Raw genomic sequence first — 57,671 nt, forward strand, 5'->3', positions numbered from 1 at the left:
TAATCATTGCTTTTTTAAAACATGTATTTCAGATACATCAAATATGTCTATTTTGTTAAAGATGTATTTTATATATTGCTTTAATGAAATGTAAGCGTTATATTGTAATCACGAAAGGATGGTATGCGATATGTTAAAACAAGAAACAGTACAAATTATTAAAGCAACAGTACCCGTATTAGAAGTTCATGGGGTAGAAATTACTAAGACGTTTTATAAAAATATGTTTCAAGCTCATCCAGAATTATTGAATATTTTTAACCACACAAACCAAGAAAAAGGCCGTCAACAAACTGCATTAGCAAATACCGTGTATGCAGCAGCAGTTCATATTGAAAATTTAGAAGCTATTTTACCAGCAGTTATGTTAATTGCTCATAAGCATCGTAGTTTAGGAATTTTACCAGAGCATTACCCGATTGTAGGGGAATATCTACTAAAAGCAATTAAAGAAGTGCTTGGTGACGCGGCAACAGATGATATTATTAACGCATGGGCTGAAGCATATGGCGTTATTGCGGATGTTTTCATTCAAGTAGAAGAAGATCTATATCAAAAAGCTGAAAATAATGGTGGATGGCGTTTGTTTAAACCATTGAAAGTAGCTAAAAAAGAAGTTGAAAGTGATCTTGTTACTTCTATTTACTTTGTGAATGAAGATGGATCGCCACTTCCGGCATATGAACCAGGGCAATATATTAGCATTCGTGTCAAAGTACCAGGGGAAGAATATTTATTAAACCGCCAATATACACTTTCTCAAGCGAGTGCTGAGGATGGCTACCGTATTTCAGTAAAACGTGAAAGCGATCATACACCAAATGGCAAAGTATCTAACTTTATTCACGATGTGTTACAAGTTGGAGATTTAGTAGATGTAAGTGTGCCAGCAGGTTTATTTGTATTAGAAGAAACTGCAGCTCCAATTACATTTGTTAGTGGAGGAATCGGCGTAACACCATTAAACAGTATGCTACAATCTTTAAAGGATGATGCATTGAATGAAGTGCATTTTATCCAATGTGCACGTAATGAAAAAGTAGTAGCATTTAGTGATGACATCCAAGCTAAAGTAAATACCCTTCCGAATGCATCCTATACAGCCCTTTATTCGGATGAGGATAAGTTATTGACGAAAGAACTATTGGCTGCACAGATTCCAGATAATACGGACGTTTATATCTGTGGTCCTGTTGGTTTTATGGAGGCAGTTATTAAAAATCTCCATGAAATTGGTATTAAAGATGAAAAAATTCACTATGAATTCTTTGGACCTGCCATGCAATTAGCAAACTAAAATTATAATGAACTCTGTTATAAGCTGCATTTTACGCACTTGTAACAGAGTTTTTTTCATGTCATGCGTTATGAAATCTATATGCAAAGCGCTTTAAGAAAAAAATAGATCTTTCATGTTGACATTATACCTAATGGGGTATATTATAAAACACGTAAGCAAGATGAATCACTTAATTCGAAGGGAGGCGTACACATAATGGCGTACGATGCTAAAACAGCAAATCGTGTAAAACGAATGGAAGGCCAATTGCGTGGGATTTTGCGCATGATGGAAGAAGAACAAAGCTGTAAAGATGTGATTACACAGCTATCCGCCGTGCGTTCTGCAGTTGATCGGACAATAGGTGTTATTGTTAGTGAGAACTTGCTGAATTGTGTTGCGACTGCTGATGGGGATTCAGAGAAAATGAATAGTGCCATCCAAGAAGCGATGGATTTGGTCGTAAAAAGTAGATAAATTTATTATACCCGTAATAGTATATAGATAGGAGGTAGTGATACTTGGAAGCATGGATTATGATCGCTATTGTGATTGGGTTTTTAGTTTGGCGTATGAAGCCAGCAAAAGGAGTGCAGTCCATATCAACAGCTCAATTAAAAAATGTGCTGAATGATAAAGATAAAGTATTCATCGATGTGCGAACGCCAGCTGAATACAAAGGTCGCAACATCCCGCAATTCAAAAATATTCCGTTAGGCTCTAGCTTTGATAAAATACCGAAGGATAAAGAAGTTGTTGTTATTTGTCAGAGTGGTATGCGTAGTAGTCAGGCGTGTAAGCAATTGAAAAAACTAGGATATGAGCGCGTAACTAATGTCCGTGGTGGCATGAGCGCCTATTAGGAGGAAACTATTGTGAAGGAAATCACAGCAAAAGAAGTACAACAAGCTTTAGCAAATGGACAGATGTTAAAAATAATCGACGTTCGTGAAGTAGACGAAGTGCAAGCTGGACATATTCCTGGCGTGATGAATATGCCACTCGGCTTACTTGAGTTTCGCATGCACGAGTTAAATAAAGATGAACCATATATTATCGTTTGTCGATCAGGTGCTCGTAGCGGTCGTGCTACGCAATTTTTAGCAAGTCAAGGCTTCGATGTAACAAATATGGTTGGTGGCATGCTTGCATGGGAAGGCGAAGTACAGTAATAGTCTATAGTGAGGGTATACCCTACTGTATATTTTTTTAGCAAAAATAATACCCTTATAGGTATAAGGAGGAAGTTATGAGTATTAAGGCAGATTTTCAACTAGATGCCAAAGGGCTATCTTGCCCGATGCCAATCGTCAAAACGAAAAAGGCGATGGCTGAATTAGTGGATGGTCAAATTTTAGAAGTTTCAGCTACAGATAAAGGTTCAAAAGCCGATATCGCAGCTTGGGCTGAGTCTGTAGGGCATCAGTATATTGGGACAGTGGAAGAAGATGCTGTGCTTAAGCATTACATTCGTAAATGCGCACAGGAGTCAGCGAATGAAAAAACGTTTGAGTCCACAATTGAGTTGGAGCAAATTGTAGGAAGAGATGGGCTTATCCTCGATGTGCGCGAAGAAGCGGAGTTCGCTTTCGGCCACATTGAAGGGGCGAAGTCCATTCCGATGGGTGAGCTTGAAGGGCGCCTTTCTGAACTCGATAAAGAACGTGAAATTTATGTAATCTGTCGTACAGGCACTCGCAGTGATTTAGCTGCACAAAAGCTTGTGGCAAATGGTTTTACAAAAGTGTATAACGTCTTACCAGGTATGACATCTTGGACGGGCGAATTAATTAAAACTATTTAAATTGGAGGAATTTATTATGTCAAACAAAGTAGCAATTATTGCAAGTAACGGTGGTCTTTTTGATGCGTATAAGGTGTTCAATATCGCAACAGCAGCGGCGGCTTCTGACAAGGAAGTAGCAATCTTTTTCACATTTGAAGGATTAAATTTAATTCATAAGCAAGGCATGAATGCTTTACCAATGCCTGCTGGTGCAGAGCATTTTGCAGAAGGTTTTGCGAAAGCGAATGTACCTGCAATTCCACAATTAGTTGAAATGGCACAAGAATTAGGTGTTAAATTTATTGCGTGTCAAATGACGATGGATGTAATGGGCTTAACAGTAGAAGATTTTGTAGACGGTATTGAGGTTGGAGGAGCTGTAACATTCTTAGAGTTTGCTAAAGATGCAGCGCCATCATTAACGTTCTAATTAGCTGCAACAGATGTCGACGGCTTATCATGAGTGATAACCGAATGCTGAATATATTCAGTAGTAGAATGGATTTTGACTAGAAGATAAAAATAAGCGGAGAGGCATGTCCTTTCCGCTAAAAAAATCAACGAAATAATACCTTGGGGGGTAAACAAAGTGTCAGTATTAAAATGGAGCGCTGCAGAAGTAGCGAGAAAAGTAATCGATAACAAAGAATTATTTATTTTAGATGTACGTAATACAGATGCATTTGAAGATTGGAAAATCGATGGACATAAATTTGAATACCTTAATATTCCGTATTTTGAGCTATTAGATGGTGTCGAAGAAATTTTACCTAAAATCCCTACGGACAAAGATGTTTTAGTCGTTTGTGCAAAAGAAGGATCTTCAATGATGGTGGCAGAGATGCTATCAGATGCTGGACGTACTGTTGCCTATTTAGAGGGTGGTATGAAGACGTGGAGTGAATATTTAGAACCGATTAAAGTAGGCGATTTAACAGGTGGTGGTGAGCTTTACCAATTCGTTCGTTTAGGTAAAGGCTGTCTATCTTATATGGTTATTTCTGAAGGCGAAGCGGCAATTATTGACGCAGTACGCTTCACGGATGTATTTACAAACTTTGCAAAAGAGAAAAATGTTCAAATTAAGCACATTTTTGATACACATTTGCATGCGGATCATATCTCAGGTGGACGCCATATTGCAGCACAAACAGGTGCAACATATTATTTACCACCGAAAGATGCAGAAGAGGTTGTATTTGATTATACGCCATTAGTAGATGGCAATGTGGTACAAATTGGTGCTTCGAAAATTGATGTAGGTGCACTTTATTCACCAGGTCATACAATTGGCTCGACGTCGTTTGTTGTAGATAACAAATATTTATTAACAGGGGATATCTTATTTATTGATTCCATTGGTCGTCCTGATTTAGCGGGACTTGCAGAGGACTGGGTTGGCGATTTACGTGAAACACTTTATAAACGCTACCGTGAATTATCTGATGATTTAGTTGTTCTACCTGCACATTTTATGATTATTGATGAGTTAAATGAAGATGGTACTGTGGCAAAACGTTTAGGAGAGTTATTTGCTGAAAATCATGGCTTAAATATTGAGGATGATGAAACATTCCGCAGTATTGTAACAGATAACTTACCACCACAACCAAATGCATATCAAGAAATTCGTCAAGTGAACATGGGGAAAATAACGCCAGCTATAGAGGAACAAACTGAAATGGAGATTGGCCCGAACCGCTGTGCAGTAAGATAAGTGCCAGTCACCCAAACAATTTACAAACAATTTAAAAGGAGATTAACATGAACTCAAATTTACAATTAGATGCAAAAGGTTTATCTTGTCCAATGCCTATCGTGAAAACGAAAAAGGCGATGGATACACTAGCTACAGGTGAGATTTTGGAAGTACAAGTAACTGATAAAGGGGCTTTAGCGGATATCCCTGCATGGGCAAATGCAGGTGGTCACACGATTTTAGATAAATCGGAAGACGCGGGCGTCATTACATTCTTTATTCAAAAAGCGTAATAGGGTGGGTGAGTGTTCAAGCGAGGACACTCACCTTTCAACTTCATTCTACAATGCATTTTGCCGAATGCGGTAATAGCTTTGGTGAACTTAGCTTTTGCGTTAAGGAACAAGGTGTAAACGACTTGAAAGAAGGAAAAATAGATGGATATAACATGGGTTATTACGATATTTTTAATCGGCTTTGTAGGATCTTATATTTCAGGTATGCTTGGTATTGGAGGCTCGATTATTAAATATCCAATGCTATTATATATTCCACCTTTACTAGGATTTACTGCATTCACAGCACATGAAGTATCAGGTATTAGTGCTGTACAAGTGTTTTTCGCTTCGATTGCAGGGGTATGGGCATATCGTAAAGGTGGCTATCTAAACAAATCACTGATTATTTATATGGGTGGGGCAATTTTAGCAGGTAGCTTTGTCGGTAGCTTTGGTTCCCAATATTTATCGGAGGCAGGCGTTAATATAGTTTATGGGATTTTGGCGCTTATAGCGGCAATTATGATGTTTATTCCTAAAAAGCAAATTGACGATAAGCCAATGAATGATGTTACTTTTAATAAGCCCGTAGCGGTAATTTTAGCATTCATCGTTGGTATTGGTTCTGGTATCGTAGGAGCAGCAGGTGGTTTCCTACTTGTACCGATTATGCTTGTTGTACTAAGAATTCCAACGCGTATGACGATTGCTACAAGTTTAGCCATTACTTTTATCTCTTCCATTGGGGGAACAATAGGAAAGCTAATGACGGGGCAAGTTGATTATTATCCAGCAGCCATCATGATTGTGGCAAGTTTAATAGCAGCGCCATTAGGAGCAAAAGCAGGGAAAAGTATGAATACGAAAGTATTACAAGGGATATTAGCTGTCTTGATTTTAGCAACGGCTATTAAAATTTGGATGGATATTTTATAGGAGGATAACAATGAAAATAGAAGTGTTTTCAGACTTCTCATGCCCATTTTGCTATATAGGGAAGAGAGAGTTAGAGCGAGCAATAAAAGAGGCTGGATATACTGATCAAGTAGAGATAGAGTACAAATCCTATCAAATTGATCCTGATGCACCAAAAGAGCTTGGGCAAAGTTTTTATGAACATTTGATGGCTCAGCAAAACGTAACACGTCAAGAAGCTGAACAAATGACGGTTGGTATTACAGAACGAGCGAAAGAAGTTGGCCTCACATATCAATTTGCTGAGATGAAAAAAGTGCATACGGAGAAAGCCCACCGCTTGGCAAAATGGACGAAGCAATTTGGGAAAGAAGCCGCTTATATAGAAGCGTTAATGGCTGCCTACTTAATGGAGGGTCAAGATTTAAATGATGATGCCATGTTGCTAGCGGTTATTAAAGAGCTGAGCTTAGATGTTGCCGAAGCACAACAAGTACTGAATACAAGTGAAGCTTTTAAGGAAGAATTAGATAAAGATCGCTACGATGCACAACAGATTGGGGTACAAAGCGTACCATTCTTTGTTTTTGAAAATCGTTACGGTATTAAAGGTGCTGAGCCGAATGAAGTATTCGTACGTACATTGCATCAAGCTGCGGAAATTGCAGGTATTAAACCTACTTTAAATATGGTTGGTAATGGCGATGCTTCTTGTGCGGATGGTGCATGTAAATTATAAGTGCATCATCATACGCTGTTGCACAAAAGTGAAAAAGTGTTAGATTGACTGAGGTCAATCTAACACTTTTTTGCTATGTCGTTGTTGTCCGCTTCGGCGGTGCTTTCCGCTTAGCACAGTAAGCCGCAACCCTCGCTAACGCGCAGGTTAGTTGCGTCTTACGCTGTGTGCGTTCCCGCTGGAGTCACCGCCTTCGCTACCAACAACTAGTGAACCCTTCTAATTTTTTATTTATTGCAAAAGCAAGAATAGCTAAGTACTCCATATAGCAAAAATTTATGGACACCTTTCCTCTGTTCCTTAAATTTTTTTAGTTATGTCCCATCCTCTTTTTTTGCTATGTCGTTGTTGTCCGCTTCGGCGGTGCTTTCCGCTTAGCACAGTAAGCCGCAACCCTCTGCTTGCGCATGGAAAGCTTGCGCCATACGTTTTAGGCGTTCTGAGCAGGAGTCGCCACTGAACGCTAGCATTATTCCTCGCGAACAATATGCCACAAAGCAAGCCGTTGGTTTTTGTCCAATAGTGTTAGCAGATAAAAGTTGAAACTACAAGGGGTATTAAGCATTGTTTCTGTTGTTATAGTACAAATGTTTATGTATATTAATTCCATTTTTATCGGCTTTATGGTTCTAAAATTGCGAAGTGTGAGAAAAATCACATCCTGCCATAAATTATCTTGCTAGAATAAAATTAACATACAAAGGGGGGTATTAGTGATGAAGAAAATGACAACTGGTATAGCAGGAACAATCTTAATAGCTGCTACTCTTTTTGTTGGAGCAGCCATTAGTGACAAAATATTAGGTGACGCCAATGGTGAGACGAACGAAGCGGCGGTTAAAACACAAATACCAACGACGGCAAATTCACAAAAAGTCGTCTACGCTCCACCAAGTATCGAAGAAGTACCGGATGGACCGATGAAAGAAGCGATTTTATATGGTTATGAACTGGTAAATAATACGCATGTTGCGGCAGATGAATACGTAGGAAATCAGCTATCTTGCACAAGCTGTCATGCAGGTGCAGGGTATGATGAACAAGCTTCTTCTCTAGTTGGTGTCACAGCTAACTATCCACAATATATTGCTCGTTCTGGAGGCATTGTAACGATTGAAGAGCGAATTAATGGCTGTATGGTGCGAAGTATGAACGGTAAAAAATTTGACATGAATAGTGACGAGCTTGAAGCGATGGTAGCTTACTTTGCTTATATTTCACAAGGCGTGCCGATTGGTGCAGAGCGTGAATGGGCTGGCACAAGTAATATGAAAAGCGTCCCTATTCCAGATGTAGCACATGGTGAAGAACTTTATGCGCAATCTTGTATTGCTTGTCACGCTGCTGATGGTTCAGGAACGGGTGCTACTACAGGTCCTGCATTGTGGGGCGAAAATTCCTTTAATGATGGAGCGGGCATGGCACGTATGTCTAAAATGGCTGGCTACATTCAAAACAATATGCCAGTTGGAGCGGGTGGTACGTTATCAGATCAAGATGCTGCTGATTTAGCTGCTTACATTTTATCGCAAGATCGTCCAGAGTGGGCCAACCACGATAAAGACTGGCCTAAAGGTGGTCGTCCTAACGATTTAATGAACAAAGAGAAACGCGAACAAGTGAAAAATGGCACAATTGATTGGGAGCAAGTGCTCTCTACGAACTAACAAGTGCCAGTCACTCAAACAATTCTGAAATTTAAAAATCCACGAAGATTTCTTTGGGAGGGCACAAGTTGTTGTGTCTTACAATGTACCCATGGAAAGCGGAGTGGATTTTTTCGCTGTAGGAGAGTACATACTAGATAAAAGGTGCTAATGGAATGACTTGAACTGATGAAGATATGTTTCTGTAAAACCTCTTGTTGTCGTTAGTGGCTAGTAAAGGAAAGTTCGTTCATGAATTTGTTATACTAGCAGTATTAGGAAAAACAGCGGGAGGTGGCACTTGTTGGTTTATTTGAAGTTACTAATTCAAATTATTTTTGTTGCAGGAATTATTTATTTTGTTAGCGGACGGTTAATAGGTTCTAATATAAATTTTGTACGCAGAGTGCTCTCTGTTGTTATTAGTGTTACGCTTACGTCCTTTGTATATTGGTATTCCTACTTACGCCATCGAGATTTTTTATCGGAAACGATGATGCAAACCGTTACGGAAGTAAGCACCCTTATTTGGATAGGTAGTATGCTCCTTATCTCCATGCTGCTCTACCTCGTTTTCGAACTTTTTGATCCGATTGGTATTAAAGGTGGAGAGCGCCGTCATGGGCAAAAATCAATTTTATTGAGATTGCGTAGCTACTGGCGTCAGCAGAAGCGATTACGTCAGGTGTTAAAAATTGCAGTGACGAATGGGATTGTTCAAACGATTAAATATGCTAGGCAACGAGAAAATGAAAAGGAGCTTGCCATTGCCTTAAGAACAACGTTAGAGCAATGCGGCGGGATTTTCGTCAAATTCGGGCAAGTACTATCTACGCGTAAAGAATTATTTTCTCCAATTATCATTGATGAGCTAGAACATCTACAGCAAAGTGTAAAACCTTTGCCGCATGAGCAGGTGACAAAGATTTTAGAAACTTCCTTACCAAGGTCAGTAGATGATGTCTTTATTCACTTTCAAATGGAGCCATTAGCAGCAGCCTCTATTGGACAAGTACATAAGGCACGACTGAAAAATTACGAAGAAGTTGTGGTGAAGCTACTGCGTCCTGAGGTAAAGGGCATTATGCGTGATGACCTTGATATTTTAGAGGAATTTGCCAATTGGTTTTCCAACAAATCTACTTGGGCGGAGTCGTTAGGCTTCCGGGAATTAGCTGGTGGATTTGCTGATGGGTTAAGGGAAGAAATTCATTTAGATATCGAGGTACGTAATACACTACAGGTAACAAATGCTCTTGCTAAAAGCGATTATAAAGTGCGCATCCCAAAAATATATACAGAGTTTTGTGATGAAGACATTATTGTTATGGAATACGTTCGTGGTAAAAGTGTGGCGGAAGGGGCATCTGAATTTCGACGACTAAACATTGATCGTAGCCAATTTGCACGAACAATTTTGTATTCCTTTTTTGAACAAATGTTATTTTCAGGGATATTTCATGCCGATCCACATCCAGGGAACGTTTATATTGATGAGACCGATGGAGTCCCAATTCTGCTAGACTTCGGAGCGGTTGGACGTCTAGGTGCTACTCAGCAAGAAGGGTTAAAGCTATTTTTACTAGGTATTCAACAAAATGATTCAGGTATTTTATATGATGGCTTAATGCTACTCGTAGAAAATAAAGAACATGCGGAACGTGCTAGGGTGGAGCAGGCTATGGATCAAATATTGCTGAAAATATCCTATGTTGATCGTATCCCAACCGAAGAGCTAATTCATTCATTATTTACAGTAGTACGGGATTTTGGTCTTGCGTTTTATCCTTCTGTTGGTTTGGCGCTTCGATCATTAGTAACACTAGATGGAACATTGCGTGTAATTGATTCGCAATTTGATATTTTTACAGAAGCGAAGGATTTTTCGGCATCTTATATGCGAGCTGCATTTTTAAGACCGTTTAAAGAACCGTTAGAAACAAAAGAGCGTATACAGGAAGAACTGTCGATGTTAATACCTACTTTACGAAAAATGCCAAGGCGGATCGACCAACTGATTCAACGAGTAGAAAGTGGAAAAATTATATTGCATCATGATATTTTTTCAGATGACCACAATGCACGTTTCATTACTCAGCTATTTTCCCGTTTTGTCTTATTACTTGTCGGTATTACATTTGGAATCATTTCTGTTGCGTTGTTAGCCATTTCTCAATTTATACATGAACCATATGCAGTGTATTTGAATACGGCCGCATATCTAGGGTTATTTCTGTGTGCGATATTATTAGTACGGCTGTCCATTCAAGCTTTACGTTCAATGAAATAGTAGGTAGGGGATGATTCTCCTACCTTTTTTATATTACAAAAAGATTACAAAACACCAAGGTGAAATGGACTACTTGTAGATGAAAACGTCATTTTATAGCTACATATAAAGGTTTTGTAGAAAAATGTCGCGTTTTATACAATGTTACAATTATATTTCGAGTTTTACTTTACGATTAAAACGGTGAGAAATAGTATAAAAGTTACTCCATTAATGCTAAACTTTAAAAGGCTAATAAAAACATAAGAACTTAATTTAATCGTTCAAGTATTTACATAAGAAAATAAAGAGCGAAATTGATAGATGAAGGGAAATGAAGATTCATGGGTAAGCGCAATAAATGGCGTAAGTCGATGGTGCTAACATTAGCACTTGCAGGCGGCTTATTATTTAATACAGTACAACCGATTGAAGCACACGCTGAAGAAACGTCTCAGCAAATGATCGAGAAAAAAGCAAAAATCGATGCGGAAGTAAAAAAATTAGAGACAGAATTACAACAGCTACAACAAGAAATCGATGAAAAAGTGAAAGTATTTAACCAAGTACAAGCTGATATCAAAGAAGTAGATGCAGGTATTGTTGAAACGGAAAAACGCATTGAGCAACGTTCAGCTATTTTAAGTGAACGTATGGCGGCTTATCAAGCACAAGATAACACTGTAGGTGTCTATTTAAGCGTTGTGCTAGAAGCAAAGAGTTTTGCAGATTTAATGGACCGTGTCGTAGCGGTTAAAACATTAATGGATGCTGACCAAGAGCTAGTAAATCAACAAGAAGCAGATAAAGCGAAATTAGAACAACAAAAAGCAACATTAGATGAAAAACAAAAAGAGCTTCAAAAACAATTCCAAGAGCTTCAACAAAAGGAAAGCGAAATGGAAGTGAAAAAAGCTGAAAACCAAGCAAAATCACTTGCATTAAAGGCTCAAATTGCAACGAAACAAGAAGAAGAGCGTTTAGAAGCTGAACGTAAGGCTGCTGAAGAAGAAGCGGCTCGTTTACGTGCACTTCAATCAGCTACACCTGTTGTTCAAGTGAACAATAATGGTGGCAAACCACAGTCAATCGTCGTGGGATCTGGTGCTGGTACAGCATCTTCAGGTGGTGCTATTTCAACTGCCAAGCAATTCCTAGGTCGTGCGTATGTTTGGGGTGGTAGTAACCCTACAACAGGCTTTGACTGTTCAGGTCTTGTACAATGGTCTTACAAGCAAGCTGGGGTATCATTACCTCGTACAGCATCACAACAATACTTAGCAACACAACGTATTTCAGCAAGTGAAGCTCGCGTTGGTGATTTAGTATTCTTTAGCTATGGTTCAGGCGTAGCACATGTTGGGATTTACCTTGGTAATAACACAATGATTGATGCGCAAAATAAAGGCGTAGTGATCGAATCACTTGATTGGTGGAACCAATATTTAGTAGGCTTCGGTCGTATTCAATAAGCTTATAAAAGTTAGACGAATGAAATAGCAAAAAAGTTAAATAAAAATATACAATAGCATCTATTATCGAATTATCACGATAATAGATGCTATTTTTATTTGCAGTTAAGTCCTTTTAGTGATTTAAAATCGATTGATAATGAAAATAGTAATAGTTATTCCCTATGGAAATAATGCTAAAGTATCGTATTTGAGAGAAGTTTGAGAGTTACTATTGTTATGCTGATTACGGCATTCATTTTAGAAAAATAAAAAGGGAGAGGAGAAATAGAATGCATAATAAGAAATTGTTACATGTTGTGATTATTTTGTTCATGCTACTTAGCTTGCTACCAATAACACCAAAACAAGCAAAAGCAGCATCGTTAAACCAAATATTTCTAGGAGAACCACAAGCGGTATTTTCGGGTAGTCCAATTAGCTTTGGACAAAAAGCAGTAGCTATTGGAAAAGATAGTAATGGTACACTCCACATGGCAGGAATGGCGGGTTTAACACCCTTTACGTTAAGCGATTTAAAAGGAGTACCAGTCTATCAATTACATACTGAAAGCCCGGAGAAAAATGGATTTAATGGCACGTCAATGGCTGATTTAGATGGTGATGGTAAACAAGATATTGTGTCAGCAGGGCCAAATGGATCTCTTGAAAGCCCTAATAATATTTATTTATGGAACCGTGATAATCAAACATTAACGAAACAATCTACGTTTAATCTATTTTCAAAAGCATTGTATGGAACTAATGTGCAAACAGGAGATGTCAATAATGATGGAAAAGTCGATGTCATTTGGTTTGGACCTGATGAAATGTATGTTGGTATTAATAATAGTACACCAAATAACCCTTCATTTTTGTTGAAAGAGAATGTGGGTGGAGATAATCAGTCGGGAAATTATGGTTGTTCTATGGGTGATTTTAATGGTGATGGTAAATTAGACTATATTTGTTCGACAAATAATAGAAATCATAATGATTTATTTAAAATTGGACTAGGTAATGGCGATGGTACATTTCAGCTTGAAGCAGTACCTCAAAGATCGGATAGTATAGTCGCACGAGATGTTGCTTCAGATGATTTAAATCAAGACGGAAAAGATGATTTTGTATTAGTGAGAGGTAGTTACGCAACGAATTCAATTGAAATATCTGTAGGACTTCGTAATAGTACGAATACAGGTTTTGATATAACGCTATTAAGTCGAAGTGCATTTATGAATGGTTCAATTGCAATTGGTGATGTAAATAATGACGGTTACAAGGATATTGCTCTTAATACTTTAAATAATGCAAATCAAAAGAAATTAGATATTCACCTTAATAATGGGATAGGTCAATTTAACAGCGCTCCTGATGTTACTACAAGTGGGGAAAACATCGATCAACTATTTATAGAAGATATGAATAATGATGGTGTAAATGATATTTTGACAGTTGGGAGAACTGGAGTAAGCTATTATCCAGTAAATCTATATACAGAACTTACTAATTTAGCGCTCGATCAAACGAATATAACGCTTAAACCAAATGCAACAAAACAGTTAACAGCTTTATTTACTCCTGCAAATGCAACATTTCAAGATGTAACATGGGAATCTAGCTACCCTACGATTGCAACAGTTGACCAAAATGGGTTAGTGACAGGGTTAGCAGAAGGTAGCGCTACAATAACAGTCACTTCAACAAAAGATGGTACAAAATTTGCGACATGTAATGTTTTAGTTGGCAATCCACCAACACTGTCTAATTTAACTGTGAGTGAAGGAACACTAAGCCCTACTTTTGCAGAAGACACAAATGACTATATCGTCCATGTAGATAATGCGGTAACTTCATTAAAGGTAACACCGACAGTGATGGATACTGCCGCTACAATAAAAGTACTAGATACAGATGTTACGAGTGAAAGTCCATCTGATGAGCTTTCACTCCAAGTTGGGAAAAATAGTATACCTGTCGTTGTGAAGTCTAGCGATGGTATTGAAAATACGTATACTCTAACTGTAATCAGAAACGCAAGTAGCCCATTGGTTACAAGTGCTTCGACTACGGAACATAGCCAAACGCAAAGCGGATTAGTTATTACATCAGAAGATGGAAATGCCGTTACACATCTGAAAATTAGTAATATTCAAGGTGGGGCATTATTCAAAAACGATGGTACAACAGTCATCCAAGAAGGAGATTTTATTACCATTGCAGAAGGGGATAGCGGCTTAAAGTTCACGCCGACACAATATTTAAATTCAGTGGCAAATGATGTCTTTAGTTTTGATGTTGCTGCAGCACTTGATACAACAGATAGTGGCTTAAGTAATACGGCTCAAGCTACTATTTCTGTGAGTGAAGTGAATGATGAACCAATCGCGACAGATGATACACTATCAGTGAAAGAAAATGCTAAAGCTAAAATCATCACGTTTGCTGAGCTGCTTGCTAATGATAAAGCAGGTCCAGAAAACGAAAACAATCAAAAACTTAGCGTGAAATCTGTTGATAATGCAGTGGGCGGAACGGTAGCGATTGAAAATGATGAAATTAAGTTTATCTTAGAAAAGGATTTTAAAGGTCAAACGGGCTTTCAATATACAATTGTTGATGATGGTACAACTTCTGGAGTAATTGATCCGAAAGAAGCAACAGGAAATGTCGTTTTTTCTGTACAAGAAAACCAAATCCCTACTGTCAATGAACCGATTGCAAATCAACAAGGTATTGCAGGTGGCGATGTTATCTCCTTGGACTTGTCAAATACGTTTAAGGACTTAGATAATGATTCTTTGACACTATCTGCAACTTCACATAAAGAAGCAATTGCAACAGTTTCAATCAAAGATAATAATCTAAAAATTAACCCATTATCAGCCGGCCAAGCTACTATTACTGTTACTGCTGAAGACGACTTTGGAGGCAGAGTTACAACTGATTTTGAAATAACGGTTGTACAACAATTTACTGTTACCTTTGAAGTGAATGGTGGTAGTAAAGTGCCAGCGCAAAAAGTACAAGTGGGAGCTGTCGCTACAAAACCAAGCGAAAATCCAACGAAGGCTGGATACACTTTTGGCGGTTGGTATATGGATCGTGAACTGGCGAAGGTGTTTGATTTTACAAAAGGAATTGAAGGCAATACAACGGTCTACGCGAAGTGGTTCGTTATCTCTAGTGGTGATAGTGGTTCTTCTAGTACACCATCAACGTCGGAACCTACTCCAAAGCCGACTCCTACAGAAGATGTAAAAGTACTTGTTAATGGTAAAGAAGAGGCCATTGGTAAAGCGACAAGCACACAGGTAGGGTCTCAAAAAGTAATGACGGTCACGGTAGATTCTAAAAAATTACAGGAAAAACTAGCAGCAGAAGGTAAAAAAGCTGTTGTGACTATTCCTGTAAATAATGATGCTGATATCATTATTGGAGAATTAAATGCTCAAATGGTAAAAAATATGCAGAATGAGCAAGCACTAGTAGTGATTCAAACACCAACAGCTTCTTACACATTGCCAGCTTCACAAATCAATATAGATGCAATTTCTACAGAAATAGGAAAAGATATTGCACTTGAAGACATTAAAGTACAAATCGAAATTGCGAAGCCTACAAACGATATGGTTAAGTTTGTAGAAAATGTGGCACAACAAGGTAAATTCTCTGTAATGGTTGCACCTATTGAATTTACTGTAAAAGCGGTAAGTACTATGAAAACGGTTGATGTTACAAGCTTCAATGCTTATGTTCAACGAACAATAACGATACCAAAAGACGTCGAAGCAAGCAAAATTACAACGGCGATCGTCGTTAAACAAGACGGCACAGCACAACATGTACCGACAAAAGTGATACAAAAAGAAGGAAAGTACTATGCGGTTATTAATAGTTTAACAAATAGTACGTATGCTCTTGTTTGGAATCCTATTGAATTTACCGATGTGGCTAATCATTGGTCAAAAGAGGCTGTGAATAATCTTGGCTCTCGAATGATTATTAATGGAGTACGTGAGGGCATATTTGCACCTAATCAAGATATAACACGTGCACAATTTGCTGCTATTATAGTCCGTGCACTCGGTTTAAAAACAGATGATCGTACTAGTCATTATGAAGATGTAACAACAGATGCATGGTATGCAAGTTATATAAATGCTGCAAGTGAATACAAGCTTATTCAAGGTTACAGCAATGGTAACTTTGGGCCGAATGATAAAATTACACGTCAGCAAGCAATAACTATTTTAGCGCGTGCTTTGTTGTTAACCGATGTAGATACAACGATTTCAGAGCAAGAAGCGGCAACTATTTTAGCTGCGTTTATAGATGAAGGACAAATTGCCGAATATGCTAAATCTCCTATTGCAGTTGCAGTAAAAACAGGTTTAGTAACAGGTAAGGCAAATAAAACAATCGCGCCAACTGCCAACATTTCACGTGCAGAAGTGGCGGTAATAATCGAACGCTTCTTAAAGAAAGCGGAGCTTATTAATTCAAAGTAATAGACAATAATGTAGGGCACTTCTATTTATAATGAATAGAATGTGCCCTGTGTTTATTTTTATAATTTTTTGTTGCAGGACTTTTAACATAGCCGTGAACCTTAGCCTTAGCGTCCGCCATCTTCCAATCAACCGTCCAATGTATTTAACATCTACTAGATTTTAAAATTGATTTTAATAACCCCTGTTTCTTTTAAGGCGAACAATAAGATGATAACAAATGGCCCTACAAGTAAGCCGATGATACCGAATAGTTGTAGACCGACAAACATCGCTATTAATGTTGGCAGAGGAGATAAACCGATATGTGCGCCCATTACTTTAGGCTCGACAGTTCGACGAATAATTAATAAAATAGCTGCAAGAACAAAGAGCTTAATGGCAATCGATGTATTCCCCATCAAAAGGTGGTAAGTTCCCCAAGGCGCTAAAATAATAATGGAGCCGAGGAACGGGATAACATCAATAATCCAAATAATAAAAGTCATTGTTAGCGCAAATTTTGGTTGAATAAGGAGTAACCCAACAAATGTAACTCCGGCAATGATAAAGCTAACAAGAACTTGTGCCTTCATAAAACCGAAAAATGCATCTTTTAAACGGTTCGTAATAATTTTTAATTTCTTTTCTGTTGATGGCTTTAAATATTTATAAGTTATCTGTTTTAATTTAGGTAAATCGAGCATAAATAAAAATAGAGCAATCATATAAACGAGAAGACTAATAAAGAGGCTTGGAATTTGTGAAAAGAAGGTCGTAACTTTGGTATAATTAAAGAAGTTTAAAAAAGATTCTTCAATTTTCTTAATAAAGTCGGTTGCCGTTTTTTGAAGTGAGGAACTCACTTCAGTCGGAAAGTCTTCTGTATATTTTGAAATATTCTCTTGCATATGCCCCCACATCTCAGATAGCTTAGAAATATAGTAAGGTGCTTGTTTGGAAATGGAAATTATTTGCGACATTAGTTGTGTAATAGTAAAGTAACAGATAATAGAAATAAAAATAACACTTACTATGTATATAAATGCAACAGCTATTTTCCGAGACATTTTCCATTTTCGTTTAAAAAACATGACAATGGGTTCCAATAAAAAAGCTGTAACACCCGCTAATAGTATGGGCACGGAGACTGGTATGATAAAATATGCAGCTACTAGTAGGCATATAATCGCTAGCGTTCGTATAATCAACTTTCGAGTTATCGATCTATTCATAAGCTCTCCTTTTTATCATTAATTTAAGTACAGTGTAACACAATAAAATTAAAATTTAAAAACGTTCTGAAAGTAATGAAGGTAGGGATAAATCATGGAAAAAGAGATTTTGGAGCTTTTTAGTAATTTAACAGAGCGTGACCGTGAAATTGAATATGAGTCTTATAGAAAACTGATGAAGATTGTGCAAGAACCAGTAGATTGGACATATGCAGTTTGGGAACAACTTGTTAAAGCCCTTACATATAATAATGGACATGCGCGTGCGCGTGCTGCACAGTTTTTATGTGCGTTAGCAGCGAAGAGTGATCCAGAAGAGCGTGTTCTTGATGATTTTCTAAAAATCTGGGCAGTGACGTATGATGAAGGTAAAGTAACAGCAAGACATGCATTACAAGCAATCTGGCAAATAGGACTTGCTGGACAGGTTCAAAGAGATTTAATTGTTTCTTATTTAGCAAAAAGGTTCCAAACTTGTATCGATGAAAAGCAACCATCACTTATTCGTTATGATATAATTGTCTCTTTCAAGAAGTTATTTGATGCTACTAATGATCATAAACTATTGGATATTGCGATGAGATTAATTGATGAAGAGCAAGATACAAAATGTAAAAAGAAATATAAAACAGCCATCCGTTTAACATAGCGAGATGGCTATTTTTGTGGCTGAGCATGTCATTTTGAAGAAAGAAAGGTTATTGTTATAATGATAAAAACAGTATTTTTGATTCATATTAATATAGGTCTTATTTACTTACATAGTTTTTAGTATGCAATAGTTACTAGATTTCCAAAAAAGCGACAAGTATAAAACCATTTGTTGAGGAATACGCAACGTAATTGTTCACGCAATATAAAGGGTGGAAGGTTATAGTTGATCATTCTATATAAAAAATAGTAATTAGAAAGGGTCGAGATAATGGGTATTTATAATTATTTAGTAAAGAAGCCAAACGGTGAAATTTTATCAATGGAAACGTATCGTGGAAAGACGATGCTAATTGTCAACACAGCCAACCAATGTGATTTTACATATCAATTCGAAGATTTACAGAAAATGTATGATAAATATGGCAAGGATAATTTCGTTGTGCTAGGTTTCCCTTGTAATCAATTTGGGGAACAAAACCCAGAAGATGGAGCAAAGACGATTAAACTTTGTCAAATTAACTACGGGGTAACATTCCCGATTTTTGAAATAGTTCAGGTAAATGGCGAAGGGACACATCCATTATTCAATTATTTAAAGCACGAAGTAGATTTTCGTGAATTCGGCAAAGCCAATATGCAGGAAAAGATGTTAGCGGAGTCAATTATCCAAATCTCTCCTAGCTTTTTAGATGGGCGTAATATTCGTTGGAACTTTACGAAATTTTTAGTAGATAATCAAGGTAATACAGTTGAACGCTTCGAACCAACCGATTCCCAACTAGATATTGAGCAAGCAATTGAAAAAATTTTATAGCTAGTTCTTTTAGTCAGAATTATTAGGAAAGAATAACGAATAGCTGGTCACGATGTAGAAATAGTGCTAAGTACTGTGTGGATATATTCGATTATACTTCAATCTCATAACTATTTTTTTAAATCCATATATGATAAACTGCTATTCAAGTGAATAATTCTTGCAGAATAATGGTGCTAATTTTAGCATAATCGGGAATTCGGTGTAAGACCGAGGCTGTTTCCGCAACTGTAAGTACAAAAATCATAATACATGCCACTGTCCAAAGACAACAGGATGGGAAGGCTTTATGAGCGCTACGAAATGAAGGTGGCAAACTGTACGAGCCAGGAGACCGATCGTTATTTAATGTATAAAAACTCTTCGGAAGCTAGGAGGATATACGGCAAATACATTAGCTGTCTTCGTCAGACAACACTATATATGCTATTTTCGTCGTTCCCTAGGGAGCGACGTTTTTTTTATGCACCTTTTAAGCAAAATCTGTTCATGAAAGAAAGAAGGGATTACAGATGAAAAAAGATGCGCGTTATTCTTGTTACCCGTTCATGCGTGAAAAAATATCTACAGTTGATTTTGAAATCCGTACAGATAGTTTAACAACGCATATAGGTGTAGCATTGGCTGCTGTAAAAGCCGAAGAAGTTGAAGTAGTCGGGGCAGATTTGTTGACTATTTTGCCAATGGCATACCATGTCAATGGCTCGGTACGTGGCAAACTTGCGGTAACGGAAGAAGATTTGTCATGGCTCAGTGGTCGTTATGATTTTTATGTAGGACATGTAAAGGAACAAATTCAAAATTTTGTTTTGCCACAAGGCACGGGGGCTGCAACTGCGCTTCACTTATGTCGGAGTGAGGCAAAAAAATCGTACCGTGTGCTACATAAAGTGTCAGAGGAAAGGGAAGTACCGGCCATTCTTTTCGACTACTTAGGATTACTAGCTAATGTATTTTTTGTTATGGCTGTTTACATGAATCAACAGGCTGGAATCGCTGAAATCCCGTTTATTAGCAAATCATATCCAATGAAGAAAAAGAAGGAGAATGAATAAAGTGAAAAAACTATTAAAATTCCAATGGCTTACTGTGTTAATGCTTGCGCTTGTATTGACAGGATGCGGCACAGCAGATAAAGCGAAAAATGACGATATATCTAAATCGGACCAACAAGTTGAGCAAAGTGGCTATAAAGTTACGGATGATCGTGATGTAGAAGTAGCATTTGATGCAGTTCCGAAAACAGTTGTGTCATTACAACCAAGTAACACAGAAATTTTATTTGCACTAGGTGTTGGCGATAAAGTTGTCGGAGCTACAAAATATGATACGTACCCAGAAGAAGCAAAAAACATCGAACGTGTGTCAGATTCAGTGACATTTAATAGCGAACGAATTGTAGCCTTAAAGCCAGATGTTGTCATTGCGTACTCTACAGGAAATGAAGAGACACTTGATGCACTAAAAGGCCTTGAAGATGCGGGTGTGAAAGTATTTGTTATTCAATCAGCTGCATCATTTGAAGATGTCTATGGAGATATTCAACAACTTGCTGAAGTGATGGGTGTACAAGATAAAGGTGAGCAATTAAACAAAGAGATTAAAGCGAAAATTGCTGATGTTCAAGCAAAAGTAAAAAGTGTAGAAACACCAAAAAATGTTTACTTAGAAATTAGCCCAAAACCTGATATTTATACAACAGCAGCTGGTACTTTCCAACAGGAAATTTTAAATGCTGCAAATGTCAACAATGTATTTGGTGACCAAACAGGATGGGTAAAGGTGGCAGAGGAAGATGTTATTGCGAAAAACCCTCAAGTTATTATAACAACGGTCAACTATGTAAAAGACCCAGTAGGGGAAATTCTAGGCCGTGATGGATGGAATACGATTACAGCTATTCAAGATAAAGCGGTAAATGCTATTGATACAGATATTTCAAATCGTCCAGGACCTCGTATCGGGGAAGCTGTTGAGATGGTTGCAAAAGCTGTATATCCTGAGTTATTTAAATAAGGATAAACGGTAAAAACCTTTCATATTAGCTTTAGGCAAAAGAGAAAAGAGGCTGGGACATAACCTTAAAATCTTAAATAGAGGTACATTGGTTTTGATAAATTTTTGCTAAGAAAATATATAGAACATATTTACTATTATTTCTTTTGCAATGAATAATAAATTAGAAGGGTTCACTAGTTGTTGGTAGCGGAGGTGGTGACTCTAGCGGGAAAAGCACATTATGTTAGACGCAACAGACCGCGCGTAGCGAGGGTTGCGGCTTACGGTGTGCCCGCAGAAAGCACCGCCGAAGCGGACAATAACGGCGCAGCAAAAAAGTGTTAGATTGACTGCCATCAATCTAACACTTTTTCTCTTTTGTCCCATTATCTGTTTTTGCTATGCCGTTGTTGCCTGCTGGCATTTCTTCCTTTGTAGAAAGTATTCGCCTTAGCGGACAATAGCGTTATTCATGTTTTAAAATAAATATAGTTGAATAAATAAGGCATTGGATAATTGGTATTATCTTTGTTTGTTCTATAAAATAGAAGTAGAAATGATTGCTAACATAAGGGAGGCGTAGTGGATGACACAGTTTGACATGAAAGTTATTCCGTTTGAGGCAGTCTTGAATTTCCGCGACATGGGTGGCTATAAGACGAGGGATGGTCGTATCGTAAAGAATGGCTTGCTATATCGTTCAGCTGCACTTGGTAAGATGACACCAGCGGATAAGGTGCGCTTTGAAACATTAGGGGTAAAAACAATTTTTGATTACCGAGATGAACACGAGGCACGAAATAACCCTAATCCAACATTCAAGGATGCAAAGTATATCCAAATTCCTGCTAAGGGAAATCATGCGTTTGAGATGCCAACAAATACTGGTGGTCACAATTTTTATAAAGTTGTAAGTCCTGACATGTTCCGAGATTTTTATGCACAAATGCCATTTAACAATGTGTCATTTAAAAAATTAATGACAACCATCCAAAATCCAGATAATCTAGGTCTAGTTCATCATTGTGCAGTAGGCAAAGATCGAACAGGTATTGGAGGAGCTCTAATTTTGCTAGCATTAGATGTGCCAGAGGAAACCATTATGCAAGACTATTTAGAAACAAATATTTACTTACGCCCAATGGTAGAACGCATGGCACAGGCAATCCAAGATACTTTTAATGATCATGAATTACAGCAGTTTCACGCACTAATGTCAGCGCGCGAGGATTATTTGCAAGCCGCATTTGATGAAATGGATAGTCGATACGGTTCAAAAAACGTATTTTTAGAGCAAGAATTTGGCTTAACAACAGAAAAACGACAGCAATTACAAGAATATTGCTTATGTTAATAAGACACCCTTTCACGCCATGCAGTGAGAGGGATTTTTTTTGTAGCTATGAAATTATTTTTGTATTACCTATCCTATACAACAAGCCAATCTGTGATAAGATACAATAGATTTTTATGTAATGGATAGAGAGAAGTGAAGTAGTTGGGACATGCGATGAGAGAGAAACATTCGACCGACCAGTTTAGTTTAGTTCATTTAACATGGCCGATCTTTTTGGAAGTTTTTTTATTTATGTTAATGGGATTAGCCGATACATTGATGTTAAGTGCTTTGTCGGATAATGCCGTTTCAGGTGTTGGTGCTGCCAATCAATATATTCATATTGCGATATTAATACTTGAAGTGGTGGGCAATGGTGCTGCAATTGTTGTATCGCAATATTTAGGTTCGAAACGCTATTTAGAGGCTACAAAAATTTCGGCATTAGCAGTTACGATGAACGTAATTGTTGGGCTTATTATGAGTATGATTTTTTTCTTTGGCTCAAGCCATTTAATGACGCTGATGAATTTAAAGGGCGATGTTTTGCAATATGCGCAAAGCTATTTAGTCATTATAGGTAGTTTTATTTTTTTACAGGCTATTATTAATGCGTTAGCAGCCATTATTCGTGTCCATGGTTGGACGAAACAGACCATGTACGTTTCGCTTGGAATGAATGTTATCCATGTCCTCTTAAATTATGGATTAATCTTTGGGAATTTTGGACTGCCAGAATTGGGTGTTAAGGGCGCTGCGATTTCCTCCATTATTAGCAGGGGACTGGCGGTACTTGTTTTTTCGTGGCTGTTGTATCAGGTCATGGAGATACGTGTGAAAGTGGAATACTATTTCACCTATTCAAAAGAATATGTCCGGAAAATTTTAAATATCGGTTTACCATCTGCTTTTGAGCAAGTGCTCTACCAATTTTGCCAAATTGTCTTCCTTTATTACGCAACCTATATAGGTGCTGAGACGCTTGCAGCAAGACAATACGCAATGAATATTTCAATGTTTACATACTTATTTGCAGTTGCAATCGGTACAGGGACGGCGATTATTATAGGTCGATATGTGGGGGCAGGTAAAAAAGATGAGGCCTATCATCAATTATGGGTAAGCGTGCGCTCAGCTTTTATTTTCACGATACTTATGGTGAGTGTTGTTACAATTTTCCGTACGCAGTTCATGAGCCTTTTTACAGATAATCCAGAGATTATCGCAATCGGCGGATCTGTTTTAGCGTTAAGTATATTGTTAGAAACAGGTCGTACAATGAATATCGTCGTTATTAATTCATTACGTGCTTCAGGTGATGCAAGGTTTCCTGTTAAAATCGGATTTTTATCAATGGTATGTATGAGTTTGCCACTTGGCTACTTATTTGTATTTGTTTTAGATTGGGGATTAGTAGGAATTTGGTTAGCTATTTCAGCAGATGAATGGATGCGTGCTATTATCGTATACTTTAGGTGGAAAAGTAGAAAATGGGAGCGTTTTGCCATTGTTTCGCCAACAGAAAAAAGGAGAGAAATATAAATGGGGGCCATTTCTAAACGAGCTGCAGGAGCGGCATTAATAAATGCAAATATTGAGCTATTTGCTTGTCCAATTTGTCAGGAGTCCATGCAAGTGTATGAGCAAGGGAGGTTGACATGTACAGCAAACCATTCTTTTGATATCGCCAAGCAAGGCTATGTCAATATGCTAACGCATGGAGCAACCTCTAAATATAGCAAGGATCTTTTTGAATCCCGTAAAAAGATAATTGATAGTGGGTTGTACGATCCTCTAGAGGAGAAAATAGCAGAATTAATAGGACAAGCAAAAACGGTGCTGGATACCGGCTGTGGAGAGGGTTCGCATTTAGCTCGCATACTGTCTGAAAGAGATAGTATCGGTGTAGGCATTGATATTGCAAAAGAGGGAATCCTTGCTGCTGCTCGCCATTACCCAGAGCAAATTTGGTGTGTAGGAGATTTAGCGAAAAGTCCCTTTGCTAAGCATAGCTTTAATGTCATATTAAATATTCTATCCCCAGCAAATTATGAAGAATTTAAACGACTACTTACAACTGGAGGATGCGTTGTAAAAGTGGTTCCGCAAAGTGGTTATTTGCAACAATTACGAGCGCAGCTTTACGCTGATTCGGCTCAAGAAACGTACTCCAATGAGCAAACGGTCGAACGCTTTCGTGAATGTTTTACAAAGGTTACAGTAGAGCGCATTACTTATACGGTTCCACTTGCTGCAATGCTTGTACCAGCATTGCTTGAAATGACGCCGATGGGCTGGCATAAAGCACAGCAAACAGCAGTGGACGTCAGCGAAATAACGATTGATGTTGATATCTTAATCGGTCAAGTATAAATCAGATAGATTTGACTTGGACAATTGCGGTATACAGCACTTTTCGATTACAATAGTAATAACTATTGAATAAGGTAGGAATAAAACAGTGTATAAATTTACGGCAAATCTTGTCAAATTAATATTAAAATTATCAGGTTCAAAGGCTCGTGTATATGATGCGCATAACTTACCGAAGGATGGTGGGTTTATTATTGCGTGTACACATACAGGCTATGTGGATATATTAAATTTAGGTGTTGCGGTCATGCCTCGTGAAATTCACTTTATGGCGAAAAAGCAATTGTTTGATATCAAAGGACTAGGATGGCTTATTAATCATTTAAATGCCTTTCCTGTTGACCGTGATAATCCCGGACCAAGTGTGATCAAAATTCCCTCGCAGTTGCTGAAAGAGGGAAAAATTGTTGGGATTTTCCCATCAGGTACGCGTAATTCAGAAGGAACAGATTTAAAGCAGGGTGCTATCACGATAGCACAACTGTCCAAAACTCAAATCGTTCCAGCCGCTTACGTTGGAGCGCGAAATGCTGGCGATGTCTTTAAACGAGGAAAGGGTTATCTCATCTATGGAGAGCCGTTTTATGTGACAGGGAAAGGAAAAGAAGGTCGTGAGGAATTTACACACCATCTTGAACAGGAGTTAATTGCGTTAACAGAAGAATTGAATAAACGCATTGCAGCAGATAAAAAATAATACAGTAAGCACTCAGAATCTCGTTGATTTTGGGTGCTTTGTCGTAGGAGGCTCTTAACTCGATTTAGCTAAGGTCAAGCTGAATCAAGTTAAGAGCCCCAGCGGATGTCATAGATTTTTTGGAGGAGGTTTTCGAGCATGCTCGATAAAAATTTGGACGCAATTACGCCAAGGGGTAATTGATTTTATGATACATGTACTATTCGTTTGCCTAGGGAATATTTGTCGCTCACCAATGGCTGAGGCAGTCATGCGAGATTTAATAGAAAAAGCACAGTTGACCGACAAAATCGACGTAGATTCCGCTGCAACAAGCTCATGGCATATCGGTGAGCCACCCCACCGTGGAACACAAGACAAGTTACGAGAATATGGTATAGCGACAAAGGGAATGCAAGGAAGACAGCTACAAAAACATGATTTTGATCAATTTGATTATATTGTAGGAATGGATGAAAATAATGTACGTAATATTTTTACGATGCTAGGTAATCCAGATTCACCGAAGATTTTTCGTTTTTTAGATTTAACGGACCATCAAATGGATGTACCTGATCCATACTATACAGGTGATTTTCAGGAAACTTATGAACTAGTATTAGAGGGCTGTCAGGCATTATTAGAAAAAATTAAGTTTGACAACAAGTTATAGGCACTAACTTCACGGTTAATTTTTGTCTTAAAATGGTAAATGTTGTGTGATTTCCCCATGTGAAAAGATTACCTTAAACATTGGCATATCTAGCTTTGAAGGCATCAATATGTTATTATTTGCAGAGTAAAGATACGAAAAGTATTTAAATACCATTTGCAGATGTGTAAATGTGCATCTATGATTTTTATAAACTTTATTTTTGAAAGAGAGTGGAAACAATGGGTCGTAAGTGGAACAATATTAAAGAAAAGAAGGCGTCAAAAGACCAAAGCACAAGTCGTGTTAATGCAAAATTTGGTCGCGAAATTTATGTAGCAGCAAAATCAGGCGAACCAGATCCTGAATCAAATCGCGCTCTTAAAGTTGTTCTTGAACGTGCTAAAACTTACAGTGTTCCTAAACATATTATTGAAAAAGCGATTGAAAAAGCAAAAGGTGGCGGTGATGAAAACTTCGACGAATTACGCTACGAAGGTTTCGGACCGGCTGGCACAATGCTAATCGTGGATGCTTTAACAAACAATGTGAACCGTACTGCATCTGATGTACGTGCAGCATTTGGTAAAAACAACGGTAACATGGGTGTAAGTGGTTCTGTTGCGTATATGTTTGATTCAACAGCAGTTATTGGTTTAGAAGGTAAGACAGCAGATGAAGTACTTGAAATTTTAATGGAAGCAGATGTCGATGCTCGTGATATTCTTGAAGAAGAAGATACTGTTATCGTTTATGCTGAGCCAGATCAATTCTTTGCTGCACAAGAAGCGCTGAAGGCGGCAGGTGTTCAAGAATTTACCGTTGCAGAGCTTTCAATGCTTCCTCAAACAGAAGTGACATTAACAGGTGACGATGTAGCAAAATTTGAAAAACTAATTGATGCTTTAGAAGATTTAGATGATGTACAAAACGTTTACCATAACGCAGATTTAGGTGAATAGTTTTTATTATCAGTCAGGCCAGTAGCAAACCATTGCTACTGGTTTTTACTTGCTCCAGCAAAAAAGCCCTCCAACTCTAAAAGAGGCCCGTCGCATAAAGATTAAAAATCAGTGGATACCATAGGTTAAAGAAAGTGCTTTTTGCGTATGCTTGGAAAAATGGGCACAGATAAGCAAATGTGGAAATTTATTAAGGGGGAGAATTGTGCAAACCTTATTAGCAATCGTTATTTTTTTAGTGACGTTATTTTTAGTCATTGTGCAACCACGTAGATTATCTATTGGCTGGTCTGCCTGTATCGGTGCAGCATTTGCCTTAATGCTGGGCGTCGTAACATGGCATGATGTCGTGGTGGTAACTGACATTGTGTGGAATGCTACCTTATCATTTATAGGCATTATTATTATTTCTCTGATTTTGGATGAAATCGGATTTTTTGAATGGGCTGCATTACATATGGCACGACTTGCAAGAGGTAGTGGTATTCGTTTATTCATCTATATAGGTTGCTTAGGAGCGATTGTTTCAGCGCTATTTGCGAACGATGGTGCAGCATTGATATTAACGCCAATCGTATTAGCAATGGTACGAAAGTTAAACTTAACAGAGCAAAAGGTTTTTCCGTTTATTATTGCAAGTGGATTTATAGCAGATACAACATCATTACCACTAGTAATTAGTAATTTAACAAATATTGTATCAGCGGATTTTTTTGATATCGGCTTTACAGAATATGCGGTGCATATGGTAGTGCCGAATATTGTTTCTTTAATAGCTAGTATACTCGTGCTATATGTTTTTTTCAGAAAGGCTATTCCGAAGCAGTACTCGATGGAGGCGGTAGTTCAACCAACTGTTGCCATTCAAGATAAAAAATTATTCCACATTTCGTGGTACGTTATAGCAATATTATTAATTGGATTTTTATTTAGTGAATATTTTATTATTCCAGTGTCATTTATTTTATGTAGTGTTGCGCTAATTTTTTTATGGTTGGCACAGAGAAGTAAAAATATTGATACGCAGAGGGTTATGAAAGGTGCCCCGTGGAGTATAGTGTTCTTTTCAATAGGAATGTACGTAGTCGTTTATGGTTTGAAAAATGTAGGGCTTACGGGGTTGTTAGCCGATTTGTTAGAGCATGCCGTTCAGCAAGGCTTATTTGTAGCGACGCTAACGATGGGATTTGTAGCAGCCATTTTATCAGCAGTTATGAATAATTTGCCGACGGTGATGATAGATGCTTTAGCTATTGCTGAAACAAGTGCGACAGGAACTATTAAAGCAGGACTTATTTATGCGAATGTTATAGGCACGAATCTAGGGCCGAAAATAACGCCGATTGGTTCCTTAGCTACATTGTTATGGCTGCATATATTGGCACAAAAAGGTATTAAAATTAGTTGGGGGCAGTACTTTAAAATAGGTATTATCCTAACGATCCCGACACTGCTTGTTACATTACTCGCATTATGCGCTTGGCTAGCAATAATATTATAGTATTAAAGTCAAAATAGTTGAAAAAATAAATTTTTAGGTAATAATTAGTTATTATACTAGCAAAATGAAGAAGGAAAGTGTGCCGAAAATATGAGCAGAGCAAATAAGTTAAGTAATAAAATTATTTTAATTTCATTAATGACATTAGTCGCTTTATTAATTGGTTTTATCGTCACGACGATTTACACGGCGAAATCATCTGTAAATAAAACAATGGGCTCGCAGGCCGTAGCGGTAGCAGAAAACATTGCAAAACAGTTAAATGCGGACGATTATATTGAGCTTTCAAAAAAACCATCGGAGTCTAAACTTTACTGGGAGCTAAGAGAGCAATTAAACGATTTACGAGAGAAAAATGGCGTGCTTTATGCTTATACATTTGCGGTACCAAAGGAAGATCAGAAAGTAAGATTTTTAGTTGATGGTATGCCTAAAGATGACCAAGAAAATGCAGGTGCTATCAATTCGGAATCATCTTCTACTTACTATAAGGATCTTGAAAAAGTAATGGCTACAGGTAGCTATTATTCCGCAATATTACATAGTGACTTTGGAGATTATTTATCGGGTACAGTGCCATTAAAAGATGAATCCGGTACGATTGTTGCCTTTGTTGGTGTAGATATTGATGCGACACAAGTAAGTGGCGTAACGAATACGGTATTAACTTCAGTTTTACCAGCCCTTATTGCGATTATGTTCGTATTAACGGTGGTTGGAATGGTCATCATGTATCGTTATATTAACCGTTCATTAAAACCACTCAGTTCTTTAGGTGAAGCTGCTGAATGCTTTGCACGTGGTGATATTGTTCAAGCAACGGAAGCCGTCGAGAAACTACAGTTTAAAGGTAAAAATGAAATTGCCGTTTTCGCCAATGCTTTTAAGGAATCGCTGATAAAATTAAAAGACACTTTCCAAACGATTCAGCTTCGCACGGTTGCTTTACGAGAGGTTGTAGGCAAAATAGATGCTACATCACAGCAGGTTGAAGCATCAAACTCAAAAATTGCAGACCGTATTATTGAAATTGCGGCAGGTAGTGAGCAGCACCAGCAAAACAATAATGAGGTTTTGTTAACAATGAATGAAATGTCGATTGGCATCCAACGTTTAGCTGATACAACTTCCGAAATCGCTGAGTCTTCCAGTGCCATGACGGGATTAGTAGAGTCCAATGTAAACCATTCTCAAGAGGTTATTTCACAAATCCAAAATGTTGAATCTTCTGTGTTGCGTACAGCAGGACATGTTGAAGAGATGGGCAATAAATTCCGTTCAATTGAAGATATGGTACTAGTCATTACCAATATTGCCGATCAAACAAACCTACTTGCATTAAATGCTGCTATTGAAGCGGCGAGAGCTGGGGAAGCTGGCAAAGGCTTTGCAGTAGTAGCAGATGAAGTACGTAAGTTGGCTGAAATGTCTAAGACTTCTGCTGATGATATTCAAAAACATTTAGTAAGCTTTAAAGATATTACGGACCGTGCTCTTTCTGAAATGGCACAAAGTACGGAAGATGTGCAAGCGGGGAATGCAGCGGTGCAACAAATTGGTACAAGCCTTTCACAAATTTTACAATCGGTTGCAATGGTTAACAATAAAATTCAAGATGATTCTGCAGTAATCGAAGAAATGTCAGCCGGTTCAGAAGAAATATTAGCGACGATAGAGCAAATGCAAAATATTGCGCAGCAAAGTGCCTTAGGTACGAAAGAAGTTGCAACTGCTTCAGATTTACAGGTGGCAATGGTTTCAGAATTAAATGAAGTAGTAGAAATTTTGGAACGCACATCTAAAGAGGTAATTGAAGCGATTAATACATTTAAATTATAAAGAATATCAAAAAACTATTTTTCTACGCATTGTATCCCTGTAGAAAGATAGTTTTTTTTCTGTGCGAAAAAATGTGTATATTAGCATATTTAAACGAAAAGGTGAGTATTCTACACATTTATTGTGAAATACATATTGTGTAAACTATAAAACCATTCCATAATATAGATTAATATTAATGCTTTAAATGAACGAAGTAAAAAGGGGTGTAAAGCATGAAATTTTTACGTTCAATACAGGGGAAATTAATTATCGTTTCAATGGCATTACTAATAGTGCCGAGCTTAATCATTGGTATAGTCAGTTATGGGAAAGCAAAGGATGGTATGGAAGGTTTAGGCGAACAAGTTATTCAAAATAGTGTTGAGTCTACTTTGCAATTAATCGAACTTGCAAATGAAAGTGTAGAAAAAGGTGACATCCCTTTGGAGGTTGCGCAGGAAAGAGTCCGAGAAGCGCTGCTTGGTCCAAAGGATAGTGAGGGAAAACGACCAATTAATTATCCTGGTAATCTAGGAGAGTATGGTTATATCTATGTTTTAGACGACAAAGGAACATTAACTACACATCCTACTCGCGAAGGGGATAACTTGTGGGATGATCAAGATAGCAGTGGAAAGTATTTTATTCGTGATGTAACCGAGCGAGCATTACAAGGCGGTGGCTTTACGGAATATGAGTTTGCACTTCCAGGTCAGGACGTATTAGCTGATAAAATCATTTACTCTGCAAAAGATCCACATTGGGGATGGATCGTAGCATCTGGTACATATATGCAAGATTTTAATAAGGAAGCCAATTCACTGTTATTGGTTATTGGTCTAACGTTATTGGGCGCCATTATTATTGGTACCGTCATTGTAATTTTTGTGTCTAGACATCTGGCTTTACCAGTTAAAAACTTATCGAAGCGTGTTCATGAAGTGGCACAAGGTAATTTAACCGTTGAAATTGAAAACCTACAACGATCAGATGAGATTGGGCAATTAAACACAGGCTTTAATGAAATGGTAGATCAATTAAAGACATTAATTACAGATGTTGAGGAGGCCATTGTCGAAATTCAATCTACTTCATCCAATTTAACAGCCGTTGCAGAGGAGACTAATGCTTACGGTGATGAAATTGTCAAAGCGATTAATGAGGTATCAAGAGGGGCAGTGAAACAAGCATCAGATGCAGAGGATACGAATCGTACAGCGATTGCATTTGCACAGCAAATTGTAGAGCTACATGATAAAAATGAATTAATGTTGGATGCTTCTCAAAAAATGAAGCAGTCCAATGAAGAAGGGCTTGTGAATTTAAACAGTTTGAAACACAAATCACAACAATCGTCTGCGCTTATTAACAGTGTTCAAACAGTGTTCAATAGCTTAATTGTTAAAGTAAGAGAAATTGAAGGTATTGTGGGCACAATCAATGAAATTTCCGATCAAACGAATCTTCTTGCATTAAATGCATCGATTGAAGCGGCACGTGCTGGGGAGCATGGCAAAGGCTTTGCTGTAGTAGCGGAGGAAGTACGTAAGCTAGCAGATCAAACATCTGTTGCAACAGATTTGGTACGCACGACGTTACGAGGTATTGAAAGTGAAACGAACTTAGTAAACGATGAGATGCAAAAAACAAGTCTCATTGTCCGTGAGCAAAATAATTCAGTTAGTATGATGGAATCTTCATTTAATGAGATAGAAGCGTCTGTCGGAGAGATTATAGTAAATATTGGAGAGATGACGGCGGGCGTAGAATATTTAAATAGCTCTAAGGAAGATATTATGCAATCTATTGAAAGTATCGCGCTGATTAGTGAGAAAAATGCAGCTTCCTCAGAAGAAGTCACAGCATCAGTTGACGAGCAACAGAGAGCTATTCAGCTTATTAGCGAATCATCTAATGATTTAACAGACGAAATTTCAGCATTACAGGAATCTATTCAACGTTTTACAATAAGATAACCAATTGGATGTTTGTACAGTAGTTTTTGTACAAGCATCTTTTTTATAGGCAAGACGTTGTTAGTATAAAGGGGTGTTGCATATGAAAAGGTGGATAGTGGGAGGCATCATAATTGTTGTTTGTATAGGTAGTGCTCTTTATATATGGTTAGGACAGGAAATGAAACGAGGCACACAGCCAGTTGCAGATGGAACCACACCATATGTTATCGTGCTTGGAGCAAAAGTAAAGCCAGGTGGTGTATTATCACTATCTTTAAAAAGTAGATTGGAAGAGGCTGTAACCTATCTCAATCAATACCCACATGTTAAGGTAATCGTCTCGGGTGGACAGGGAACAGATGAGGATAGAACAGAGGCATCTGCAATGTTTACGTACCTAGAAGAGAAGGGCATTGAAGCTGAACGAATTTTAATGGAAGAGCAATCCACATCGACATATGAAAACTTATTATTTTCAAAAGAATTACTACCAGCAGGGACAAAGCAAATTACGATTGTCTCGAATGATTTCCATTTACAACGAGCGAAGTATTTAGCGAATAAGCTTGATTTAGAGGCAGATGTCGTTGTTGCCAAAACCCCAAAATCTGTGGAAGCGAAGTTAAGACTACGTGAAAGAGCTGCATTATTAAAAACATATATCATTGGTCATTAATGATATTTACTTTCTTTCCATTATATATTTGGCATATAATAGAAATATAATGAGTAAACGACAGAAAGAGGGTACTTCTATGACAACGTTTAAAGATTATGTATACAGCCGTCCGAACGTGGAGGCGATGAAAGAGCAACAGTTAGCTTTAATCGAGCAATTTAAAGAAGCACAAACGGTTGAGGCACAAAGCGAGCTAATCGAAAAATTAAATGAACTGAGTAATGAATATGCGACAATGGCAAACCTCGTCTACATTCGAGCATCCATTGATACCAACGATTCATTTTATCAAGAAGAACGTGACTATTTTGATGAAGTAGGCCCTGAGCTAGAAGAAATCACAACCGAATATTATAAAGCATTGATCGCTTCACCATTCCGCGAGCAGTTAGAAGAAAAATGGGGGCAACAGTTATTTGATTTAGCATCCTATCAAATTAAAGGATTTTCACCGAACGTCATTGATTTAATGCAAAAGGAAAACAAACTAGTATCAGAATATAATAAACTAGTTGCTTCAGCACAGATTGACTTTAACGGTGAAACATTAACGCTAGCACAGTTAGGACCTTATACAGAATCGACAGATCGAGCAATGCGTAAGGCTGCTACAGAAGCTCGTTTTGGCTTTTTTGCTGAGCATGAGGCGGAATTTGATCGCTTATATGATGAGCTAGTCAAAGTGCGTCATGAAATTGCTGTAAAATTAGGCTATAAAAATTATGTAGAGCTTGGCTATATCCGTATGAACCGAATTGATTATAATGCTGAAATGGTTAAGAAATTCCGTGACCAAGTACGTGATTTAATCGTGCCTGTTGCAACAAAACTATTTGAGCGTCAAGCAAAGCGAATCGGGATTTCAGACTTAAAGTTTTATGATGAAGCTTTAAACTTCTTAACAGGTAATGCTACGCCAAAAGGTGAGGCAAATTGGATTGTGGCAAACGGTAAAAAAATGTATGAAGAATTATCTCCTGAAACGGGTGAATTTTTCAACTTTATGATTGACCATGACTTAATGGACTTAGTAGCGAAAAAGGGGAAAGAAAGTGGCGGTTATTGTACGTTTATTGAAAATTATCATTCGCCATTTATTTTCTCGAACTTTAACGGTACATCAGGTGATATTGATGTGTTAACACATGAGGCTGGACATGCCTTCCAAGTATTCTCAAGCCGTGATATTGGCATCCCAGAATATTTATGGCCAACCTATGAATCATGCGAAATCCATTCGATGAGTATGGAGTTTTTCACATGGCCTTGGATGGAACTATTCTTCAAAGAAGACACGGAGAAATATAAATTTACACATTTAAGCAGTGGCTTATTATTTCTTCCTTACGGTGTTGCTGTTGATGAATTCCAACATGTTATTTACGAAAATCCAGAGATGACACCTGCTGAGCGTAAAGCTGCATGGAAAAAAATCGAGCAAACCTATTTACCACACCGTGACTATGATGGTAATAGCTATTTAGAGTCAGGTGGTATATGGCAACGTCAGGGACATATTTATGCAAGCCCGTTCTATTATATCGACTACACGTTAGCGCAAATTTGTGCGTTCCAATTCTGGAAACGCTCACGTGAAGAGTTTGACGCAGCATGGAAGGATTATATCCATTTATGTGGCTTAGGCGGTTCCATGTCATTTACAAAGCTTGTGAAGGAAGCGGGCTTAATTTCTCCGTTTGAGGATGGCTGTGTAGAATCAGTAATCGGTGTGATTGAGGACTACTTAAATTCAGTGGATGATACAAAGTTGTAGATGTTAGATAGAAACTGTGCAGAGCTAATATAGTGGCTCTATAAGAAATTAGCAAGTGTTAGGTTGATTGCAATCAATCTAACACTTTTTTGCTACGCCGTTATTGTCCGCTTCAGCGGTGCTTTCCGCTCAGCACAGTAAGCCGCAACCCTCGCTAACGCGCAGAATGCCAACGTCTTACGCTGTGTGCGTTCTGAGCAGGAGTCACCGCCTTCGCTACCAACAACTAGTGAACCCTTCTAATTTTTTATTTATTGCAAAAGCAAGAATATGTTTTCTATAAAAATTGTCCAAGATAAGTTGTTTTTTTGCTTGTTATCTTTGTAATGGATACTAGGATACTTGCGAAATGGTTAATATATAAGTAGTATTTTCAGTAACTGTGATAAAAGGAAGTGAAGAAAGTGACGAGGAAGGTATGGTTCCAGGTAGGTATAGGGATTTTACTAGTTTTACTAATACTTAAATATTTTATAGAGATTCATTGGATTTTCACACCGCTTGCTATGATTTTAAAAGCGATTTTTGTGCCGTTACTACTTGGGGGTGTGTTGTATTATGTGACAGAGCCAATTCAACGTTTTTTAGAAAAGCGTAGATGGCCAAGGTGGTCGAGTATTTTAACAATTGTCGTTGGACTGATTGCCATAGTAGTCGGCTTTGGTTGGATTATTGGTAATCCGATTGCTACACAGCTTAATAATCTGGCAAAAAATGCACCGCTGATTAGTTCAAGCATTCAAGAGGCAACTGATTATGTGTTCAGCTTGTTCAGCAATAAGGATAATTTACCTCCGCAAATAACCGATTTTATTGATAATCTAGCCAATTCTGTACAGAGTATTGCTGTGGTAGCAAGTAAATGGCTTGTATCATTTATCCAATCACTGGTGTCAGTTTCTTTACTAGCGATTTTAATTCCATTTTTCTTCATTTTTATGTTGAAGGACCATGAGAAATTTGCGCCTTCCATTTATAAATATTTTACGGGTGAGCGTCGTGAATGGATTAAAAAGACATTAAGTGAAATAGATGATGTATTGCGTAGCTATATTCAAGGGCAACTGCAAATCAGTTTTTTACTAGCACTTATTATGTATGTTGGGTATTTAATAATTGGCTTAGAGTATTCATTATTGCTTGTGATTTTTGCGTTCTTTATGAATATGATTCCGTTTATTGGACCGTGGATTGCTCTTGCACCAGCAGTTATTGTAGCAGTGATTCAAGATCCGATGCTAGTTGTGTGGGTATGCGTCGTTACACTTATTGCACAGCAGATTGATAGTAACTTTATTACACCGAATGTTATGGGGAAATCGCTTGATATCCATCCGTTAACAGTTATTACGATTATTTTAGCAGCAGGTAATATAGCAGGCTTTATTGGGATTATTATTGCCGTACCATTCTATGCGGTACTAAAGGTAATTGTTTCGAATATTTATGATGAACGAAATGCGATAAAGAAAAAGGCTACGAAGTCAGTATAGGGGTCGAATAAAAAGTGGAACAAGAAATTGTTAAAGTTTTTAATGAGCAGCATGAACAAATTGGAACGGCTACACGAGCTGAAGTACATGAGAAGGGCTTGTGGCATGAGACATTTCACTGCTGGCTTGTCAACGAGAACTATATTTATTTCCAAATCCGTAGTGGGCAAAAAAAGGATTATCCAGGGTTGCTTGATATAACAGCAGCGGGACATTTACTAGCGATTGAGACAGAGGAAGCGGGCATACGCGAAGTAAAAGAAGAATTAGGGTTAACAATTAATATTCAAGATATCGTCAAAATGGGGATGACATCTTGTAGCATCGTATCTGAAAATATGATAGATAATGAATTTTGTCATGTCTATTTGTACCCGTTTGAGGATAATTGGGACGCATTTGAACTACAATATGAGGAAGTTTCGGGTGTTGTTCGAGCAAAGCTTGATGAAGCGGAAGCATTCTTTTTAGGGAAAACTGTCACGCTAAATATTGAGGGGTATGAATATTTTCCAGATGGGCAACGAGCTCGACTCGTGCGTCCTGTCAGTACGGCACAATTTGTGCCATATCGTGAGCTGTATGTGGCGGATGTTATTGGCTTTGCCAAAAGTGCAATGTACAATCGATAGAAAAGGCATCAGCCATGAATATCCATTAGAAAATGACCATTGGCATGTATGGCATATAGCATGATGCATGCTTAAGCTCATAAAGATAACTTCGAAATGAATTGAAGTTATTTTTATGAGCATTTTATCTCTATATGTTAATTTATGTAGAAAATAAGCTATACTTGTATTTACAATGAAAGAAAAGGAGCATATATATGCTAACATTTGAACAAAAACAAGCGATAATTGAATCGTTTTCCGAATTAACGAAAAAAGAAATTTCGATGAAACGAGTGAATTATCATTATATGGACAGTTTGTTTGAAAAGACGATTGTCGTAGAAAAATTGCACCCAAATGGCAATGGTTTTGTCTTTGTAGGAGATTTATTGCGCTACGAAAATGAAGCAAATGATAAAGGACTAGTCAATATTCGCGATTATGATGAGCAACAGTTGCGTGCCATTATTGAAGATGCCATTACTTATTTAGGCGAGGAACAAGAAGAGGAAGAGCCTATTATTGAAACTTGGCGTAATCGTGAAGGCGATCAATTAGAGCTTGCGTTTGAGCAACGTTCTTGGAATGTTTATCATCGAGAAAATTTAGAAGAAGCCTTTGGCACATATGATGCTGCAAAAGAATACTTACTAGAAGAAGGCTTTCGTAAAAAGAACTAAGTAATATGGGGGAAACGACATGAGTGGTAAAAAATTGGTAGGTATTGTAATTGTTGTTTTAGTCATTGCATGTTTATTTTCAGTTTTTACGATTCAAAATTTTTATAAAAATAATCAAGAACAGCCAAATAGTGAAAATCGTGAAATAAATAAGTCAAAAAGTTTGAATTTAATATTACCACAGGCTACAATTATCTCGAATTCAAGATAATTGAAAGGTGATGGGTTTATGAAACATTTATTTCATAAAGGTACAGATGAAACCAAACCAACCTTATTGTTATTACATGGTACAGGTGGGGATGAGCATTCTTTAATCAGTCTTGCAAAGGAAATTGATGCAACAGCCAATATTTTAAGTGTACGAGGTAATGTATCAGAAAACGGTATGCCTCGTTTTTTCCGTCGCTTAGCTGAAGGTGTTTTTGATATAGAAGATTTAATCTTCCGTACACAAGAATTACAAAGCTTTTTGGTAACAGCAGCAGAGGAGTATGGTTTTGATCGTACGCGCATTGTAGCGATTGGTTATTCAAATGGGGCAAACATTGCTGCAAGTTTATTATTCCACTTTGAAGATGCATTGGCAGGGGCAATTTTACATCATCCGATGGTGCCAAGACGTGGCATCGAACTACCTGCGCTTCCTAATATTCCGGTATTTATAGGAGCAGGAACCAATGATTCGATGTGTACTGCACAAGAATCAGAAGATTTAGAGTCACTGTTATCGAAAGCGGGTGCTCAAGTAACGACAGCATGGTTTAACTACGGACATCAGCTCACAATGCCGGAGGTAGAGGCGGCAAGAGCGTGGTATCAACAATATTATTAAACGTAAAATCCGAGAACAATGTAACTATATGTTCTCGGATTTTTTGTGTGTATCATTACTTTTTCTTAGCAAATGGTAGCCACCAGTTCCAATCACCAAATAGCTTCATAAGGCTCGGTACCAGCATAAGGCGAATAATGGTCGCGTCAATCGCGATGGCAATCGCAATACCAACACCGATTTGCTTTACAGGCATGACATCAGTAAAGGCAAATGCCCCTGTAATAACAATCATAATAAGCGCAGCAGATGTAATGATACGGCTAGTAGATGTTAGCCCATCCACTGTTGCACGCGTATTATCTGCACCTTTTTGATATTCTTCCTGTATGCGAGAGATTAAAAATACTTCATAGTCCATACTTAAACCGAAGACAAGGCAAAATACGATAACTGGAATAATAAGGACGATTGTTCCAGCCTCTATTCCAAAATGCCCGTATTGGAAAATATAAACAAGTATGCCGAACGCTGAGGATAACCCGATTATATTCATAATGATTGCCTTGAGAGGAATTAAAATGGAACGGAAGGCAAGCATCAAAATAAAGAAGGTTGACACAATAATGATTGAAACCGCAAATATTATTTTACTAGCAATTTCATCAAAAATTTCTTGATTAAATTTCCCTTGTCCACCTAGTTTGAAGTCAACATTTAAATCCTTGTCCATCCACGTTCTGGCGAATTGTTGTGCTGCGGAGGACGAACCAGCTACATTTAATGTAATCGGAATAAATAGCTGTGTATCCTTTGAAAAGGTATGAATGATTGGTTTTAATTGTTCTGCTACTTGTGGCATTTTCAAGGAAGCTGTTAATTCCTCTGGTGATTTCATTTGGGCTGCTGTATAAATCGTTGATACTTCATCAACGAGTGGATCGTTAAGCAGTTTTTCTTGTATATCAAAAAGTAGCTTTCGTCCTTGCTCGTCCTCCCAGCCATCTTGGCGTTCTGCAAGTAAATATAAAACGGATGTATCACCAAGCCCAAACGTTTCATCTAATTTATCGTAAGCTGCTCGCGCATCGTATTTGGTTGGTAAAGAATCTACTTGAGGTATAGCAAGTTTAATATCCTTTAACGGAATCATCCCGATACCAAGTAACAATAAAGCAACAATAACAATGGATACAGGTCGCTTCATAACAAAGCCAGCAAAACTGTGCCAACGATTCGTGCCACCTGGCTTTACACGTAATATGCGCCATTTATTTAGGCGATCTCCTAATACCATCATTGTCGCAGGTAATAAAGTGAGACCTGAAAGCACGGCAAACAATACGACAATTGTGCCACCTAGGGCAATATTGCGGAAGATTTCTACATCAATGACAACCATGGCACCAAGACCAATCATGACACAAACAGCAGAAAAGATAATAGAACGACCGGCTGTTTGGATAGCAATTTGTATAGCTTCGGCAATGCTAGAATGGTTACGCTCTTCACGATAGCGATTAATAAATAGCAGAGCGAAATCAATACTAAGGGCAAGTCCAAGCATTGGTACAATATTTAACACGAAAATGGATAAATTAACGCTACCACTTAGTAACGTCAACAGTCCGAATGCTGTGACAACTGTAACAACTCCGATTAAAATTGGTAAAATCGCAGCTACAACAGTACCAAAAGCAAGTAATAGCACAACAATAGCGATTGGTAAACCAATGGCTTCAGCGGATGCTAAGTCCTTTTGGCTGGCTTCATTAATATCCTCCGAAATCACAGGGCCACCTGTCACACTGATACCTTCTTCTTCAACTAATGCACGAACCTCTTTGACGATAGCAGGCAAATTATCAATGTTATTTTTAAAATGTACCATGGCATAGGAAATGCCATTCTTTTGTAAAGTGGAATCATCCAATGGTGACTGAATGGAATGAACTTCTTCAATGTCCTCTAGCTTTTTTAGGGTGTTTTCGATTTTTTTATTGCTTGCTTGATCAAAAACAACCATGATTGTTTCTGCAGGTAAGTCGAATGTTTTGGCTAGTTCATTTGTGACATAGGTATGATCAGCTTCAACAAAAAAGCCATCTCCATGCAGTTTGCTAGGAAGCTGTATAGCAAACATAGCCATTGCGATAAAAATAACAATCCAAATGGCAACGATAGCTTTCGCATGTACAGTGATAAAAGCTGAAAAATTTTTCATAACGATAAAGCATCCCCCTTTTAAACTAGTGTAAAGGATGTGTCACTTTTTGTCGTGTGACAAAGTTAAAACTTCTTTCTAAAAGACAACCCCCTAAAGCGTAAAAATCCACTGCGTTTTCCGGCGGGCACGACGTAAGCCGCAACCGTCGCTGCCGCGCCGCCTGTTGCGTCTTACGTTACGTGCGTTCCCGCAGGAGTCTCCGTGGATTTTTACTCGGGTATCCAAAAGTATCAAAGCGAGGGAGTTATTAATTATTTGAATGCCTGGCCCATTACAATGACAAATTAAAACGTCTGCTCAAAAGACAACCCCCTAAAGCGTAAAAATCCACTGCGCTTTCCGGCGGGCACGACGTTGTAGCAAATTGTGTGAGAATTGTGTGAGTGCCTGTCACCAAAAAAACGGCACTTTCTGGGAGCAGAGAGTGCCGTGAATTCTAAAAGAATAAAGATAATATAAAGTATATAACGGATGCCATTACAGCTGATATTGGCATTGTAATAATCCAAGTGGTTACAATTTTTCGTGCCATTCCCCAGTTAACACCACGAACTCGTTGTGCTGAACCAACACCCATGATGGATGAAGAAATAACGTGTGTTGTTGATACTGGTAAGTGTACTAATGTCGCACCGAAAATAACAGTAGCAGAAGCTAAGTCCGCTGCAACGCCATTTACAGGACGGATTTTCATAATTTTACCGCCGACCGTTTTAATAATTTTATAGCCACCAATAGAAGTACCAAGACCCATAGCGGTAGCAGCCGCTGCTCGAATCCAAAAAGGAATTTCATCCCCAGTATGCAAGCCACCTGCAATTAACGCCATAGTCATAATACCCATTGCTTTTTGGGCGTCATTTGTACCGTGCGTAAACGATTGGATAGCCGCTGTAAAAATTTGCATTGTCCGGAAGCCTTTATTCGTACGATATAAATTTAAGTTTTTAAACCATAGTTTAAACAGCGTCATCATAAGAAAGCCAGCACAAATTGCAATGAGTGGTGACAATACTAATGCCATAATGATTTTTGTAAACCCCCCATAATTAAGGACGCTAAAGCCTGCAGAAGCAACTGCTGCTCCGGCAATTGAACCGATTAATGTATGTGAAGAACTTGATGGGATACCAAAGTACCAAGTAAGTAGGTTCCATATAATAGCTGAAATTAATGCGGCTAATATAACGACAGAACCAGTTGTATCTCCTTGAAAAGCATTTAAAGAGAATGGATCTACAATATCTTTTGTTAGAGCTTTTGCGACACCCACGAAAGTAATAGCACCGATAAAGTTCATCGTCGCTGCCATAATAATGGCAACACGTGGGGGTAATGCTCTTGTGGAAACCGAAGTTGCGATAGCATTTGCTGTATCATGGAAACCATTAATAAAGTCAAATGTTAGGGCAAAGATGACGACCAATACGGTTAGTATAATGATTGTATTCATTGTATTTGACCCACTCCTAGTTACGCGTTACGCATGATAATTGTTTCCATTGTGTTGGCAACGTTTTGACAATAATCAGCGATATCCTCAAGTTGTTCATAAATATCTTTAAACTTAATGATGCGGATTGGATCTTTTTCATTTAAAAACAATTGCTTAATAGAAGTTCTTTGTACTTCGTCACATTCACGCTCATAGTCTTTTATTAGAATGGCATGTGGGCGCATGCCAATAAGATTCTTTTTCTTTAACTCTTCAGTTGCTTTAACAATTTCGTCGGCACTTTTAGAAATATAGCCTAAGAAAATGCGCATTGATTCGTCAACTTCTGTTAAGGAGAACATTTCGAAGTGGGCGATACAATGCTCCGTACCATCTAACACATCGTCCATACGAATAGCGAATTCTAAAATATCTTCTCGTTCGATCGGTGTCATAAATGATTTATTTAGCATTACGATTAGTTCATGAATGAGTTTATCGCCAGCTGTTTCGTAATTTTTCATTGTAATGCTAATCTCTTTTAAGTCAGCTACACTTGTTATACGAAAATCATTTGCGTAATGTACGGCCTCTCTCATATTTTCAGCAATTTTATGCAATGCTACAAAGAAAGGGTCTTGTTTTTTTGAGTTAAGCATGTAAATAGAATCCTCCTGGATATAGATAAAATAAACGACCTTTAAACTTTACTATCATAACAAAATCTTACGTTTATCTACATAAAATTTATCTTTCCTACATAAAACTTTACAATCCTGTAATATACATTTTGTTCACAAATATTAAGTGTTAGCGTGTATTTATTTATATTAATACAGTATAAATGCCTATATAATAAGGGTTTCATTAAATTCAACTATTCTGTTTAGTACAGATAGCGCTCTTTGGAAGACCTAATTTTCACAAGCAATCGATTACGGATTGTAAAGGAATTGTAAAGATAGATATCTTAACATTTCTTAGTGTTCCCTATTTTCTTAAGAATATCTTCATTTTTATCCTTCGTTAATATTAAGAATTGTTTTCTACAATAGAGAAGTAAGAGAAAGGGGCGTCAAGTCAAAAATGATTCAAGTCGAGAACTTACAACATACATTTTTAATTGGAAAAAAAGGTAAGGAAAAGCATGTACCTGTATTAAAGGGCGTAAATTTTGAAGTGAAAAAAGGAGAGATTGTCGCAATTGTGGGCAAGAGTGGCTCTGGAAAATCAACATTACTACAAATTTTAGCTGGGTTTATGAAAGCTGAACAAGGTTCTATTCGTGTGAATGGACAACAGACAGAGAAACTCACTGAAACAGAAAGTGCAGCTTTTCGATTGCGCCAGTTCGGATTTATCTTTCAAAACTTTCAACTTATGCCGGGTTTAACTGCATTTGAGAATATAGAGTTACCTTTGAAATTGCAGGGTGCAAGCAAAGCTATTCGTAAAGAAAAAGTGAAAAAATTAATGGACAAAGTCGGATTATCGGCAGTAGCCGACCATTACCCAAATGAATTATCAGGCGGTCAGCAACAACGTGTAAGTATTGCAAGAGCGTTGATTACCAATCCTCCTATTTTGCTCGCGGACGAGCCGACAGGGAGTCTAGATTCTGAAACAGAGCAGGATATTTTACTCCTTATTCAAAGTTTAAATCGTGAGCTTGGCTTAACCTTTGTCATTATTACGCACGATGAAGAAGTGGCAACAATCGCTCATCGTCGTTTCCGCATGTATGATGGCGAGCTTGTGAAGGAGGATGAATAACATGATATGGAAAGACCAATTGGATTTTGTTATCCAACATATTAAGAAAAATAAATTACGCGTATTTATGACTATACTTGCTGCAACAATGGGGTGTGCATTTTTAATTGTTCTTGCATCCGTAGGGTTTGGGTTACAGGATTCGATTCGTAACGAGATACTATCAGATGAAAATATAACTAAAATTCAAGTATATGATGGCTCACAATTTACAGAGCAACAGAAAGATGAAATCAAGTCTATCGAGCATGTTAAAACAGTGCTTGAAACGAGTACAGTTAATGCAAGTGCGCACTCATATTTTGAAGATCGTGATACAAACTCAAGTCTAGTTATAACGAATATGACAGATTTTAAGAGTGTAACTGGGAAGCTTGCAAAAGGGGAATTTCCAACAAAGTCAAATGAGATTATTGTAGGATATCATTTTGCTCAAACATTATTAAATGATGCAGAACGAGATGTCATTAAAGAAAAAAGCAAAAAGGCTGAAATAGAAGGAACGTATTACGATGGTAGTGAAGAAGGATATAAAAAGTCTTTAATTGGTAAAGAAATTGAATTATCTTTAGCTTCCAATTCCAATGGAGCGTCTGAAACTGAAAAGGTGAAATATACAATAGTTGGTGTGACAAAAAAACCATCTTATGATTGGATGATTGACAATACCGTCTATATGGATTCAGCGCAAAAAGTAGCGATAGGAAGTACCCTTGCAGCATTAGATAAAGTAGCAGAAGATGAAGTGTTTAATACGGAATTCAATATTTATGCGGATAGTCTAGAAAATGTAAAGCCTATTTTGGAAAAGTTAAAAGACAAGGGCTATAGCGTGTTCTCTGTGACGGAGCAATTGGATCAGATGGATATATTTTTCCTTGTATTGAAAATTGGTTTAATTTTTGTTGGAACCATTGCAGTGTTAATTGCCTCTATTGGGATTTTCAATACGATGACAATGGCGGTTACAGAGCGTACACGTGAAATTGGGGTATTAAAGGCAATTGGCGCTAGTCCAAAGTTGATTCAACGACTCTTTTTAATGGAAAGCACATTTATTGGTATTTTAGGTACCGTTATTGCAGTTATTATTTCATATGTCATTAGCTTTACAGCAAATGCAGTTTTACCGTTAATTTTAAAAGCGGCGACAGGTGAAGATGCTTTTAGTTCGTCAGATATTACATTTTCACTTATCCCATGGCAACTTGTTATCATTGCGTCTGCCATCAGTATTGGTGTGGCGATGATTTCAGGCTACCGACCAGCTCGTAAAGCAACGAAGATAGATGTTATTCAAGCGTTACGACAAGAGCTATAAAAAGAACCCGAGGCACATAATGCGCCTCGGGTTTTCATAATTTACAAATAAGATGTTAATTCATTTGCTAGAAATGGCTTTGCATTCAACAGTGTTACAAAGGCATCATACTTAGCACGTTGTTGTGGGCTCGGTTTTTTGCCAGTATAATACGCTCGAATTAGAATGTTTTTCGGTGTGTTCTCCATATCTATAAATTCCAACAACTGTGCTTCATAACCAACAAGTGATAAAATCTCAGCGCGAATTGAATCAGTCGCGAGAGCTGCAAAACGTTCTCGGACAAGGCCGTGCTGTAACATGACATCGAGTGCCGGTGTATCAAGTTGACGGTTTAGCTCATGTTGACAACAAGGGACACTTAAAATAACACTTGCGCCCCATTTCACTGCGCGTGACAATGCCATATCTGTTGCAACATCACACGCATGTAGAGTTACGACCATGTCTACATTTGATTCATCGTTATAATCATTAATATCCCCAACTAAAAATTCAAGTTGCTCGTAGCCTAAATCTTGTGCAATACGAGAGCATTCCTCGATTACCTCTTTTTTTAAATCTAAGCCAGTAACGCGAATATCCAACCCTTTTTCAATTTTTAAGTAATGATACAAGGCGAACGTCAAATAGGATTTTCCTGAACCAAAATCTAAAATACGGACTTGGCGATTTTTTGGTAAATAGGCTAAGGCATCGTCGATAAATTCAATGAAGCGATTAATTTGCTTGAATTTATCGTATTTTTGTTTTTTTACTTTTCCTTCTTCGCTTTGTACACCTAAACGAATTAAAAAAGGGTAAGGCGTGGACGCATCAAGTAAATAATTTTTCTTACGATTATGTGATAAGTTTACTTGTTTCGGAGTAACGGCTTTATCCGATTTCCATAAAACTTTATTTTTTTTCGATAGTTGCACGTGTACTTTTTCATCAATAAAGTCGATATGTGCTTGACGGAAGTCAGCAAAAAATAGTTCAAGTTTAGGAGGGAAATCGGCTAATAGGACATTCTCATGTTTTAAAATACGCTCATATTGGTATTCTATTTGTATATGATAAGCCTCTTTCAACATAATGGGCTTTAGTTTAATACGCTTTACTTCATTGGACTTCATGCGAGGTTGACTAATTGTAGCCGCAACGAGTTGTTGTTGTGAAATTTGGTTTAGAAGCAGTGCTTGCATTTCTTCAAATGTCATTCGTATCGCCTTCTTTGTTGTGTAATAGATGGCATTAGTGTAACACAATTTTCTTCACGTTGTTTTCCATTTCAAATAATCGGTAAATCGAATATTCAGAAAATGGATTTTTGTTTTTGATAATTTTACGGTATATTAATAGTGAAAAGTATTCTATGTTAAAAAATAATGTTCAAAAGGAGGAATGTTTATGTCAGATAATATTTATCAGCTAATCGCTATTATCATTTATATGATTGTCATGCTCGGAATCGGGTGGTATGCATTCGTTAAAACTTCAAATTTAACAGATTATATGTTAGGCGGTCGATCATTAGGGCCTGCTGTTACAGCGTTGAGTGCAGGTGCTGCGGATATGTCAGGTTGGCTTTTAATGGGGCTTCCGGGGGCAATTTATGCTTCAGGACTTGTTGAAGCATGGATTGCCATTGGGTTAACAATAGGAGCTTATTTGAATTGGATGTTTGTCGCACCAAGATTACGGGTTTATACGCAAGTTTCTAATGACTCGATTACAATACCGAGTTATTTAGATAATCGCTTACGTGATCATACAAGATTAATCAGAATTGCTTCAGGACTCATTATTCTATTGTTTTTCACATTCTATGTTTCCTCAGGTATGGTAGCTGGCGGTAAGTTTTTTGACAGCTCATTTGGCTACGAATATCATACTGGTTTATTGATTGTATCAGGCGTAGTTGTTGCCTATACATTGTTTGGTGGTTTCCTAGCGGTGAGTTATACGGACTTTTTACAAGGTCTTATTATGTTTTTAGCACTGATTACAGTACCTTTATTTGGGCTATTTTTAACGGGTGGTCTTAGTGAAACAGTAGAATCCATTAAAACGGTAAACCCAGAACATTTAAGTTTATTACCAGCATCAGCGACAGCTGCAGCGATTATTTCATCGCTTGCATGGGGGTTAGGATACTTTGGGCAACCCCATATAATCGTGCGTTTTATGGCGATTAGTTCTGTAAAGGAAACGAAACAGGCTCGTCGTATCGGTATTGGTTGGATGATTTTAAGCCTTGCTGGTGCCCTTGCGACTGCATTAGTAGGTGTAGCGTACTATCAACAAAATGCAGGGGAATTAAAAGACGCTGAAACGGTCTTTATTGTACTTGGTCAAATTTTATTCCATCCATTTATCGCGGGTATTATGTTGGCTGCTATTCTAGCTGCAATTATGAGTACCATTTCATCGCAATTAATTGTCACTTCTTCAGCACTCGTTGAAGATATTTACAAGGCGCTATTTAATAAAACAGCAAACGATAAACATTATGTGTTTATTGGGCGTATGGCAGTTTTAGTAGTAGCCGTAATTGCAGCAATATTAGCTTGGAACCCTGAAAACTCCATTTTAAATTTAGTAGGGTTTGCTTGGGCTGGCTTTGGGGCTGCGTTTGGTCCAATTATTTTACTATCATTATATTGGAAGAAATTGACGAATTACGGAGCGCTCAGTGGAATGGTGACAGGTGCGGCAACAGCCTTTATATGGGGTAAAATAAAGCTGCTTTCAACTACTTTATACGAAATCGTGCCAGGATTCCTTGTTTGTTTAATAGTTGCCGTTGTTGTAAGTATGGTGACTTATAAGAGAAATGCAGAAATCGAGGAAGAATTCGATCGTACTGAAACATTGTTAAAAAAAGAGCGAGGATAAGTCGATAAGAGTAAGTTAATGTTAGTTTACTTATTTCTAACTAAACATAGTTTATCTACATTAAAGCATGCGCCCAATTTTCTAGTCTAGGGCGCATTTGTTTTTTTATAATGAGCAGACTATTTTTGAGGATTCGACGTTGAAGTATGTGTATAAATAACGCTGCGGTGGAAGGAATCTTTGCCGACTAAAAGACACAGTTTAGGGCATTATATGGTAAGATGAAGAAAATTTGTTGTAGCAACACCAAGGCGTTGGTGGGAGGATTGTGAATGGATAAATTGAAAGAAGTAGATGTATTGTTAGAAAAGGCCATATTAGTTGGTGTTAATTTACGTAATGATAAGCATTTTGAGTATTCGATGGAGGAGCTTACCAATTTAGCTGAAGCTTTAAATGTGGAAGTGGTAGGCATCGTCACGCAAAATTTAGAGCGAGTCACACCATCTCATTATGTCGGGACAGGTAAAATAGAAGAGATAAAAAGTTTTTATGAAGAAGCACAAGCTAATCTTGTGATTTTTAATGATGAATTATCACCTTCACAAATCCGTAATTTAGAGCGCGATTTAGAGACGAAAGTCATTGATCGGACGATGTTAATTTTAGATATTTTTGGACGCCGTGCCAAAACACGTGAAGCACAAATGCAAGTTGAGCTGGCGCAACTTCAATATATGCTTCCACGTTTAGTCGGTTTACATGCTTCCCTAAGCCGTCAAGGTGGTGGTACTGGTGGCGGTTTTAAAAACCGTGGAGCAGGTGAGACCAAACTTGAGTTAGATCGACGAAAAATTGAAGATCAAATTTCTAAAATAAAAAAAGAGCTCGAGCAAGTAAAGGAGCAACGAGAAACCCAACGAAAACAAAGAAGAAAAAATGCTGTACCTGTTGTATCCATTGTAGGCTATACGAATGCGGGCAAATCGACTATTATGAACCAGCTACTTGCTAAAATTGGACAAGAGGATCATAAACAAGTATTTGAGAAGGATATGCTATTTGCTACACTCGAAACGTCTGTCCGTTATATTGAATTACACGATAAGAAATCTTTTTTATTAACAGATACAGTTGGTTTTGTTAGTAAGTTACCGCATCATCTAGTAAAAGCGTTTCGTTCTACATTAGAAGAAGCACGGGATGCAGATTTATTGCTCCATGTTGTAGATGTTTCAAATGCAGAGCATGGCTTTATGATGGATGTTACAAATGAAACGTTAAAAGCAGTTGGAGTGGAAGGAATCCCTACTATTTATGTATATAACAAGGCGGACTTAGCAAATGTTCCGTATCCTGTTATCAGTGGGGACAATATTTGGATTTCTGCAAAGCAAGGCAATGGTTTAGATGAACTTTTACAAATTATACGTCAGCATATTTTTTCCGATTATGTAACTTGTAAAATGCTTATTCCATATGAGCAAGGAAATGTTGTTTCTTATTTAAATGAAAATGCGACGATTTATGAAACGGCATATGAAGAAGCGGGCACATTATTAAAGCTTGAAGCAAAAGAAGCCGATTACGCAAAATATCAACATTATGTAGTTAAATAACATAGAATTAAAATATAAGTAAGCCAACACGTAGCTAGAAAAGGGGCCTAGCTATAACGGAATAAAGCTTGTGCGTTGAGATAAGGTCGCCATGCACCTTGCTATAAATTACAGGAATTAGTAATAATGGGATTTAAAAATTTTTAATCAATGGTGATTATCGCCATTGATTTTTTTATTTGCAATAAATAAATTATTTTCTGATTATGTAGTATTTTACAATATTATATTAATATTTTATTTTTTTGATAAAGTAAAAAGTGCGAAAACGTAGATATTTCAATATATTTAAGAAAATATCAACTAATCAATCTGAATATAGAGAAAACTGATAAATTTTCAACATTTTTTAAAACTCTTGAAAAAGTGACTAAAACGCTTTAGTATGATGAAATATAGTTTTTTTATCCTTACTGATGGGTAATAATATTTTTAAGGAATAATAAAATGGGAGAGGATATTGTTATGTCTACTAAAGATGAAATTGTAAAATCCGTCCCTCAAAATGGTTTTGTCGGACACCCTAAGGGGCTCTTTACATTATTTTTCACAGAATTTTGGGAACGTTTTTCATACTACGGGATGCGAGCGATTCTAATTTTCTTCATGTATTATGAATTAAATGAAGGTGGATTAGGTCTTGATCGCGGTACAGCGAACTCCATTATGGCCATATATGGTTCCCTTGTTTATATGTCGGGTATTATTGGTGGCTGGATAGCCGATCGACTTTTAGGTACACGTAAAACGATTTTTTATGGTGGCGTATTAATTATGATTGGTCACTTCCTGCTAGCATTCCCTGGCGGTGTGACAATGTTATTTGCGTCGATGGCGTTTATTGTTATCGGTACTGGTTTATTAAAACCGAATGTCTCAAGTATTGTAGGGGATATTTATGCTGAAACAGATAGTCGTCGTGATGCAGGGTTCTCGATTTTCTATATGGGCATTAATATGGGTGCATTCATTGCGCCGTTTATTGTCGGAACAATTGGACAAAAGTATAGCTTCCATTTAGGCTTTAGTTTAGCAGCCGTTGGTATGTTAATTGGTTTAATTGTTTTTAAAGTAACAGAGAAAAAATATCTAGGATTAGCGGGCTTACAAGTAAATAACCCGTTAAAACCAGAAGAACGTAAAAAAGTCTTTACACAATTCGCTATTGTAGCGCTAGTTATTCTTGTCTTAGGTGGTATCGGCATTAAAACTGGTGTACTAACGATGAATGTCTTTAGTTTACTTATTACTATACTTGGTGTACTTATTCCAACAGCTTTCTTTATTTATATGTACCGCAGTAAGAAAACAACGAAAGATGAGAAATCTCGTCTTCTTGCATACATTCCGCTGTTTTTAGCGGCAGTTATGTTTTGGGCTATTCAAGAGCAAGGTGCAACAATCCTTGCGACGTATGCAGATGAGCGTACACAATTAAATCTTGGTGGCTTCCAGTTGGAATCATCTTGGTTCCAATCATTAAATCCTTTATTTGTTATTACATTATCACCACTATTTGCGATGTTATGGCTAAAATGGGGCGATAAGCAACCATCCACACCACGTAAATTTTCTTATTCACTATTCTTTGCAGGACTATCATTTTTAGTGATGATGATTCCGGCACATCTATCTGGTGGACAAGCTTTAGTTAGTCCGTTGTGGTTAGTATTATCATTCTTTTTAGTAGTAGTTGGAGAATTATTATTATCTCCTGTAGGTCTGTCTGCAACAACGAAATTAGCTCCACAAGCTTTTGCTGCACAAACAATGTCACTGTGGTTTTTAACTAGTGCTGCTGCTCAAGCGATTAACGCTCAACTTGTTAAGGTATATGAGGTTGTAAGTGAATTCACATATTTCGGATTTTTAGGATCATTGTCAATTCTTATTGGCATACTCTTATTAGTACTTTCACCGATTATTTCTAAAGCGATGCGAGGCATTAATTAGTTGAATATGCTGGGATAATAGAGAAAAGTGTTAGATTGACTGCCATCAATCTAACACTTTTTGCTATGCCGTTGTTGTCCGCTACGGCAGTGCTTTCCGCGGGCACACCGTAAGCCGCAACCCTCGCTAACGCGCGGTCTGTTGCGTCTAACATTATGTGCTGTTCCTGCTGGAGTCACCGCCTTCGCTCCCAACAACTAGTACACGATTCTATTTATTGTTTACTGCAAAAGAATAAACAGCTTAGGTTTCGTTTATTTTGCATAATAGAGAAAAGTGTTGTTGTCCGCTACGGTGGTGCTTTCCATAGGCACATGTCAGTTGTTACAAAACTAAAAGACATTGCTACGCATCTTTTTTGTCTTTTGTGTAGTCTATTAGCTAGAAGATAATTTAATTTTCTGTAGAATAGGACTATTTTTCGTTATAATAATCTTACTAGTAACAATTTTAAGGGGTTGGTTGTCATGAAAGAAGCATTGGATCGTTTGAGGCCAAGATTAATGGAGATTTTCACGTATTTACATGCACACCCAGAAATAAGCTGGAAAGAGGTAGAGACAACAAATTATATTGTTGATTTGTTGACGCGTGAAGGATTTTCCCCACAACGCTTTAAAAATTGTACAGGGCTTTATGTTGATATCGGCAAGGGAAATCCCAAAGTGGGCTTACGTACGGATATAGATGCATTATGGCAAGAAGTAGATGGTGAGTTTAGAGCGAATCATTCCTGTGGGCATGATGGCCATATGACAATGGCAATTGGTGCGCTCTTACTTTTGAAAGAGCAATCTCAATTATTTAAAGGAACAATTCGTGTTATTTTTCAGCCGGCTGAAGAAAAAGGAACGGGCGCATTAGCTGTTCTAAATGAAGGTATTATTGATGATTTAGATTATTTATTTGGCGTCCATTTAAGACCAGTCCATGAGCTTGAAGATGGTACATACTGTGCAGCGTTGTATCACGGCGCATCCCGCTTACTTGAAGGGGAAATCATAGGCGAGGACGCCCATGCAGCAAGACCGCATCTCGGTGTAAATGCAATTGAAGTAGGGGCAACGATAATAGAAGATTTACGCACTATCCATACAGATCCAATGGTGCCTGTCTCCATTAAGATGACAAAGTTTCAAGCAGGGGGAGATTCAGGGAATATTATTCCGGGAAGAGCGGCCTTTACTATTGATATACGAGCACAACGCAACGATGTAATGGAGACACTCTCTCTAGGTGTAAAGCGCGTAATTGATTCTTCAAAAATATTGCATAAAGTGCAAATTGAATTACGAACAGTTGCTAATATTGTTGCTGCTGAGGTAGATACGACGGCTCAATATATTATGGAGCAAGCTATTGTCAAGGCTGCTGGCTTGTCTAATTTACGTAAGCCTGTACATACCCCAGGAGGAGAGGATTTTCACCATTATGCGGTGCAACGTCCGCACTTAAAATCAACTATGCTTGGTCTAGGTTGCGGATTAACACCAGGGTTACATCATCCAAAAATGAAATTTAAACAGGCAAGACTTGTAACAGGAGTGGAAATTCTGACAAACGCTGTATTAGGAGCATTAAAACTAGAACCATAAAGGAGGCATCAGAACATGTTAAAAAACGTTGTTATTAAAAAAATGATGACACCTGCGGAGATTGCTGAGGTGCAATGCTTAAATGCTGAAATTTGGGGGAGTCAGGCAATTCCATCGCATCAAATGTTAGCGGCTGTACAAAACGGTGGATTATTGCTTGGTGCTTTTCTTGAAAGTCGGCTAATTGGTTTTAATTACTGCTTTGTAGGCTATTTGGACGAAAAAATGTATTTACACTCACACATGATTGGTGTTGACAAAACATATCGTGAACAAGGTGTGGGAGAACTATTGAAGCATGCCCAACAAGAGTATGCACGAGAGAACGGATTTCAACTTGTTCGCTGGTTAATTGATCCATTAGAAGCGCGTTTAGCAAATTTAACGTTCTTAAAGCTTAGTGCTTTTAGTAATCAGTATGAGGTGGATTATTACGGTCCACTGCAAGACGATTTTAATGATGGACTACCTTCGGACAGGATTGCAGTCGAATGGTGGATTGAGCGCAATCATGCAGACGATTGTTTAGATGAGCTAGAAGAAGTGGCAGAACAAATAGCATCGTGGTCGCTGACAGTCGACGGATTACCTGTGCTCGATAAAGAGGGTGAATTCGATAGTAAGCAACAATTTTATAAGGATGCTTATTTAGTGCCAATTCCACAGCATTTGCAAAAGATGAAAGTGGAGAGTCCTAAATTAGCGGAGGACTGGCGTTATAAGATTCGTACGATTTTAACAACCTTTTTTGAGCAAGAATATGCAATCGTTCGTGTGAAAAAGCACAAAGAATACGTTCATTTTTATCTGTTGGTCAGACGCTCTTTATTGGCTTTATAATATGGATAAGGAGTGACGTTTGTGAGAATAGAAGAAATTACGATTAGGCATTTAAAAATGCCAATGAAAGCACCGTTTACAACGAGCTTTGGTACTGTTGCTGAAAAAGAGCTATTGCTTTTAGAGGTGAAGGATGCAAGTGGTACGATTGGATGGGGTGAGACAGTTGCTTTTGTAGCACCTTGGTATACAGAGGAAACACTAAAAACGACTTGGCATATGTTAGAGGACTTTTTAATGCCCGCTTTGCTACATAAAGACATTGCACATCCGGATGAAGTTAGTACCTTGTTCGCCACTATTCGGCGTAATGGTATGGCTAAAGCCTCGATTGAAGGTGCTGTGTGGGACATATATGCTCAGCAAACAAAGCAATCTCTTGCCCATGCATTAGGTGGAAGCAAGGACCTTATTGATGTAGGCATTAGTGTAGGCATTCAATCTAGTACTGAAAAGCTATTAGAGCTAATAAAGGTCTATGTGGAAAAAGGCTATAAACGGGTAAAAGTAAAAATAAAACCGGGCTACGATGTCGAAGTCATTCGTGCTATTCGTGCTGCATTTCCTAATCTGCCGTTAATGGCGGATGCAAACTCAGCGTATACATTAAATGACATTGAAGTGCTACAACAGTTGGATGCATTTAATCTGCTAATGATTGAGCAACCACTTGCAGCAGACGATATTATCGATCATGCCAAGCTTCAAAAGCAGTTGAAAACACCAATCTGCTTAGATGAAAGCATTACATCACTAGAGGATGCAAGGAAAGCAATTGAGCTAGGTAGCTGCGGTGTAATTAATATTAAAATTGGGCGTGTAGGCGGCATAACAGAAGCCAAAAAAATACATGACTATTGCCAACAACATGCTATTCCTGTTTGGTGTGGGGGCATGTTAGAAGCGGGAATCGGACGAGCACATAATATCGCTTTAACAGCGCTTTCCAATTTTGTTCTACCGGGTGATACCGCAGGCTCTAGCCATTATTGGTACGAGGATATTGTAACACCTGAAATCGTAGTGGAAGATGGGCATATTCGTGTGCCACAGAGCATCGGAATTGGCTATCAGCCGAATTTAGAAATTATTGATAAATTAACAATTAGCAAAAAAGTCTATAAAGGGTAGTAGAGCTTGGCTTATTTTCCATCATGATTGTTAGTATTGCATAAATAGTCGAGGAGAGAAGTGATTGAAAAAGAGCTTACAAATCGGCGGTGCTTATGTAGGAATTATCGTCGGTGCGGGGTTTGCATCAGGACAAGAAATCATTCAGTATTTCACGAGTTATGGCAATAAGGGGATTTTAGGTGCTCTTTTAGCGACACTGTGGTTTGCCTTTGTGGGAATGTGTACAGCACAAATCAGTTCGAGGTTGCAGACAACGTCCCATAAGGATTTGATTTATCAAATTTCAGGTAATACGCTTGGTTTTTTAATGGACTTTGTTCTATCGCTATTTTTGTTTGGTGTATCAGTTATTATGTTTGCTGGTGCTGGCGCAACGTTTGAGCAAATGTTTGGACTACCCGTATGGCTGGGGAGCATTTGTATGATTGCCCTCACCATGATGACAGTAATGATGAATGTAAAAAGCATTATTAATATTATTGCAATTGCAACGCCTTATTTATTAGCTGTCGTAACGATTATTGCAGTCTATTCAATAGCTACGATGGATTTATCGTTTGCGGAGCAAGCAACTATAGCAGAACAGCAATTACAAACAACCTCTAAAAGCTGGTGGGTAACGGCGTTGCTGTATATGTCTTTTAATATCGGCGTATGCTTCTCGCTCCTTACAGTGATGTGTGGCGCAATCCGTAATGAACGAATTGCAGGTATGGGTGGCATTATTGGGGGACTGTTGTTAGGCGCGCTCATTCTACTTATTCATTTTTCTCTTCTTGCTAAAATGAACGTTATTGTCGGGTTGGATATTCCAATGTTAGCATTGGCGAATGAAATTCATCCAATCGTAGGTTTACTAATGTCATTTTCATTATTAGGAATGATTTACAATACGGCGGTAGGGATGTTTTATTCGTTTACGGTACGATTTTTTAAACCAACAAAGCCTAGCTTTAAGGTTGCTGTTATTTTTATGGGGGTTTTAGGATTTTTGGCAAGCTTAGTGGGCTTTACGACACTTGTATCAAAATTATATGCAGTGATGGGCTATGTAGGTTTTATTTTGGTGGGGTCTATTATTTTTGCATGGTTACGAGGCATAAGACGAGTAGTGTAAATAAAAGGTAATTGAGAAGGATAAGCTACGCCATTCTCAATTACCTTTTTATTTTGGAAGAACTTGCGGGGAGGGGAGCGCGTTGAAATGGATTGAAAAATAAGTCGTTTAGCCAATATTATTGTTGAAAAATCAAAGTTTTAAAGTATTTCCAACTAAAACGAGAACAATTCTCAATAGATGGTTGACTGATAATAGAAAGATGCTTATAATGAGAATCGTGAGTAATGATAATCATTTTCATCCGATAATTAATTACAAGCAAAAATGAATCTACCGGGGATTACAATGAAAATAAGATATCTTTTAACAGCAACTGTTGTGTTGTCTATTGTGTCGCTATTCATTGGTGTAGTAAATATTAAACCAAGTGACTTATTAGACTTCGGTTCAGAAGAAACTAGACTATTTATTATTAGTCGTGTACCAAGACTTGTAGCAATTTTGCTAGCAGGTGCAGGTATGAGTATTGCTGGTTTAATTATGCAAAGCTTAAGTAGGAATAAGTTCGTGTCACCAACTACAGCAGGAACTTTAGATGCTACGAAATTAGGTGTCCTAATTTCAATGATGTTTTTTACTAATGTCACGTACTTCCAAAAAATTTCCTTCGCTTTCCTATTTGCTTTAGCCGGCACATTATTGTTTATGCAAATATTAAATCGAATAAAGTTTAAAGATGCGATTTTTATACCGCTTATTGGCTTAATGTTCGGAAATATTCTTTCGTCGATTACGACATTCTTTGCGTATAAGGCGGATATAATCCAAAACATTACTGCATGGTTACAAGGAGATTTCTCTTTAATAATGAAAGGTCGTTATGAGCTTTTATACATAAGTGTACCTGTTCTAATTTTAGCTTACATTTATGCGAATCGTTTCACAGTGGCTGGAATGGGTGAAGATTTTGCAAAAAATCTTGGTCTTTCCTATAAATTCGTTGTGAATTTAGGTCTAGTGTTAGTAGCGCTCGTAACAACTACGGTGGTATTAACTGTTGGTGTGATTCCTTTCCTTGGATTAATTATTCCAAATATCATATCGCTATTCAAAGGGGATAACCTTGCAAAGACATTACCACATACAGCATTACTCGGAATGTCCTTCCTATTATTATGTGATATTTTAGGACGCGTCTTGATTTTCCCTTATGAAATTCCGATTAGTATGACGGTCGGCGTCATCGGAAGTGCCATCTTCCTATTTATGTTGTTTAGGGGGAGAGCATATGCGTAACCGTACCAAAATGTTGATATTACTAGGTCTAGCAGTAATTGCTATGTTACT

The 57,671-nt window shown here is 37.7% G+C and carries 51 protein-coding genes and 1 riboswitch (1 of these 52 only partly in view); of the genes, 45 read left to right on the forward strand and 6 right to left on the reverse strand.

Going from position 1 to position 57,671, the window contains the following annotated elements; genetic code table 11:
• Nucleotides 1-130: 130 nt before the first annotated feature.
• The 14 genes from hmpA to C9J37_RS14270 all read left to right on the forward strand — a co-directional run bounded on the left by hmpA (nt 131) and on the right by C9J37_RS14270 (nt 16,573).
• A complete protein-coding gene (gene hmpA, locus C9J37_RS14205) occupies nt 131-1,297 on the forward strand; it encodes an NO-inducible flavohemoprotein (RefSeq protein ID WP_107895866.1) in 1,167 nt (388 codons plus the stop codon).
• A 198-nt stretch (nt 1,298-1,495) separates the two neighbouring features.
• Nucleotides 1,496-1,756, forward strand: a complete 261-nt coding sequence (locus tag C9J37_RS14210) for a metal-sensitive transcriptional regulator (protein ID WP_024364589.1) — start codon at nt 1,496-1,498, stop codon at nt 1,754-1,756.
• 44 nt (nt 1,757-1,800) lie between these two features.
• Nucleotides 1,801-2,142: a rhodanese-like domain-containing protein gene (locus C9J37_RS14215; protein ID WP_024364588.1), complete on the forward strand. Its 342-nt coding sequence runs from the start codon at nt 1,801-1,803 to the stop codon at nt 2,140-2,142.
• A 12-nt stretch (nt 2,143-2,154) separates the two neighbouring features.
• Nucleotides 2,155-2,451 carry a rhodanese-like domain-containing protein gene (locus tag C9J37_RS14220; RefSeq protein ID WP_107895867.1) on the forward strand — a complete coding sequence of 99 codons (297 nt, stop codon included), beginning with the start codon at nt 2,155-2,157 and terminating at the stop codon, nt 2,449-2,451.
• 77 nt (nt 2,452-2,528) lie between these two features.
• Nucleotides 2,529-3,083, forward strand: a complete 555-nt coding sequence (locus C9J37_RS14225; RefSeq protein ID WP_107895868.1) for a sulfurtransferase TusA family protein — start codon at nt 2,529-2,531, stop codon at nt 3,081-3,083.
• A 16-nt stretch (nt 3,084-3,099) separates the two neighbouring features.
• Nucleotides 3,100-3,495 (forward strand): DsrE/DsrF/DrsH-like family protein, encoded by a 396-nt coding sequence (locus tag C9J37_RS14230; protein ID WP_107895869.1) that lies wholly within the window; start codon nt 3,100-3,102, stop codon nt 3,493-3,495.
• Between the two features lie 159 nt (nt 3,496-3,654).
• Nucleotides 3,655-4,782: an MBL fold metallo-hydrolase gene (locus C9J37_RS14235; RefSeq protein WP_107895870.1), complete on the forward strand. Its 1,128-nt coding sequence runs from the start codon at nt 3,655-3,657 to the stop codon at nt 4,780-4,782.
• Nucleotides 4,783-4,829: 47 nt separating this feature from the next.
• Nucleotides 4,830-5,057: a sulfurtransferase TusA family protein gene (locus C9J37_RS14240; RefSeq protein WP_107895871.1), complete on the forward strand. Its 228-nt coding sequence runs from the start codon at nt 4,830-4,832 to the stop codon at nt 5,055-5,057.
• Between the two features lie 144 nt (nt 5,058-5,201).
• Nucleotides 5,202-5,978, forward strand: a complete 777-nt coding sequence (locus C9J37_RS14245) for a sulfite exporter TauE/SafE family protein (RefSeq protein ID WP_107895872.1) — start codon at nt 5,202-5,204, stop codon at nt 5,976-5,978.
• 10 nt (nt 5,979-5,988) lie between these two features.
• Nucleotides 5,989-6,696, forward strand: coding sequence for a DsbA family oxidoreductase (locus C9J37_RS14250; protein ID WP_107895873.1), 708 nt, complete (start codon nt 5,989-5,991; stop codon nt 6,694-6,696).
• A gap of 716 nt (nt 6,697-7,412) precedes the next feature.
• Nucleotides 7,413-8,363, forward strand: coding sequence for a c-type cytochrome (locus C9J37_RS14255; RefSeq protein ID WP_107895874.1), 951 nt, complete (start codon nt 7,413-7,415; stop codon nt 8,361-8,363).
• A gap of 283 nt (nt 8,364-8,646) precedes the next feature.
• A complete protein-coding gene (locus C9J37_RS14260; RefSeq protein ID WP_024364579.1) occupies nt 8,647-10,632 on the forward strand; it encodes an ABC1 kinase family protein in 1,986 nt (661 codons plus the stop codon).
• Between the two features lie 323 nt (nt 10,633-10,955).
• On the forward strand, nt 10,956-12,083 hold the full coding sequence (locus tag C9J37_RS14265) for a C40 family peptidase (RefSeq protein ID WP_069508036.1): 1,128 nt from the start codon (nt 10,956-10,958) through the stop codon (nt 12,081-12,083).
• 272 nt (nt 12,084-12,355) lie between these two features.
• Entirely contained in the window at nt 12,356-16,573 is a 4,218-nt protein-coding gene (locus C9J37_RS14270) for an S-layer homology domain-containing protein (protein ID WP_107895875.1), read from the forward strand.
• A gap of 155 nt (nt 16,574-16,728) precedes the next feature.
• On the opposite strand, the gene ytvI is transcribed toward C9J37_RS14270, so the two are convergent.
• Nucleotides 16,729-17,787, reverse strand: coding sequence for a sporulation integral membrane protein YtvI (ytvI, locus tag C9J37_RS14275; RefSeq protein ID WP_069508033.1), 1,059 nt, complete (start codon nt 17,785-17,787; stop codon nt 16,729-16,731).
• Between the two features lie 94 nt (nt 17,788-17,881).
• Here ytvI and C9J37_RS14280 point away from each other — a divergent pair, with 94 nt between their 5' ends.
• The 20 genes from C9J37_RS14280 (at nt 17,882) to C9J37_RS14375 (ending at nt 38,607) form a co-directional block, all read left to right on the forward strand.
• Nucleotides 17,882-18,436, forward strand: coding sequence for a hypothetical protein (locus tag C9J37_RS14280; protein WP_107895876.1), 555 nt, complete (start codon nt 17,882-17,884; stop codon nt 18,434-18,436).
• Nucleotides 18,437-18,709: 273 nt separating this feature from the next.
• The gene (locus tag C9J37_RS14285) at nt 18,710-19,255 is read left to right on the forward strand and encodes a glutathione peroxidase (protein WP_107895877.1); all 546 of its coding nucleotides are present in this window, start codon (nt 18,710-18,712) and stop codon (nt 19,253-19,255) included.
• Between the two features lie 154 nt (nt 19,256-19,409).
• A riboswitch (cobalamin riboswitch) is annotated at nt 19,410-19,612 on the forward strand.
• A gap of 155 nt (nt 19,613-19,767) precedes the next feature.
• On the forward strand, nt 19,768-20,310 hold the full coding sequence (locus tag C9J37_RS14290; protein WP_107895878.1) for a cobalamin adenosyltransferase family protein: 543 nt from the start codon (nt 19,768-19,770) through the stop codon (nt 20,308-20,310).
• A gap of 1 nt (nt 20,311) precedes the next feature.
• A complete protein-coding gene (locus tag C9J37_RS14295; protein WP_107895879.1) occupies nt 20,312-21,271 on the forward strand; it encodes an ABC transporter substrate-binding protein in 960 nt (319 codons plus the stop codon).
• Nucleotides 21,272-21,839: 568 nt separating this feature from the next.
• Nucleotides 21,840-22,607 (forward strand): tyrosine-protein phosphatase, encoded by a 768-nt coding sequence (locus tag C9J37_RS14300; protein ID WP_107895880.1) that lies wholly within the window; start codon nt 21,840-21,842, stop codon nt 22,605-22,607.
• 156 nt (nt 22,608-22,763) lie between these two features.
• The gene (locus C9J37_RS14305; RefSeq protein WP_201262171.1) at nt 22,764-24,131 is read left to right on the forward strand and encodes an MATE family efflux transporter; all 1,368 of its coding nucleotides are present in this window, start codon (nt 22,764-22,766) and stop codon (nt 24,129-24,131) included.
• On the forward strand, nt 24,132-24,962 hold the full coding sequence (locus tag C9J37_RS14310) for a putative RNA methyltransferase (RefSeq protein WP_107895882.1): 831 nt from the start codon (nt 24,132-24,134) through the stop codon (nt 24,960-24,962). It abuts the gene before it with no gap.
• Nucleotides 24,963-25,050: 88 nt separating this feature from the next.
• On the forward strand, nt 25,051-25,659 hold the full coding sequence (locus tag C9J37_RS14315) for a lysophospholipid acyltransferase family protein (RefSeq protein WP_107895883.1): 609 nt from the start codon (nt 25,051-25,053) through the stop codon (nt 25,657-25,659).
• Between the two features lie 187 nt (nt 25,660-25,846).
• On the forward strand, nt 25,847-26,311 hold the full coding sequence (locus C9J37_RS14320) for a low molecular weight protein-tyrosine-phosphatase (RefSeq protein WP_107895884.1): 465 nt from the start codon (nt 25,847-25,849) through the stop codon (nt 26,309-26,311).
• 221 nt (nt 26,312-26,532) lie between these two features.
• Nucleotides 26,533-27,252 (forward strand): YebC/PmpR family DNA-binding transcriptional regulator, encoded by a 720-nt coding sequence (locus C9J37_RS14325; protein WP_107895885.1) that lies wholly within the window; start codon nt 26,533-26,535, stop codon nt 27,250-27,252.
• 205 nt (nt 27,253-27,457) lie between these two features.
• A complete protein-coding gene (locus C9J37_RS14330) occupies nt 27,458-28,753 on the forward strand; it encodes an arsenic transporter (RefSeq protein ID WP_107895886.1) in 1,296 nt (431 codons plus the stop codon).
• Nucleotides 28,754-28,843: 90 nt separating this feature from the next.
• Nucleotides 28,844-30,592, forward strand: a complete 1,749-nt coding sequence (locus C9J37_RS14335) for a methyl-accepting chemotaxis protein (RefSeq protein ID WP_107895887.1) — start codon at nt 28,844-28,846, stop codon at nt 30,590-30,592.
• Nucleotides 30,593-30,807: 215 nt separating this feature from the next.
• Nucleotides 30,808-32,550: a methyl-accepting chemotaxis protein gene (locus C9J37_RS14340; RefSeq protein ID WP_107895888.1), complete on the forward strand. Its 1,743-nt coding sequence runs from the start codon at nt 30,808-30,810 to the stop codon at nt 32,548-32,550.
• An 82-nt stretch (nt 32,551-32,632) separates the two neighbouring features.
• The gene (locus C9J37_RS14345; protein WP_107895889.1) at nt 32,633-33,208 is read left to right on the forward strand and encodes a YdcF family protein; all 576 of its coding nucleotides are present in this window, start codon (nt 32,633-32,635) and stop codon (nt 33,206-33,208) included.
• 79 nt (nt 33,209-33,287) lie between these two features.
• Nucleotides 33,288-34,985 carry a M3 family oligoendopeptidase gene (locus tag C9J37_RS14350; protein ID WP_107895890.1) on the forward strand — a complete coding sequence of 566 codons (1,698 nt, stop codon included), beginning with the start codon at nt 33,288-33,290 and terminating at the stop codon, nt 34,983-34,985.
• A gap of 404 nt (nt 34,986-35,389) precedes the next feature.
• On the forward strand, nt 35,390-36,478 hold the full coding sequence (locus tag C9J37_RS14355; RefSeq protein ID WP_069508003.1) for an AI-2E family transporter: 1,089 nt from the start codon (nt 35,390-35,392) through the stop codon (nt 36,476-36,478).
• A gap of 14 nt (nt 36,479-36,492) precedes the next feature.
• Complete coding sequence (locus C9J37_RS14360) at nt 36,493-37,110, forward strand: NUDIX hydrolase (protein WP_107895891.1); 618 nt, start codon at nt 36,493-36,495, stop codon at nt 37,108-37,110.
• 197 nt (nt 37,111-37,307) lie between these two features.
• Nucleotides 37,308-37,772, forward strand: coding sequence for a hypothetical protein (locus C9J37_RS14365; protein ID WP_107895892.1), 465 nt, complete (start codon nt 37,308-37,310; stop codon nt 37,770-37,772).
• Nucleotides 37,773-37,791: 19 nt separating this feature from the next.
• Complete coding sequence (locus C9J37_RS14370; RefSeq protein ID WP_024361385.1) at nt 37,792-37,983, forward strand: hypothetical protein; 192 nt, start codon at nt 37,792-37,794, stop codon at nt 37,981-37,983.
• 18 nt (nt 37,984-38,001) lie between these two features.
• A complete protein-coding gene (locus C9J37_RS14375) occupies nt 38,002-38,607 on the forward strand; it encodes an alpha/beta hydrolase (protein ID WP_107895893.1) in 606 nt (201 codons plus the stop codon).
• Nucleotides 38,608-38,662: 55 nt separating this feature from the next.
• Here the strand turns inward: C9J37_RS14375 and C9J37_RS14380 are convergent, their stop codons facing one another.
• From C9J37_RS14380 to C9J37_RS14390, 3 genes are all read right to left on the reverse strand, one after another.
• Nucleotides 38,663-40,771, reverse strand: coding sequence for an MMPL family transporter (locus C9J37_RS14380; RefSeq protein ID WP_107895894.1), 2,109 nt, complete (start codon nt 40,769-40,771; stop codon nt 38,663-38,665).
• Between the two features lie 439 nt (nt 40,772-41,210).
• Nucleotides 41,211-42,227, reverse strand: coding sequence for an inorganic phosphate transporter (locus tag C9J37_RS14385; protein WP_107895895.1), 1,017 nt, complete (start codon nt 42,225-42,227; stop codon nt 41,211-41,213).
• 20 nt (nt 42,228-42,247) lie between these two features.
• Nucleotides 42,248-42,868, reverse strand: coding sequence for a DUF47 domain-containing protein (locus tag C9J37_RS14390; protein WP_024361381.1), 621 nt, complete (start codon nt 42,866-42,868; stop codon nt 42,248-42,250).
• Nucleotides 42,869-43,295: 427 nt separating this feature from the next.
• Between C9J37_RS14390 and C9J37_RS14395 the strand changes: the two genes are divergently transcribed.
• Together C9J37_RS14395 and C9J37_RS14400 are read left to right on the forward strand one after the other, a co-directional pair.
• Complete coding sequence (locus tag C9J37_RS14395) at nt 43,296-43,982, forward strand: ABC transporter ATP-binding protein (protein ID WP_024361380.1); 687 nt, start codon at nt 43,296-43,298, stop codon at nt 43,980-43,982.
• A 1-nt stretch (nt 43,983) separates the two neighbouring features.
• The gene (locus tag C9J37_RS14400) at nt 43,984-45,303 is read left to right on the forward strand and encodes an ABC transporter permease (protein ID WP_107895896.1); all 1,320 of its coding nucleotides are present in this window, start codon (nt 43,984-43,986) and stop codon (nt 45,301-45,303) included.
• A gap of 41 nt (nt 45,304-45,344) precedes the next feature.
• On the opposite strand, the gene C9J37_RS14405 is transcribed toward C9J37_RS14400, so the two are convergent.
• Entirely contained in the window at nt 45,345-46,505 is a 1,161-nt protein-coding gene (locus C9J37_RS14405; RefSeq protein WP_107895897.1) for a class I SAM-dependent methyltransferase, read from the reverse strand.
• 190 nt (nt 46,506-46,695) lie between these two features.
• On the opposite strand from C9J37_RS14405, the gene putP reads away from it, so the two are divergent.
• The 3 genes from putP to C9J37_RS14420 all read left to right on the forward strand — a co-directional run bounded on the left by putP (nt 46,696) and on the right by C9J37_RS14420 (nt 51,695).
• Complete coding sequence (gene putP, locus C9J37_RS14410; RefSeq protein WP_107895898.1) at nt 46,696-48,183, forward strand: sodium/proline symporter PutP; 1,488 nt, start codon at nt 46,696-46,698, stop codon at nt 48,181-48,183.
• Between the two features lie 272 nt (nt 48,184-48,455).
• Entirely contained in the window at nt 48,456-49,742 is a 1,287-nt protein-coding gene (hflX, locus tag C9J37_RS14415) for a GTPase HflX (protein ID WP_107895899.1), read from the forward strand.
• Between the two features lie 465 nt (nt 49,743-50,207).
• Complete coding sequence (locus C9J37_RS14420) at nt 50,208-51,695, forward strand: peptide MFS transporter (RefSeq protein WP_107895918.1); 1,488 nt, start codon at nt 50,208-50,210, stop codon at nt 51,693-51,695.
• On the opposite strand, the gene C9J37_RS28285 is transcribed toward C9J37_RS14420, so the two are convergent.
• Nucleotides 51,688-51,849 carry a hypothetical protein gene (locus C9J37_RS28285; protein ID WP_167397318.1) on the reverse strand — a complete coding sequence of 54 codons (162 nt, stop codon included), beginning with the start codon at nt 51,847-51,849 and terminating at the stop codon, nt 51,688-51,690. The genes C9J37_RS14420 and C9J37_RS28285 overlap by 8 nt on opposite strands.
• Nucleotides 51,850-52,162: 313 nt before the next feature.
• Here C9J37_RS28285 and C9J37_RS14425 point away from each other — a divergent pair, with 313 nt between their 5' ends.
• The 6 genes from C9J37_RS14425 to C9J37_RS14450 all read left to right on the forward strand — a co-directional run.
• Nucleotides 52,163-53,290 (forward strand): M20 peptidase aminoacylase family protein, encoded by a 1,128-nt coding sequence (locus C9J37_RS14425; RefSeq protein ID WP_107895900.1) that lies wholly within the window; start codon nt 52,163-52,165, stop codon nt 53,288-53,290.
• Between the two features lie 15 nt (nt 53,291-53,305).
• Nucleotides 53,306-54,130, forward strand: a complete 825-nt coding sequence (locus C9J37_RS14430; protein WP_107895901.1) for a GNAT family N-acetyltransferase — start codon at nt 53,306-53,308, stop codon at nt 54,128-54,130.
• A gap of 21 nt (nt 54,131-54,151) precedes the next feature.
• Entirely contained in the window at nt 54,152-55,261 is a 1,110-nt protein-coding gene (menC, locus tag C9J37_RS14435; protein ID WP_107895902.1) for an o-succinylbenzoate synthase, read from the forward strand.
• Nucleotides 55,262-55,325: 64 nt separating this feature from the next.
• The gene (locus tag C9J37_RS14440) at nt 55,326-56,381 is read left to right on the forward strand and encodes a YkvI family membrane protein (protein ID WP_107895903.1); all 1,056 of its coding nucleotides are present in this window, start codon (nt 55,326-55,328) and stop codon (nt 56,379-56,381) included.
• 288 nt (nt 56,382-56,669) lie between these two features.
• Complete coding sequence (locus C9J37_RS14445) at nt 56,670-57,620, forward strand: ABC transporter permease (RefSeq protein ID WP_107895904.1); 951 nt, start codon at nt 56,670-56,672, stop codon at nt 57,618-57,620.
• Nucleotides 57,613-57,671: the beginning of an iron chelate uptake ABC transporter family permease subunit gene (locus C9J37_RS14450; protein ID WP_107895905.1), read on the forward strand. 895 nt of this gene lie beyond the right edge of the window; 59 of the gene's 954 nt are visible here — the first part of the coding sequence; its start codon is at nt 57,613-57,615; the stop codon falls past the right edge of the window. Before C9J37_RS14445 ends, C9J37_RS14450 begins: the two co-directional genes overlap by 8 nt.

This window comes from Lysinibacillus mangiferihumi (assembly GCF_003049665.1).
Lineage (GTDB): Bacteria > Bacillota > Bacilli > Bacillales_A > Planococcaceae > Lysinibacillus > Lysinibacillus mangiferihumi.

Excerpts from the sequence above, each read along its gene's own strand:
- C9J37_RS14405 (WP_107895897.1), bottom strand. The coding sequence starts at position 46,505 with ATGACATTTGAAGAAATGCAAGCACTGCTTCTAAACCAAATTTCACAA.
- C9J37_RS14310 (WP_107895882.1), top strand. The coding sequence starts at position 24,132 with ATGGGGGCCATTTCTAAACGAGCTGCAGGAGCGGCATTAATAAATGCA.
- C9J37_RS14380 (WP_107895894.1), bottom strand. The coding sequence starts at position 40,771 with ATGAAAAATTTTTCAGCTTTTATCACTGTACATGCGAAAGCTATCGTT.
- C9J37_RS14375 (WP_107895893.1), top strand. The coding sequence starts at position 38,002 with ATGAAACATTTATTTCATAAAGGTACAGATGAAACCAAACCAACCTTA.
- C9J37_RS14305 (WP_201262171.1), top strand. The coding sequence starts at position 22,764 with ATGAGAGAGAAACATTCGACCGACCAGTTTAGTTTAGTTCATTTAACA.
- C9J37_RS14210 (WP_024364589.1), top strand. The coding sequence starts at position 1,496 with ATGGCGTACGATGCTAAAACAGCAAATCGTGTAAAACGAATGGAAGGC.
- C9J37_RS14255 (WP_107895874.1), top strand. The coding sequence starts at position 7,413 with ATGAAGAAAATGACAACTGGTATAGCAGGAACAATCTTAATAGCTGCT.
- C9J37_RS14345 (WP_107895889.1), top strand. The coding sequence starts at position 32,633 with ATGAAAAGGTGGATAGTGGGAGGCATCATAATTGTTGTTTGTATAGGT.
- C9J37_RS14365 (WP_107895892.1), top strand. The coding sequence starts at position 37,308 with ATGCTAACATTTGAACAAAAACAAGCGATAATTGAATCGTTTTCCGAA.
- C9J37_RS14280 (WP_107895876.1), top strand. The coding sequence starts at position 17,882 with ATGGAAAAAGAGATTTTGGAGCTTTTTAGTAATTTAACAGAGCGTGAC.
- C9J37_RS14240 (WP_107895871.1), top strand. The coding sequence starts at position 4,830 with ATGAACTCAAATTTACAATTAGATGCAAAAGGTTTATCTTGTCCAATG.
- C9J37_RS14300 (WP_107895880.1), top strand. The coding sequence starts at position 21,840 with ATGACACAGTTTGACATGAAAGTTATTCCGTTTGAGGCAGTCTTGAAT.
- C9J37_RS14335 (WP_107895887.1), top strand. The coding sequence starts at position 28,844 with ATGAGCAGAGCAAATAAGTTAAGTAATAAAATTATTTTAATTTCATTA.
- C9J37_RS14420 (WP_107895918.1), top strand. The coding sequence starts at position 50,208 with ATGTCTACTAAAGATGAAATTGTAAAATCCGTCCCTCAAAATGGTTTT.
- C9J37_RS14425 (WP_107895900.1), top strand. The coding sequence starts at position 52,163 with ATGAAAGAAGCATTGGATCGTTTGAGGCCAAGATTAATGGAGATTTTC.
- putP (WP_107895898.1), top strand. The coding sequence starts at position 46,696 with ATGTCAGATAATATTTATCAGCTAATCGCTATTATCATTTATATGATT.
- C9J37_RS14270 (WP_107895875.1), top strand. The coding sequence starts at position 12,356 with ATGCATAATAAGAAATTGTTACATGTTGTGATTATTTTGTTCATGCTA.
- hmpA (WP_107895866.1), top strand. The coding sequence starts at position 131 with ATGTTAAAACAAGAAACAGTACAAATTATTAAAGCAACAGTACCCGTA.
- C9J37_RS14320 (WP_107895884.1), top strand. The coding sequence starts at position 25,847 with ATGATACATGTACTATTCGTTTGCCTAGGGAATATTTGTCGCTCACCA.
- C9J37_RS14325 (WP_107895885.1), top strand. The coding sequence starts at position 26,533 with ATGGGTCGTAAGTGGAACAATATTAAAGAAAAGAAGGCGTCAAAAGAC.
- C9J37_RS14245 (WP_107895872.1), top strand. The coding sequence starts at position 5,202 with ATGGATATAACATGGGTTATTACGATATTTTTAATCGGCTTTGTAGGA.
- hflX (WP_107895899.1), top strand. The coding sequence starts at position 48,456 with ATGGATAAATTGAAAGAAGTAGATGTATTGTTAGAAAAGGCCATATTA.
- C9J37_RS14340 (WP_107895888.1), top strand. The coding sequence starts at position 30,808 with ATGAAATTTTTACGTTCAATACAGGGGAAATTAATTATCGTTTCAATG.
- C9J37_RS14265 (WP_069508036.1), top strand. The coding sequence starts at position 10,956 with ATGGGTAAGCGCAATAAATGGCGTAAGTCGATGGTGCTAACATTAGCA.
- C9J37_RS14400 (WP_107895896.1), top strand. The coding sequence starts at position 43,984 with ATGATATGGAAAGACCAATTGGATTTTGTTATCCAACATATTAAGAAA.
- C9J37_RS14385 (WP_107895895.1), bottom strand. The coding sequence starts at position 42,227 with ATGAATACAATCATTATACTAACCGTATTGGTCGTCATCTTTGCCCTA.
- C9J37_RS14370 (WP_024361385.1), top strand. The coding sequence starts at position 37,792 with ATGAGTGGTAAAAAATTGGTAGGTATTGTAATTGTTGTTTTAGTCATT.
- C9J37_RS14250 (WP_107895873.1), top strand. The coding sequence starts at position 5,989 with ATGAAAATAGAAGTGTTTTCAGACTTCTCATGCCCATTTTGCTATATA.
- C9J37_RS28285 (WP_167397318.1), bottom strand. The coding sequence starts at position 51,849 with ATGTTAGACGCAACAGACCGCGCGTTAGCGAGGGTTGCGGCTTACGGT.
- C9J37_RS14445 (WP_107895904.1), top strand. The coding sequence starts at position 56,670 with ATGAAAATAAGATATCTTTTAACAGCAACTGTTGTGTTGTCTATTGTG.
- C9J37_RS14390 (WP_024361381.1), bottom strand. The coding sequence starts at position 42,868 with ATGCTTAACTCAAAAAAACAAGACCCTTTCTTTGTAGCATTGCATAAA.
- C9J37_RS14395 (WP_024361380.1), top strand. The coding sequence starts at position 43,296 with ATGATTCAAGTCGAGAACTTACAACATACATTTTTAATTGGAAAAAAA.
- C9J37_RS14350 (WP_107895890.1), top strand. The coding sequence starts at position 33,288 with ATGACAACGTTTAAAGATTATGTATACAGCCGTCCGAACGTGGAGGCG.
- ytvI (WP_069508033.1), bottom strand. The coding sequence starts at position 17,787 with ATGAATAGATCGATAACTCGAAAGTTGATTATACGAACGCTAGCGATT.
- C9J37_RS14290 (WP_107895878.1), top strand. The coding sequence starts at position 19,768 with ATGAAAAAAGATGCGCGTTATTCTTGTTACCCGTTCATGCGTGAAAAA.
- C9J37_RS14285 (WP_107895877.1), top strand. The coding sequence starts at position 18,710 with ATGGGTATTTATAATTATTTAGTAAAGAAGCCAAACGGTGAAATTTTA.
- C9J37_RS14225 (WP_107895868.1), top strand. The coding sequence starts at position 2,529 with ATGAGTATTAAGGCAGATTTTCAACTAGATGCCAAAGGGCTATCTTGC.
- C9J37_RS14230 (WP_107895869.1), top strand. The coding sequence starts at position 3,100 with ATGTCAAACAAAGTAGCAATTATTGCAAGTAACGGTGGTCTTTTTGAT.
- C9J37_RS14430 (WP_107895901.1), top strand. The coding sequence starts at position 53,306 with ATGTTAAAAAACGTTGTTATTAAAAAAATGATGACACCTGCGGAGATT.